Below are 56,448 nucleotides of genomic sequence, written 5' to 3'. Positions count from 1 at the left end.
CGGTGCCGGCGCGGGCTCTGCCAGAACGCCACGCTCCTGAGCGCTCTGCTGTGCCGATCCGGCAGCGGCGGATTCGGACTCCGGCGGTGCGGGCGGCGCCGCAAGCGCATCGGCGGCATCGCGGCTTTCCGTATTCGCGTCGGCCTTCTTGTCCTTCGTCGGCGCAGTGGCCGCGAGCGGCTCGTTGATGGCCTGATCTCCCGGTGCCTGCTTGGCCAAGGGTTTCAGCGTCGCCGGCTTGTCGGCCAGCGTCTCGGTGACCTTCTGGTCGCCGCCAAACGGCGACGGCTCCCTCAGCAGATGGAAAGCGGCGTATCCAGCGATCGGCAGGGCGACGAGGCCGGCAAGAGCCGGCGTGGCGATGAGTTTCTTTTGCATGATTTCGCTCCAGAGCTTTTGTGCTCGCTCTGTGAGACGAAGCCCTGCAGCCGATCCTTGGGCGACGGCGGAAATATTTTCCTTGTCATAGGCGCGCATGGCGGCCTCGAATGCGCGTGCCTTCGCGCTCTCGCCCGGCGCCGGTACTGCTGTGTCGCGCAGCTTTCTGAGTTCGTTGTCGTCTGCCATGGTCACACTTCCCCGGCCGAGCGCATCAGCGTCTTCAGCCGTTTCTTCGCTTCATGGATGTGCCAGGAAACCGTCGTCTCCGAGATCGCCATCGCCTCGGCGGCGGCCGCGTGGCTCAAGCCTTCGCCATAGACAAGCAGCACGGCGTCGCGCTGCTTGTCCGGAAGCTGCCTCACCGCCACCCACAGCGCCTCGGCCGGGTCTTCCGGTTCGGCCGAGGCCTCGCCGGAAATCAGCGCATGAACACCGTAGGCTTCGGTCTTCACCGTTTCGCGCGCGGTCTTGCGCATCATGTCACGCGCCGCGTTCATCGTCATGGTGTAGAGCCAGGTCGTGAAAGCACCGCCGCCGCGATAGTCGCGGATCGCCCGGCCCAGCCGGACACAGACTTCCTGGGCGATATCCTCGGCATCGGCCTTCCTGCCGCACCAGCGGTAGGCGGCGCGATAGACGAAGTCGTAATGACGCTCCAGCAATTTGCCGAAGGCCCCCCTGTCTCCGTCCTTCGCCCGCCCGATCAGTTCGGCGTCGGAGGCTTCGCTCTCATCCAGCATCATCGCCATCATTTGCCTGTTGGACGAAGGCTAATGGCTAATCCTTGGGGTGATGGAAAGATTTTTGTGAGGTCGTTCTTCCTTCTTCCCTTCACAGGGAGAAGGTGCCCGAAAGGCGGATGAGGGGCGGCGCCAACTCTCGAGGGTTATCTGCCTCGCCGGGCGCTCTCCTCGCCAGTAGAACTCTAACCCAGCGTCTCCAAAAACAGCGCCGTCAACCGCCTCCAATGCCGCTCGGCGCCAGCTTCGTCATAAACGCTATGGTCCGGCACGCACCAGCCATGCGCCATGCCGACATAGTTCTCGATCGTGTGGTCGACTTCAGCATTCCGCAGTGCCTCCTCCAGCCGCGTCGACTGTTCGGGCGGAAAACTCCGGTCGACACCCGCCATGCCGACATAGACACGCGCCTTGAAGGCGGCCGCCTTGCGGTGCGGGCTGTCGGCGGCATCGCTGGCCAGATTGCCGCCGTGGAAGCTGGCGGCCGCCTTGATGCGGTCCGGATAGGTCGCGGCGGCGTTCAACGCCCGCGCACCGCCCATGCAATAGCCGACGGTGCCGATCGGGCCGGTGACACCTTCCGCCGACAGCGCCTCAAGAAAGGCGCCACTGTCGCTGATGGTCATCTCCTGCGTCGTGCCGGTAACCAGCGCCATCAGCGCTGCCTTGGTCTTCTCGTCGGCGAAGGCGGTCTTGGCATCGAACGGACCATAGGGCGCGTTGCGGTAAAAAAGATCGGGAACCAGCACCGCATAGCCCTTACCCGCCAGCCGCTCGGCCATGCCATCGAGCGCCGGACGCGGACCGAAAGCGTCCTGGTAGAGAATGACCCCGGCCTTGGTCGGCGAAGCGGCGGACGAGCGGAACAGTCCTGCTCTTGCGACACCATCGCTGGTCCTTATCTCGATACCGCGCTTCGCCATGGCCGGGTCCCTTCTGATCGTCGCACATACATATCGGCGCCGGTTGGAAGGGCAAGGCCGGGCTGACGGGTGGCGTTCACAAAAACGTATTGACCGGCCACGAAGCACCCGCAAGAGGACCCAATCGAGGTCATTATGCGGCAAGCGGTTCTCTGTGCATTTCCGCCGGCATTTCTGCCGCCAACGGCGTGCCGCTAGCGCATGAAGCTCACCATATGAAAGGCCTGAACCTCCGGCGGATAGCGGTAGTACGTGCCTTGGGGACAGGCATTTCGGTCAAGGCAACCGCCGCTGCGGCAGGGCTCACCATTCGCTCCCCGCACATGCGCCAGACAGGACTGGTAGGCGAATCCCTCGATGGAATAGGCAGCGACCGGACAGGATTTCAGGCAGGGTTTGTCCACACAGTTGTCGCAGAGGTGGATCGCGGGATCGGCCGCTTGAACCGGAAGCTTGTCCTCGAACAGCAGCGCACCGCGATAGGCATGCCAAAGCCCGTATTGCGGATGCATGAGGATACCGAGCGGTGACGGCCTCAATCCCTCCGCCCGCGTCGCCCATTGCTGGAAAGGCAGATAAGGCTTGTCGGAGGGCGAAACGGCACGCGCGCCGAATGCCTCCGCCACCGCGCCGATCACCTGCCGTGACCATGTATCGAGCGGATTGGCGATTGCCTGTGGCTGTTTTTTGCGCCAGCGCAGGAAATGCGGCCAGGGTGCCGCACCCGCCTGCCCTACCAGCAACGCGGACCTCGCCTGCGCGCCCGAGGCGCCGCAAGGGGCATCCTCGTCATCGGGAAAAACAAAGCCGCCGCGCAGGATGAGGCCGTGGGCGCCAAGCGCGGCCGCGATCTCTTCGATCATGCCGCGCACAGACTCATCCCTTCTTGTCCGGATCGGAGAACGCGCTCCGCCAGACTTCCTTGTGGATGATGTTGGCGACTTTAGCCCCGCCTGACTCGGGCTCCTTTCAAGTGAAGGCGTCGGGCATCGACCCCTTCTTCCTGGCGATGAAGTCCTTCAGCGCTTCGTCGATGCTCGGGTCGAGATGCGGCGCCTCGTAGCTTTCCAGCCAACGGCGGGCGAGATCGTTGGCACGCTGCGGTGCGGTCTTCTCGCCCTCGGCCAGCCACTGCTCGTAGGAATTGTTGTCGGCGATGTTGGAGCGGTAGAACGCAGTCTGGAAATTGGCCTGGGTGTGGTCGCAACCGAGATAATGGCTGCCCGGCCCGACCTGGCGGATGGCGTCCATGGCCTGGCCGTTTTCGGACAGATCGACGCCTTCGCAGAATTTCTGCTGCATGCCGAGCTGGTCGATGTCCATCATGAATTTTTCGTAGCACGAGGCCAGCCCACCCTCGAGCCAGCCGGCAGAGTGGAGGACAAAGTTGGTGCCGGCAAGAATGGTCGAGTTCAGCGTGTTGGCGCTTTCATAGGCCGCCTGCGCATCCGGAACTTTCGAGGCGCACAGCGAGCCACCGGTACGGAACGGCAGGCCGAGCCGGCGGGCGAGCTGAGCCGCGCCGTAAGACACCAATGACGGTTCCGGCGTGCCGAAGGTCGGCGCGCCCGACTGCATCGAGATCGACGAGGCGAAGGTGCCGAACAGCACCGGCGCGCCCGGCCGGATCAACTGCGTGAACGAAGCACCCGCCAGCACTTCGGCCAGGACCTGCGTTAGCGTGCCGGCGACGGTCACCGGGCTCATCGCGCCGGCCAGGATGAACGGCGTGACGATGCAGGCCTGATTGTGGCGCGAATAGACTTTCAGCGCGCCGAGCATGGTCTCGTCGAACACCATCGGCGAGTTGGCGTTGATGAGGCTGGTCAGCACCGTGTTGTTCTCGACGAAGTCGTCGCCGAAGACGAGCTTGGCCATCGCCACCGTGTCCTCGGCGCGCTCCGGCGCCGTCACCGAGCCCATGAACGGCTTGTCGGAATATTTGATATGCGCGTAGACCATATCGAGGTGGCGCTTGTTGACCGGCACGTCGACCGGCTCGCACACCGTGCCGCCCGAATGGTGGATCGACGGCGCCATATAGGCGAGCTTCACGAAATTCTGGAAATCCTCGATCGTCGCGTAGCGCCGGACGCCATCGAGGTCGCGCACGAAGGGCGGGCCATAGACCGGTGCGAACACCGTGGCATTGCCGCCGATCTGCACCGAGCGCTCGGCATTGCGGGCATGCTGGGTGTAGATGGATGGCGCGGTCTTCAGCAGCGAGCGGCAAAGACCTTTCGGGAAATGGACGCGCTCGCCCTTGACGTCGGCGCCGGCCTCTTTCCACAGCTGCAGCGCTTCGGCATCGTCGCGGAAGATGATGCCGATCTCTTCGAGAACCGTATCGGTGTTCTTCTCGATCAGGGCCAGCCCTTCCTCGTTGAGCACCTCATAGACGTTGATCTTGCGCTTGATATAGGTGAGTTGCGTGCCGGGCCCGCCGCCGGAGCGCGCCGCACGCCTGGCCGCCGCTCCACCGCTGGCGCCGCGCCCACGCCGTGAGTTTGACGCTTCCTGGTCGATTGCCGCGTGTTCGCTCATGATCGCTCTTCCCTGAATATGGCCTTGCCCGACTATGGCTGGCCTCTAACCGTTGCGGCCGCATGGCGCGGCTTTCGCCGGATCGTAGCCATGCACCCTATTCGAAACGGCCAGTCCGCGCCAACGCCTGTCGCAAAATCGACAAGAAAACCAATAGATTTTCCAGTCGCTTTCCTTTTGCGGGAAGTCGCAAATCAGCTATGGATACACAGCCGTTGCGGGTTAGGTATGAACGCCAATATTTTGTGCCTTGCGACACAGTCGCGATGCCGTAGGGAGCTGGGTAAAAAATGTCCGACGACGAGATCATCCTTTCCGAACTTTCCGACGACGAGTTGGTGCAGCAGATGCACGACGACCTCTATGACGGGTTGAAGGAAGAGATCGAGGAAGGCACGCGCATCCTGCTCGAGCGCGGCTGGGTGCCTTACAAGGTGCTGACCGAAGCGCTTGTCGAGGGCATGCGCATCGTCGGCGAGGATTTTCGCGACGGCATCCTGTTCGTTCCCGAGGTGCTTTTATCCGCCAATGCGATGAAGGCCGGCATGTTCATCCTGCGCCCGCTGCTCGCCGCCACCGGCGCGCCCAAGCAGGGCAAGATGGTGATCGGCACCGTCAAGGGCGACATCCACGACATCGGCAAGAACCTTGTCGGCATGATGATGGAAGGCGCCGGCTTCGACGTCATCGACCTCGGCATCAACAACGCGGTCGAGAAGTATCTCGACGCGATTGAGCAGCATCAGCCGGACATCATCGGCATGTCGGCGCTGCTCACCACCACCATGCCTTATATGAAGGTCGTCATCGACACGATGAAGGAAAAGGGCATCCGCGACGACTATGTCGTGCTGGTTGGCGGCGCGCCGCTCAACGAGGAGTTCGGCAAGGCTGTCGGCGCAGACGCTTATTGCCGCGATGCGGCGGTGGCGGTCGAGACCGCCAAGGACTACATGAAGCGCAAGCACAATGTGCGCGCTTCGGCTTGAACCTGACGGTTCCGCAATGACCCATGAAAAAGCCGCGCCTTGCAGCGCGGCTTTTTTGTTCCCAGATGATTGGGAAGGCTGCGGCTCAGGGTTTGGTGACGGTGTCGTTGACAGCCCTGGCCGTCGATTTGACGTCCTTGCCGACGCCGCGGACGGTGTTCGCGCAAGCCGTAAGGGCCAAGGCACAGGCAAGAATGGCAATAGGCGCTACGCGCAGCAGTTTCATGGATGGCGTCTCCCTCAAAAAGATAAATTAGCCCCACAGCAACGGGGCCCGCTCGACTGGTTCCATCATGGCCAAGACACAGAAAACGAAACCGAATCAAGCGGACAAGGTGCTCATTATCGCCTGCGGGATGATTGCCCGTGAGGTGTTGGCCGTCAAGGAACAGCTCGGGCTGGATCACCTCGAGTTGACATGTTTGCCGGCGGAGTTTCACTTCTATCCCGACCGCATCGCGCCGGCCATGGACAAGGCGATCGAGAAGGCCAAGGCGGAGGGTTATGAGCACATCTTCGTCGGCTATGCCGATTGCGGCACCGGCGGCCTGCTTGACCGCGTCTTGGAGAAGCACGGCGTCGAGCGCATGGCTGGACCGCATTGCTTCGCCTTCTATCAAGGCATGGAGTCCTACGCGAAGATCGCCGACGACGACATGATGTCCTTCTACATGACGGACTTCCTGTGCCGTCAGTTCGACGCCTTCTTCATGAAGCCGCTCGGCCTCGACAGGCATCCCGAACTGATCAAGGATTATTTCGGCAACTACGAGAAGCTGATCTACCTCGCCCAGACCGACGATCCGGAACTCGACAGGGTCGCCGAAAAGGCCGCCGCCCTGCTTGGGCTCGCCTATGAGCGGCGCGCCACCGGCTTCGGGGATCTGACGGCAGGACTAGCGAGTGCCGCGGCACACAGCTGACAACTAGGCCGCCCCTTCCCCGGCCCGCAGTGCAGCCACCAGATCGCAAAGCTCGCCCCTGCAGACGAATCCCAACCCGTCTCTCGCCGGCGACACATCGTAGACCGAGTTCAAGCGCTGACGATGCTTGGAGCGCCTGATCACCAAGGATTAACCCGGACGCCCTAGCATCCCACGCGCCAAGGCCGGAACCGGCCGCGTCTTGTCCAGCGGTGCGTCGCGACCATGGAACCCCAGAAGTCGAACATCGTCGTCGTCACCGAAGGCGGGCCGCATATCTGGGCGGTCATCAACGCCATTGTTGACGGTTTGGGTCCCGTCAACGTCATCCTCGAAACGCCTGAATCCAAAAAACAATTGCTGGTCAGGCGCGCCCGGCGCCAGGGTTGGGTCCCGGTCGTCGGCCAGTTGGGCACGATGGTGCTGACGCGATTGGGAAAGCGCTTTTTCGCCGGTCATGCCGACAAGATGATCGCCGAGCAGAACATGCAGACCGAACCGAAACCGGGGCAGTCGATCATACGCGTCCCCTCCGCCAACGCACCCGAATGCCTGGATGTCATCGCAAAGCTCCAGCCGGGCGTCGTGTTTCTCGCCGGCTGCCGGATGCTGTCACGCGCCACGCTGTCGAAAATTGCTTGTCCCGTTATCAACTACCACGCCGGCATCACCCCCAAATATCGTGGCATGAATGGCGGCTACTGGGCGCTGGCATCGGGCGACGCGCGGAATTTCGGCACCACCGTGCTCTTGGTCGATGCCGGCGTCGACACCGGCGGCGCGCTGCGGCAGGCGCGTGGCAAACCCGAACGCGGTGACAATATTTCGAGCTATGCCCTTCGGCAGGCCGCGTTCTCGCGCGACATCTGCGTGGCGGCGGTCCGCGATGTCCTGGCTGGCAGGCTCGTCACCATCGATCCGGGCCTGCCGTCACGGCAATGGTACCACCCGACGATCTGGTTTTATCTCTGGACGGGGCTCAGAACCGGAGTCTGGTAGGGTTTTCCTTGACGGAACCGTCTGCGGCAAGATGGCTTTTCCGGCACGTCGAACCTGTTGCCGGCACACGCCGGAAACGAATAAACGCGCCTTTCATTTTACGACATCCAAATGCGTCGCTTTTGAATGCGCGCGCGTCGTCCCATAACAAGCGGGCCAACGAGGCTTGCGGCAATGCTCCAAAGTTCGAGGAGCGAGAATTCATGGCCGATCTTATCGTCGTCTACTGGCGCGACATCCCTGCCCAGGTCATCGTCAAGAAGGGCCGGCAGAACGCCAAGCGCGAACTGCCGCTGCGCTTCACCGAGGCGATCGACATGTGCGCCATGCGCACTGGCGCCGGCGGAACCGACGACTATCTCGCTGAATGGCGCAAGGCCGATCCGGTCCCGGTCGGCGACGACCTCGAAGCCGAGGTCGAAAAGGCTTTTCACGAGCTCGATGCGAAATATGACCGCGAGCGGCTGGTCGCTCTGGTCAAGGCGGGTGGCAAAGAAAATGTCTGACACGACTCCTGTCAAAGATGGCCAAAGGGTTGTCCAGCCGGTTACCCAGGCCACGCTGGTCAAGAAGGCAGCGCCGAAATCCGATTACAAGCCGGCCGACGTGTCGCCGCAGCGGCGCGTGCAGCGCTCCTTTGCGGTGAGATTGTGGTCTATTCGGCACTCGCGATTGCTCGAATGGTTCTATGGCCGCTTCGCCGACACATTCCTGTTGCTGCATCCCTTGTGGAAAGGCATCGGCTATGGCCGCGTCGAAGCCCCGGTGAAGTTCGTCGAGAAGCGCGTCAAGGGCTTCATGTTCGACTGCCGCATGTGTGGCCAGTGCATTCTTTCGTCGACCGGCATGTCGTGCCCGATGAACTGCCCCAAGCAGCTGCGCAACGGCCCATGCGGCGGCGTGCGCGCCAACGGCAATTGCGAGGTCGAGCCCGATATGCCCTGCGTCTGGGTCAAGGCCTGGGAAGGTTCGCAGAACATGGTCAACAGCGACAGGATCCTGACCGTGCAGAAGCCGGTTGACCAGTCGTTGCGCGAAACCTCGGCCTGGCTACGTGTCACCGCGCAGGCGGCGGCAGCCCGTGAAACCGCCGCCGCGCCAAAAACCGGAGCCGCCGCATGAGCGCCCGTCAGCGCGACGAGAACCCGGACGGCATTCACCTGCCGCTCGATCCCCTGCCCGGCCACTCTTCACGCGGCCGGCTGGAGCGCGTGCTGCGGCGCGGCGAATTCGCGGTGACGACCGAGCTCAACCCGCCGGACAGCGCCGATCCCGAGGATGTCTACAACAGGGCCAGGATCTTCGATGGCTGGGTCGACGCCATCAACGCCGTCGATGCCTCGGGCGCCAACTGCCACATGTCCTCGGTCGGCATCTGTGCGCTTCTGACCCGCATGGGCTATGCCCCGATCATGCAGATCGCCTGCCGCGACAAGAACCGCATCGCCATCCAGGGCGACGTCCTGGGCGGCGCAGCCATGGGTGTCGCCAACATGCTGTGCCTGACCGGCGACGGCGTGCAGGCTGGCGACCAGCCCGGGGCCAAGCCGGTGTTCGATCTCGATTCCATGTCGCTGCTCGAAACCGTCCGCATCATGCGCGACAACGGCAAGTTCCTGTCCGGCCGCAAGCTTACGACGCCGCCGCAGGTCTTCCTCGGCGCGGCCGTCAACCCGTTCGCGCCGCCCTTCGACTTCCGGCCGATCCATCTCGGCAAGAAGATCGCCGCCGGCGCGCAGTTCGTGCAGACGCAGTATTGTTTCGACGTGCCGATGTTCAGGACCTTCATGCAGAAGGCGCGCGATCTCGGCCACACCGAGAAGGTGTTCATCCTGTGCGGCGTCGGCCCGCTCGCCTCGGCCAAGACGGCCAAATGGATCCGCTCCAATGTGCCGGGCATCCACATCCCGGATGCCGTCATCAAGCGGCTCGAGGGCGCCCAGGACCAGAAGAAGGAAGGCAAGCAGCTCTGCATCGACATTATCAACGAGGTGAAGGAAATCGCCGGCGTCTCGGGTGTCCATGTGATGGCCTACCGCCAGGAGGAATATGTCGCCGAGATCGTCGATGAATCGGGCGTGCTCAAGGGCCGCCAGCCATGGAAGCGTGAGATTCGTCGCGACGATCAGATGGTTGCCGACCGGCTCGACCGCATCTTGCATGAGGACATTACCGAAACCCAGGTGGACATGGTGAAGACCGCGCATTGACCCGCGCGGAGAGCGACCATTCGCTTGATCAAAATCAGATAACGATATAAAGAACTCTTTATATCACGACGGAGAGATTTCATGACCCGGACCATCGTTGCCTCGGCGACACGAGAAATCATCATCGGCTTCGACCAGCCCTTCTGCGTGATTGGCGAGCGCATCAACCCGACCGGCCGCAAAAAGCTCGCCGCCGAGATGGTGGCCGGCAATTTCGAGACCGTCATCAAGGACGCGCTGGAACAGGCAGCCTGCGGCGCCACCATGCTCGACGTCAATGCCGGCGTCACCGCCGTCGACCCTAACGCGACCGAGCCGGCACTGTTGGTGAAGACACTGGAGATCGTCCAGGGACTGGTCGACCTGCCGCTGTCGATCGACTCGTCGGTGACCGCCGCGATCGAGGCCGCGCTGAAGGTCGCCAAGGGCCGCCCGCTGGTCAACTCCGTCACCGGCGAGGAAGAGAAGCTCGAAGCCATCCTGCCGCTGGTCAAGAAGTACAATGTTCCGGTCGTCGCCATCTCCAATGACGAGACCGGCATTTCGATGGATCCGGACGTGCGCTTCGCCGTCGCCAAGAAGATCGTCCAGCGCTGCGCCGATTTCGGCATTCCGGCGCACGATGTCGTCGTCGACCCGCTGGTTATGCCGATCGGCGCGCTGGGCGATGCCGGCCGCCAGGTGTTTGCCCTGCTGCGCCGTCTGCGTGAAGAGCTCAAGGTCAACACCACTTGCGGCCTGTCCAACATCTCCTTCGGCCTGCCGCACCGTCACGGCATCAACGCCGCCTTCATCCCGATGGTGATCGGCGCCGGCATGACCTCGGCTATCATGAACCCGGTGCGTCCGCAGGAAATGGAAGCCGTGCGCGGCGCCAATGTGCTCAACGGCACCGACGAGAACTGCACCAACTGGATCAGGACCTACAAGGACTACAAGCCGTCCGAAGGCGGCCAGGCCGTTGCCGCTCCGACCGCTGTCAACGCGCCGGGCGAAGGCGGCGGCAATGGCGGTCGCCGCCGCGGTGGCCGTGAAGCCCGCATGGCAAGGGGATAAGCGCGCAATCGTGAATTCACCTGCAAACATTACCGATCCGCTCGTGCTGTTCATGCCGTCGGGCAAGCGCGGGCGGTTTCCTGTCGGCACGCCGGTGCTCGATGCCGCGCGCCAGCTTGGCGTCTATGTCGAGAGCGTGTGCGGCGGACGCGCTACCTGTGGGCGCTGCCAGGTCGAGGTGCAGGAAGGCAATTTCGCCAAGCACAAGATCGTCTCCTCCAACGACCACATTTCGGCCAAGGGCCCCAAGGAAGAGCGCTATGAGCGCGTGCGCGGCCTGCCTGAACGGCGCCGCCTCTCCTGCTCGGCACAAATCCTCGGCGACCTCGTCATCGACGTGCCGCAGGATACCGTCATCAACGCGCAGACCATCCGCAAGGATGCCGACACCAGGGTGATCGCCCGCGATACGGCGATCCGCATGTGCTATGTCGAGATCGAAGAGCCCGACATGCACAAGCCGCTCGGCGATCTCGACCGGCTCAAGATCGCGCTGATGAAGGACTGGGGCTTCAAGAATCTCGAATTCGACTTCTACCTGCTGCCGCAGGTGCAGGGCATATTGCGCAAGGGCAACTGGACCGCGACCGCCGCCATCCACAAGGATGCCGACAGCGACATCGCGCGTGTCATCGCGCTATGGCCCGGCCTCAAGAACGAGGCCTATGGGCTGGCCTGCGACATCGGCTCCACCACCATCGCCATGCATCTGGTGTCGCTGCTGTCAGGCCGCGTCGCCGCTTCGTCCGGCACGTCGAACCCGCAGATCCGCTTCGGCGAGGATCTGATGAGCCGCGTCTCCTATGTGATGATGAACCCGGACGGCCGCGAAGGCATGACGGTTGCGGTGCGCGAGGCGATCTCCAGTCTCGTCGATAAGGTCTGCGCGGAAGGCAACGTCCAGCGCAACGACATCCTGGATTCCGTCTTCGTCGGCAATCCGATCATGCATCACCTGTTCCTCGGTATCGATCCGACCGAACTCGGCGGCGCCCCGTTCGCGCTCGCCATCTCGGGCGCCGTGCGCATCAAGGCATCGGATATCGGCTTGAAGCTTAACCAGGGCGCGCGGCTCTACATGCTGCCTTGTATCGCCGGCCATGTCGGTGCCGATGCGGCTGCCGTCACGCTGTCGGAAGGCCCGCATCGCCAGGACGAGATGATGCTGATCGTCGACGTCGGCACCAATGCCGAGATCGTGCTTGGCAACCGTGCGCGGGTCGTGGCCGCCTCCTCTCCGACGGGCCCGGCCTTCGAGGGCGCCGAAATCTCCGGGGGCCAGCGTGCGGCGCCCGGCGCCATCGAGCGCGTGCGCATCGATCCCGACACGCTGGAGCCGAAATACCGCGTCATCGGCTCGGAACTGTGGTCGGACGAACCGGGCTTCCTCGACAGCGTGCAGGCGACCGGCGTCACCGGCATCTGCGGCTCCGGCATCATCGAGATCGTTGCGGAGATGTATCTCGCGGGCATCATTTCCGAGGATGGCGTCGTCGACGGATCGCTTAGCCTGCGCTCGCCGCGGGTCATCGCCAACGGCCGCACCTTCTCCTATGTGCTGAAGGAAGGCGAGCCGAAGATCACCATCACCCAGACCGATGTGCGCGCCATCCAGCTCGCCAAGGCGGCGCTTTATGCCGGCACCAAGCTGTTGATGGAAAAGCAGCACACCGAGCATGTCGACCGCATCCATTTCGCCGGCGCTTTCGGCTCCTTTATCGATCCGAAATACGCCATGGTGCTGGGCTTGATCCCCGACTGCGACCTGGACAAGGTCTCGGCCGTAGGCAACGCCGCGGGCGCCGGTGCACGCATGGCGCTGCTCAATCGCGGCTATCGTCGCGAGATCGAGGAGACGGTGAGCCAGATCGAAAAGATCGAGACCGCGCTGGAACCAAAATTCCAGGAGCATTTCGTCTATGCCATGGCGTTGCCGAACAAGGTCGATCCGTTCCCGAAACTGTCGGCGGCGGTGAAACTGCCGCCACGCAAGACGGTGAGCGAGGACGGTGTGGCAGGCGACGCCACCCCGCGCCGGCGCTCACGCGAAGGCCACGCCGCGCGTCGCGGCCGGGAGTAGTCACGCAAAGAAGAATGACGCGTGTCATCTGACGCCGCATTTTTCTGACAATCCTCGCGCCGCCGGCATCTCAGATCGAACTGATTGCCGCGTCCATGCCTGCCTTGGTTACCTGGGCAAAATTCATTTGCATGCAAATGTTTCCGGATCGAGCCGATCCGGAAACCGAAGCGCTGTTTTCGCGAAATCCATCCGATACATATTCAACGCATTTAGCGGACGTCGAAACGGCGGCCGGAGATCTCCACGACTGCGGCCGCCTCAGTTCTCAAGGGAGATAGAAATGTCGATGTTCGAAAATCTCGGCCGTTTTGGTGTGACCATCAGGCAGGCCCATGCCAGGAACAAGGCGATCCGCGCGCTGAACGCGCTGCCGGCCCATGTCCAAAAGGACATTGGTTGGCCAGCCTCGCCGCCCAATGATCCGCAGGCGGCACTCGCCTCGTTGCTCCTCGGCACCGCGCGCTGATGAATTTCGCAGACAAATGCAAATTGCTCGCCAGGCGCCGGGGCCCCGCGGGTCCCCGGCGGCTGCCGGCAACCGGCTGCGCGACGCACTTTTGCCGTGCCGCTGACGACAGCAGCGCGGATCACACCGCCGTGTGGACAAAGCGTAAATCTTGACATTTTTGGCCAACGCACGATCTTCGCAAGAGAGGGGGAATTCTCTTAGTCGGCTGTAGCCGAAGCTCGTGTATGCGCATGCCAAGTTTGAAAAGCCACTTCGTTTCCTTCGTGCTCAGGCATAGCCGCAAGAAGGCATTTTCCAGCCCGCAGAACCTGCGGCGCTGGATTGCTGCCGCGCGCAAGACGGAGGATCATCACCCGCCGGCCTCGTTGTACCAGCGTTTCAACATAGAGGCGCACATGGTCGACGGCTTTCCGGTCTACGAGATCGCCCCCAGGGCCGGCGAGCGCAAGCGGATACTCTACCTGCACGGCGGCGCTTATGTCTTTGAAATCACGCCCTATCATTGGCATCTGATTGCCGACATGGCCGACCGGCTGGGCTATGCCGTCACTGTGCCCATCTACCCTATCGCTCCCGAGCATGACTTCCACGCCATGTTCGGCATGGTTGGCGAGGTCTATCGCCGCATGCTCGACGAAACGGAGCCGGACGACATCATCTTCATGGGCGATTCAGCCGGCGGCAACATGGCCGTGGTGCTGACCATGATGGCTGCGGAGAAGGGATTAGCACTGCCGTCGCGCCATGTGCTGATCTCACCTGGTCTCGACATGTCGCTCGCCAATCCCGAAGTCTTCGAGGCCGAGGGCAAAGATCCCTGGCTCGGCATCGCAGGCGGCCTGGAGGCGATCCGGATGTACAGTGCCGGCATCGACCGCACCGACTGGCATATTAGTCCGCTCTACGGCAATCTCTCCGTGCTGCCGAAGACACTGCTTCTGACCGGGTCGCGCGACATGCTCAGTCCCGACAATTTGATCTTCGCCAAGAAAGCGCGAGCCGCTGGTGTCGAGATCGATGTCATCTACGAGGAAGGCATGTTCCACGTCTGGCCATTGATCGACATGCCGGAATCGCGGCGGGCACGCCAACGCATGGCCGCGTTTCTAAGCAGCGAAAAAGCCGCGGATCAGGGCAAAAGCGAGGCGGTCAGCTGGTCGGTCAAGGCTTCGTCAAGCGATCCATTCAAGACCGGATTGGCGAGCATGTAGATCGCCTGCAATATTTGTTCGTAATGTTCTGGCTGATAGTCGATGTCTTCCCTGCATTCGATCAGATCAGCCCATGCTTCCACATCGGCAGCGGTAAGGGCTCCCGCTCGGGCCCGTTGTAGGACGCTCACGATCTGATCGGCAGCCAGCATCACCACCGGCGTGTCGGACCAGCCCAGCACACCGACCATTTCAGCCAGGCGATCAATCGGTTTTGCGAACGTGACGAGATCGCCGAGCACCGAAGCTCGGTTCATCGCGACACCTGTCAGAATTTTCCGGTTTCCCGGAACACTTCGAACGTCGCGCGGATGTGGTCGGCGACGGCCCTTACCGGTGCGCTGGCGTCCGGTGCCACCACCATGGCCAGATTATACGTGCCGATGTCGGGCATGCCGTCCTTTGGGCAGAGCTCGACCATGTCGTTGCCAAGGAACGACTTCGGCAGCGGCGCCACGGCGAGATCGGACATGATCGCGGCACGCTGGCCGGCCGTATGGGCGCTCATATAGGCTATGCGGTAGTTGCGGCCCTCGCGTCCCAGCGCATCGAGCGCACCGGCGCGCCAGGCGCAGCCTTCTTCCCACAGCGACACCGGCAGCGGTTCGCGCAGATGCGCGCAGCCACCCTTGGCGCCGGCCCACACGATCGGCTCGGTCAAAAGCACCTCGGCCCCGAGCGCGCTGGTCTTGTAGGAGTTGGTCAGAAGCGTGATGTCGAGCGCGCGGTCATCCATGCGCCGGCGCAGATTGCTGCTCTGGTCGATGGTGACGTCGACGGCGATCGAGGGATGCGATTGCGCGAAACGCTTCAGCACATGCGGCAGCACGCGCTCGCCATAATCATCCGGCGAGCCGAGCCGGACAACGCCGACAATGTCGGGAATGATGAATTTCGACACCACCTCGCGATTGATCGACAGCAGCCGCCGGGCATAGCCGAGCAGCATTTCGCCATCCGTGGTCAGCGTCACCGAGCGAGCATCGCGCGCGAACACCGAGCGGCCAAGAATATCCTCCAGCTTCTTGATCTGCATCGACACCGCCGACGGCGTGCGAAAGACGGCATTGGCGGCAGTGGTGAAGCTGCCGGTCTCGGCAATCGCCACGAAAGTGCGCAAAACGTCAAGATCGAGCAGCGGCAGCGGATGATTGAGTGGGGCGTTCATGGCGATCAGCCTTCAATTTTTCTGATACAAAGCATCATTCCATTTCGTTTGATTGAACATCAGATCAGGAGCATAGTCAACTGCATCGATTGAGGATGCTGCCACAAGCAGCCATGAAACCACTCCGACACAGTCCTGCAATCGATATGAAATGAAGCTGAAACAGACCTGACGTAATCAGCCGCTGCCTGGCATCGCCGCCTGGCGCATAAGGAGAAATGAAATGTCTATCCTGTCCTCCCTCGGCCGCATCGCGACCGAATTCAGCGCGGCCCGCGCCCGCTATCAGACCGAACGCGCCATCCGCTCCCTGCCAATCGAATTGCAGAAGGATATTGGCTGGCCTGAAGCTGCCGACACCAAGACCGGCATGCGCAACGGCATCGGATCCTGGGCTGGAGCAAAGTAGATCGTGTGTACCCTGTGCTGAAGGCCTGCCGCGCGGCCCGCCCGGCAGGCCTTCTCGTTTTATTGGACGTTTCTTGTCGTTTTATTTGTATTCAAATGAATTCAGGAGCCATGCCGCCGCTGCATGGCGCATATGAACAAGCCGCATAGCATCTCATTTTCTGAACTAAGCCTCTGTAAACAATCGTGAATTCTGGACACCCCGCCCCGCCCTGTCGCGTTTGGTGTCGCTTTTCATATCAAGCGCTTCGCTTTTGCGATTTAGTTTCCGCTCACACAAGCCTATATCACCGCCAGCAAACGAGCTGCCCCACTCCATCAAGCGAAGGCGACCCGTCTGAGCAACCGATTGGAGATGATCATGAAGCTTTTTTCCCGCCTCTTTGCACGCCGCGAAATGAACCTGACCACCGCTCTTGAGCGCCAGCGCCTCGCCAACACCATGCCCGGCCAGACCGGCGCCATGGCTGCGGCGCGCCTCGGCTTCGTCGCCTAAATTTTTTTGAGACAGCGCTCACTGCCGCTGGCTTCACGACTGTAACGCCGCCTGGCTCAAACCAAGGCGGCGTTTCTGTTGCGCCGCGTTGCGCCCGGGCTTGTCCCTGGATCGCATCATGGGTTCCCGCCTGTGAATAGCCCATTTGCGACCCATGTCGCAAATTTAATCTTGTCCAAGCGGTGTAGCCAATTGACAAGCATGGGATTTCCTGATGTCGCTATGCTATTCGCGACATCCTGTTCGCGTCATGGCTGCGTGAGGTTCCCGTGAACGCCGTTAAGCATCCGATCAAGCGATCGTTTGTATTCTTCCTTATTCCCGATTTCACCATGATCGCTTTTGCGACCGCGCTCGATCCGTTGCGCTCCGCCAACCGCATGCTCGGCTACGAGGCCTATCGCTGGCGCCTCGCCAGCATCGACGGCAAGCCGGTGCGCGCCTCGAACGGTGTGGAATGCGCGGTCAACACCTCGCTGGAGGAGGAACGCAAGAAGATGGCGGGGCCGGATCGTCCCAACATGGCCATCGTCTGCAGCGGCATCAATGTCGAGCGCTACCAGAACAAATCAGCCTTCGCCTGGCTGCGCGAAGAGTATAATCGCGGCGTTGCCGTCGGCGGCCTGTGCACCGGCGCGCATATCCTGGCCTCCGCCGGCCTGCTGTCCAACAAGCGCTGCGCCATCCATTGGGAGAACCTGCCGGGATTTTCCGAGGCGTTTCCCAAGGCCAATGTCTTTGCCGACCTCTTCGAGATCGACCAGAACATCTATACCTGCGCCGGCGGCACCGCCGCGCTCGACATGATGCTGAAGCTGATCGGCGACGATTTCGACGAGAGCCTCGTCAACCGCGTCTGCGAGCAGGTGCTGACCGACCGCGTGCGCAGCCCGACCGACCGCCAGCGCCTGCCGCTGCGCGCGCGTCTTGGCGTACAGAACTCGAAAGTGCTGACCATCATCGAACTGATGGAGGCGAACCTCTCCGAGCCGCTGTCGCTGATCGAGATCGCCGATCATGTCGACCTGTCGCGTCGCCAGATCGAGCGCCTTTTCCGCACCGAGATGGGACGCTCGCCTGCCCGCTACTATCTGGAAATCCGGCTCGACCGCGCCAGGCATCTCTTGATCCAGTCCTCGTTGCCGGTGGTCGAGGTGGCGGTCGCCTGCGGCTTCGTCTCGGCCTCGCACTTCTCGAAGTGCTACCGGGAACTCTACGCCCGCTCGCCGCAGCAGGAGCGCGTCGACCGCAAGCAGTTGCTGGCGGCCTGATCCGAAATTATCGGATCAAGCCTCGGCTGGTTTCACCTGCGCTGTCCGCATCGCTTCGACGCGGATGTCCTCGGTCAGCCGCGCCTTCAACGCGGAAAACTCCGGGCTGGTCTTCAGCGTGTAATGGCGCGGATGCGGTAGGTCGATGGCGACGTCCGACTTGATGCGGCCCGGCCGCGCCGTCATCACGATGACGCGCGAGGCCATGAAGATCGCCTCCTCGATGTCGTGGGTGACGAACAGCACCGTCTTCTTGCGCCGTTCCCAGATACCGAGCAGCAGCTCCTGCATAAGTCCGCGCGTCTGGTTGTCGAGGGCGCCGAACGGCTCGTCCAACAACAGGATCTCGGGATCGTTGGCCAGCGCGCGGGCGATCGCCGTGCGCTGCTGCATGCCGCCCGAAAGCTGCTTTGGCCAATGGTTTTCGAACCCCTTGAGCCCGACGAGATCGACATAGGAAGCGACGACCCCGTCCCGCTCCTTTTCAGCCATGCCGCGTTCGCGCAGGCCGAAGGCGATGTTTTCAGCGACCGTCAGCCATGGGAACAGCGTGTAGGACTGGAAGACCATGCCGCGGTCCGGTCCCGGGCGCGTCACGGCCTTGCCGTCGAGCAGCACGCGGCCTTCGCTCGGCGCCTCCAGGCCGGCGACGATTCTCAGCAGCGTCGACTTTCCGCAGCCTGACGGCCCCAGAATGGTAATGAAGTCATTGGCGGCGACCGCCAGGTCGATCGGCATCAGCGCCTTGACCGGCTGTCCGCCGCGCACGCCGGCGAAGATACGAGAGACGCCCTCGATGAGAAGCTTGCTCACGCCAGGCTCCACGGAAACAGCCAGCGGTTGAACGCCTTGAAGGCGAAATCGGACAACAGCCCGATCAGACCGATGACGATGATGCCGAAGATGATCTGTCCGGTCGCCAGCCGCGACTGGCTGTTGATGATCATGTAGCCGATGCCCGAGGAAGAGCCGATCAGTTCGGCGACGATGACATAGGTCCACGCCCAGCCGAGCACCAGGCGCAGCGTCTCGGCGATCTCGGGCGCATTGGCCGGCATGATCACCCGTTTGACGATGCTGTTGTTGGTCGAGCCCAGCGTATAGGCGGCCTCGACCAGGTCGCGCCGTGTCGACCCGACCTTGACGGCGATGATCAGGATGATCTGGAACACCGAGCCGACGAAGATGACGAGCAGTTTCTCCAGTTCGCCAATGCCGGCCCACAGGATGAGCAGCGGAATGAAGGCCGACGCCGGCAGGTAGCGGGCAAAGGAGACGAACGGCTCGAGAAACGCTTCCACCGGCTTCCAGGCGCCCATGGCGATGCCGAGCGGCACGGCGACGACCGACGCCAGGACAAAGCCGCCGAAGACCCGCCAGATGGTGATCAATATGTCGAGCCAGAAATGGTCCTCGACCAGCAGGCGCCATCCGTCCCTGAGCATCGACAGCGGGTCGGCGAGGAAGATGCGGTTGACGTGGCCGCCAAGTGTGATCCAGGCCCAGAAGACCACGAACAGCACGAAGAAGGAAATGCCGAGCACGGTTCGAATGCTCGGCGAGACCGGATGCAAGGGGCGCATCTTCATCCTTTGTCGGAAGCAAAGCGGCGGCGCCCGGCGCCACCGCATGATGCCCAGGGTTGATCCGTCAGTTCGCCACCGCGCTGGTATCTGCAAGCGTGGTGACGTCGGGCGCTTCCTTGATCAGCCCCATCTGCAGCAAAAGCGCGCCTGCGGTCTTGGAAAAGTCCTGGAATTCCTTGGTGAAGAACTGCTTGTTCTCGGCCTTGTCGGCCCATTTCAGGTACTTCGCCGAATCCTCGAATTCCTTGGCCGACTGCTTCACGTCGGCGCCCATGATCTCGTAGGATTTCTGCGGGTCCTTCTTGATCAGGTCGAGCGCATCGAAATAGCTATCGGCCAGCGCCTTGGCGGCATCGGGATTGGCCTTGAGGAATTCGGGCGTGCAGCCGACCGTATCGAGAACCATCGGATAGTCGAGCGTGGTCGCCAGGATATGGCCCTGGTCGGCCTTGTCGCGCACCGCCGAGATGAAAGGCTCATAGGTCACCGCCGCGTCGTTCTGTCCGGCAAGGAAGGCTTGCGCCGCCGCGTCCGGCTCCAGATTGACGACCGTCACATCCTTGGTCGACATGCCGTTCTTGTTCAGCACCCAGGCGAGCAGGAAATAGGGTGACGTGCCCGGCGCCGAGGAAGCGACGGTCTTGCCCTTAAGATCGGCGACGGTCTTGATGTCGTTGCGCACGACGATGCCGTCGGCGCCATAGGATTTGTCGAGCTGGAAGATCTGCTTGGTGGTCACCCCGCTGGCGTTCCACACCAGCCAGGTCTCGACCGTGGTGGCGGCACATTGCAGGTCGCCGCTGGCGATGGCGAGCGGACGGCTGGCCTGCGGCACCTTCTTCAAGGTCACGTCGAGACCGTGCTTTTCGAAGAGGCCTGCCTGTTTGGCAAGCGTCAGCGGCGCGAAGCCGGTCCAGCCGCTGATCCCTATAGTCAGCGACGTGGCAGCCATGGCCGGCGCGGACAAGCCGGCGGCAAATGTCAGAGTTGCGGCAAGAACGGCGATCCTGGTCATGTCAGTTCCCCTTTTGTTTTATCTCAGGGGAATTGTCTCACAGACGCCAATCGGCTTGTCAATCAACAGGATGGTGAGGCGCACGGAGACCCAGGCAGTGTCCTGCACCGGATCGGCGGCCGGCCACCAGCCGGCCGCCCGAAACCCGGCATCAGTAGCCATCACAGTAGCACTCTGCGGACGAGATTCGGTCGTTCCAATCGCCTCCGAGCTCGCGGACCCGGCGCCTGATCTCGATCGATTCGCCGCTCATATTCGTATCCTCGTAGGCAACCAGCGTGCAGCCCCGGCGAACGAACACCGACGATACACGGTCGTTCCAGAACTGGCCGCCGCGAAAATTCACGGAATCGTCGGGGCCCATCTCGATCGACCGCCCGCGAAAATTCGAGTGCTCGAACATAACGCAGGCGGGCTGGTCGTCATATTGGGCGCTGGCGCCGTCGGCAAAAAGAACCGACGCGACGGCAGTCAGGATGACAAGGCGTTTCATCTCATGTTTCCTCGGTTGACCGCGACGCCCCCGGCCTGAATCGCATGACCTGGGCACTCTGCCACCGCTTCGGCCGGCGAGGCAGGCCTAGAGCAAGATGCCGAAAAGTGTGACGCGGTTTTCTGACGACATCATGCTCTATCTCCTTGATTTAGAAGTGGATTCAGATTTCAGGTCGATTCGTTCGGGCTCTAGCGGCTGTCGAGCCCCCAGTTGCGGTTGCGCCACATTTTCTCGCCGATCTGACAGTCGACGGCGGGCCTGTCCTGCGCCAGCACCACTGGCGGATCGGCTGCTTCCGCCGCCCATTGCGGTGACGCCGAACCGGCAAGCTCGAGCACCAGCTTGCGGCGGATGGCTTCGGGAAATTGCGTCCAGTCGTTGACCGGGATCATGAAGGCTCCGGGGCCGCCGATGACGCAGTCGCTGTAGTAGCGGTCGAGATCGCTGACGTCATAGGCGCCGGAAAATCCGCCTCGGGTCATCAGCGGCAGGCCATTGATGACGATACCTTGCCTGACCAGACCGTCACGGATGAGATTGACCGGCGCGCCCTGGTTGTTGGGTCCGTCACCGGAAACGTCGATGACGCGCTTGGTCCCCTGGTAGCCGCTTTCGGCGAAAAGGTCGCTGCCGAATTCCAACGCGCCGGAGATCGAGGTGCGCCGCGCGCTGTCGGGCGGCTGGGCCGACAATTGGGCGACCACGCGCTCCGCGTCAGCGCGGTTGGCGATCACTGTCCAAGGCACGATGACGCGCTGCCAGCTGGTGCCGGCCCACTCGACATAGGTGACCGCGATCTTGCCGTAGGCGCCATCGGCGATGGCCTGCAGCACATTGTCATGCGTCAGCGCCGCCGCGTAGCCATGGCGCTGGATCTCGAGTTCGTCGGCCGACATCGACAGCGAGACGTCGACCGCCAGCACCAGTTCGACGTCGACCGGCTCGTCCGCGCGGGATCCGGGCGCCAGCCAGAGCATCAGCGCCAGCGTGGCGCAGCTCGAAAGGAAATGTCTTGCGCTCGGGAAAGCAGACATTCCTTGAGCGTAAGCGAAAACGGCCTGGTTAAAAAGACAAAAGCCCTGCTCTATGCCAGGCTTTTGCGATCAGTCCGTTGCTCCGCCCGCGATCAGCTTCGCGGCTTGAGGTTCTCCGGATCGTAGAGCGGCTTGTAGCCAACACTGGCCACTTCGACCGGATAGGTCTCGCCGAAATACTCCACCTCGAGCTTGCGGCCCTCCTGGGCATAGGCCCAGGGCAGGTAGGCGAGCGCGATGTTCTTGCCAATGGTCGGGCCATAGGCGACCGACGTCGTGAAGGAGCGGCGGCCGAGTTCGTCGACGAGCGTCTCGCCGGTTGCCGGATCCATCACAGGCATGATGCCGACGGGGTAGCGGGCAACACCCTTGCCGTCCTTGTTGTCGGTCATGACAAGCGTGCACAGCATGGCCGGCTGGTGCTCGCGGGCGCGATATTCCACATGCTTGGCCTTGCCGCAGAAATCGTTCTCCTTGACCTTCGGACGCGCGAGATCGGCTTCCAGCAAATTGTATTCCGTCAGCAGGTCGGCGTTCTGCAGGCGCAGGCTCTTTTCCATGCGGCGCGTGTTGGCGTAAGTCTCGACGCCGAATGGCATCACGCCGGTCGAGCGCAGCGCGTCCCAGACGGCCAGCCCATCCTCGTAGCGCATATGCAATTCCCAGCCCTGCTCGCCGACATAGGAGATGCGGAAAGCCGTGACGTCCTTGCCGCCGATCCGGATCGGCTTGATCGCGGCGAACGGGAAATTCTCCAGCGACAGCCCTTCGGGATTTTCGACCACCTTCTGTAAGGTCGTGCGGGCGTTCGGCCCCCAGATGCCAATGGTGACGTATTTTTCCGTCACATCGGTGATGGTGACGTCAAAACCTTTGTCCTGCGCCGTACGGCGCATGTACTGGAAGTCGCGCGGGCCAGCGTCGGCGCCGTCGATGACGCGGCAGCGGTCGGCCATGCGGATGACGGTGAAGTCGGCGCGCACCATGCCTTCCTCATCGAGGAAGTGGGTGTAGATGCCCTTGCCGATGTTGTTGTCGCCGCCGATCTTGGCCGCGCAGAGCCACTCCAGCAACGCGACGTGGTCAGGTCCTTCGACGTCATACATGGAGAAGTGCGACAGGTTGACGATGCCGCAATCCTCGCTCATCGCCAGATGCTCGGCGTTGGAGACACGCCAGAAATGGCGGTTGTCCCATTCGTTCTCGCGCACCGGCACCCGGTTGCCGTATTTTTCGAGCAGATGCTCGTTGGCGGCATAGCCATGCGCGCGCTCCCAGCCGCCCAGTTCCATGAAGTAGCCGCCGAGTTCCTTCTCGCGCTCCCAGAAGGGCGACCGGCGGATGTTGCGGCCCTTGGAGAACGGTTCGCGCGGATGCACCGCCGGATTGTAGACCTTCATCGCCGTTTCGGTGCAGCGATCCCAGATGAACTGCTCCTTGGTCTGGTGCGGGTAGAAGCGCGCATAGTCGATGGCGTGGTGGTCGATCGCGGTACGGCCGTCCGTCATCCAGTCGGCGATCAGCTTGCCCATGCCGGGACCGTCCTTGACCCAGATCGCGACGGCATACCAGAGACCCCTCACCTTCTGGCTCTCGCCCATGGACGGGCCGCCATCGGCCGTCACCTGCAGCAGGCCGTTAAAGGAATGGCTCTCATTGTAGCCGAGTTCGCCCAGGATCGGCGTCAGTTCCATCGCGCGTTCGAGCGGCGCCAGGATCTGTTCCATGTCGAGGTCGCGCTGCGAAGGCGACAAACGCGCCTGGTCCTTCTCAAGCAGGTCGCGCGGGTGGCAGAGACGCGGATTGGTCTCTTCGTAATAACCCCATTCGATCTGCCCGCCCTCGGCGGTCTTGGGATCGCCCGTGTCGCGCATATAGGCCGAGTTGCCCTGGTCGCGCAGCAACGGCCAGCCGATCTCCTTGCCGGTGCCGGCGAACTCATTGTAGGGTCCGAAGAAGGTCAGCGGATGGTCGATCGGCATAACCGGTAGGTCCTCGCCGACCATCTCCGCGATCAGCCGCCCCCAAATGCCGGCGCAGACGATGACATAGTCAGCCTCGATCGTGCCGCGATCGGTGACGACGGCGCTGATGCGGCCGTCCTTGACCACCAGCGACTTGGCCGGCGTGTTGGCGAAGGATTTCAGCTTGCCCGACGCTTCCGCCTGGTCGACAAGCTTGCCGGCGACAGTCTGCGAGCGCGGAATGACGAGACCGGCGTCCGGATCCCATAGGCCTCCCTGCACCATCTCCTGTTCGATGAGCGGGAATTTCTCCTTGATCTCGGCGGGCTCGATCAGGCGCGCGCGTGTTCCAAACGCTTTCGCCGAGGCGATCTTGCGCCTGATCTCGTCCATGCGGCTGTCGTCGCCGACGCGGGCAACCTCGAGACCGCCGATGCGGGCGTAGTGACCCATCTTCTCGTAGAAATCTATGGAATAGAGCGTCGTCCAGCAGGACAGGAAGTCGTGGCTGGTCGTGTAGCAGAAGTCGGAGGCGTGCGCCGTCGAGCCGATATCGGTCGGGATGCCCGACTTGTCGATGCCGACAATATCGTCCCAGCCTCGCTCGATCAAATGATAGGCGATCGATGCGCCAACAATACCGCCGAGGCCAATGATGACGACCTTCGCCTTTTTCGGAAACTCTGCCATTGCCCGCGACTCCAGTGTGATAAAGCGCGCGGACTATAGGGCCGAGCGATGGGGCTGATGAAGCCTGTTTGCGACATTCGGAAAAAGCCAAGCGACCAAGTCCACAGGACGTCGTTCACCCAGTGCTTGGAAGCCGACTCAAGAAAGCACCAAATCCTCGGATGCCGCGGCGGTATTTCCGCCATCATTGTTAACGACCGCCAGCGGAAACAACAAAAGGCCGAGCAATGCCCGGCCTTTCCAACCATGCCGCAGAGATTACTTTATGCGGCCAACGCCGCCTGAGATTTCGACGGTTTCCGAACCGGTCAGGGCTTCAAGATCGCCATTGGGCAAAGTGACGAAGCAGCCATTCTGGCAGAACTCGACGGTTTCCCCTCCTGCCAGCGCAAGTTCGGTCTTGCTACCGCCCTCCGTCACGATCAGCGTACGGGTCTCAGCGTCCTTGTTGACCGCGCTGGCGGCATGGGCCGAGCCGCTCACGGCGAGCAAGGCGACGGCAGCGACGAGAGACTTCCACATGGTGCAATATCGGTGTTCCCACCGCCCCTGTTGCATTTCGCAAGGCATTTTCGCCCTTTGCATGGAAGCTTATATGAGATGGAAGCTGAACCGCAACTGAATGCCGCATTCATGCCGCAATTGGCTTTGGCTTCCCCAGTGCAGGCTGCAGGCTGCAGGCGCACGCCGGCCCTGTTGATTTCAACACCGATCTGCACACGGCACTCCCCCGCGCCGATCGCGAACAACTGACCGGCTCCGAGATCTAGTCGGGATCGGGCTTGCGCGCCTTGCGTCCTGATTTGGCGGCTCGTTTCGCTTCGGCCGCGGCCTCCGCCTTCGCCTGTTCCTGCTCCACGAAATCGGCTTCGATCTTGTCGTCGTCAGTCGGCCAGGCCTTCGCATCCTTGGTCTCGACGACGGCACGCGGCGTCGAAGGGATTTCGATATGCTGGTCGTTGAATTTCTCGAGCACGGCGAAGCGGACGTCGTTCTGCACAATGTTGCCATTCATCACATCGGCCAGGAAAACCCTGATTTCGAATTCGAGCGCGGCCGCGCCGAAATTGGAAAACAGCACGAAAGGTTCGGGGTTCTTCAGCACCAGCGGATGGCTGCGCGCGATCTCGAGCAGGACGGCGTGGACCTGCTTGACGTCGCTGCCATAGGCGACACCGATCTTGATGTCGATGCGGCCGAGCTTGTTGCGGTGCGTCCAGTTGCCGACGGCGTTGTTGATCAGGTTTGAATTGGGCAGGATCACCGACTGCCGTTGAAATGTTTCGATCTCGGTGGCGCGCACGCTGATCTTCTTGACCGTGCCGCTGACGTCGCCGGCGACGATCCAGTCGCCGACCTTGAACGGCCGCTCGGCCAGCAGGATCAGGCCGGAGACGAAGTTGGACACCACATTCTGCAAGCCGAAGCCGATGCCAAGGGAAAGAGCGCCGGCGACCAGCGCCAGGCTGGAGAGGTCGATACCGGCGGCCGAGATACCGACCAGCGCCGCCAGCGCCACGCCGGCATAGCCGACCGCCAGCCGGATCGAGTTGCGCACCCCGGTATCGACCTTGCCGCGCGCCATCACCGAACCGTCGAGCCAGCCCTGGAACCAGCGCGTCAGGAAATAGCCGATGATGAAGACGACAATACCGGAGAGGATGCCGGTGACCGAAATCGTCACCGAACCGATGGTGACCCCGGTCGCCAGCTTGTAGGCCCAGGCCTGGATATCGCCCGGCTGGAAGCCCCACATCAGCAGGATCAGCGGCAGGAACACCAGCACGATCATCAGATTGATGGCGACGCTGACCACCAGGCCGAGTTGGTCGAGTGCGGTATCCTCATAGCTGGAATTGGCCGACAGCCAGCGCCCGACTGATGTGTTGGCGAAAGCGCCCTCCTCGCCGATCGCCTGCGCCGACAGGAAGCCGATATAGGCGGTGATGAGCGCGGTGCCGGTGACCACGACCTGCAGCGAGACGAACAGCGCGAGGCCGATATAGCCGAGCAAGGCGGCGACGATGGTGAAAAGGCCGAGTGCCAGCGACAGGTAGCGCAGCCATGCCGGCCACGGCCGCCAGCTTCCGTCGCGCGCCTTGAACGGCCGCAGCATCGCCATCAGGATCAGGATGACGCCGACGATAATGGTTGCGAGGAAACTGCGGGCGATGGTCAGCGACAGTGGCGAGCCCATCTTGTCGTTCACGATCGACAGGAAGGTGTTGAAGCTGATGACCACGGCCATGGCCGTGGCCAGGCGCACCAGCCAGCGTGCCGGCCCGGTTTCGACCGGAATGAGGCGCCAGTTCGGCAGGCGCGGCGACAGGGCCGCATTGGTCAGCCGGTTGACGCAGAACACCACGCCGATGACGGTCGCCAGCGCGTTGAGGAAGAGACCGATATCGCCGCGCAAAACGTTGTAATAATTGAAGAAGAAGATCGTCGACCCAAGAAAGGCGCCGACCGCCAGCGTGGGCAGCAGGGTCGACCAGAAAGCAACCGAGAGGCGGCTGAGATAGGACGGATCCTCGTTGGTCGGGTCAGCTTCGAACACCCGCCCGAACAGACGCCTGCCGCCGACCAGCAGCACCAGGGCCAGGCCGAGCGCGACGAAGGTCGCCGCAAGAATGGCCTGGAATTTGAACTTGAAGGCGAAGCTCAGCCAGGAAGACACCGCCTTGTAGAAATTGCCGAACTCGTCGCGGGCGTCCGAAAAGACCTGCGGGCTCAGCGCGTCCGACAGCACATAGCGCTTCGTCAAAAGATTGCGGAACAGCGCGCTGCGCATATTGCCGATCTTGTCGATCAGCCCGCTGATGCGGATCGACAGGGCCTGGGCTTGCGAAATGACAGCGTTGATCTCGGCCTTTTCCGACGTCAGCGCCTGGCGTTCAGTGCTCACGATATCGGGCTCGGGCGGCTGGCCCGCGCCGGGCAGCGGGCCGAGCTGCTGAACTCTGGCGTTGATCTCGGCAAGGCGGGTGCGGAAGGCAAGCGCGGTGTTCAGCGATTCGCGGGACAGTTCCTCAAGCTGCAGGCGGATGTCGACGAGACTTGAATCCTCCTCGCCGTCCTGCTGGATCTTCTTCTCGAAGCCATCGGTCTTCGCCGTCAGGTCCTTGATCATCTTCTGCTGATCGGCGATCAGGCCCGGGGGCGCCGGGCTGGCCGCGGGCGCCACCGGAGCCTGGCTGCCACCCGGCGCCGCCGGAACCTGGTTGCCACCTGGCGCCGCGGGACCCTGACCTGCCACCTGTGCGATGGCGCCGAGCGGCGCTGATGCGACAAGCGCGCAGACCAGAATCAGGCGGAACAATCGGAAAAGCATGATTTCTTGGCGACTCACGGGCGGCAAAGGCATTTGAAGTGCCCGTCCTTGATAAAGACGGCCATATCATGGAGCAAGCTGTCGCATCCGCCGCCTGTTTCCGCCCGATCGTCGATTCTTGAGTCGGCCAGTCGAAAGGCAATGGCGCAATATTGGCTTTGCGCATGCGGCCTGCTCTATAGTCTGCCGCATCGCCCGAAACGGACAACATGACACATGGCAGAGTACTCGGCCCTTTCGCTGCTCGCGAACGCGCTCAAGGGAAACAAGGACTGGAAGCCGGCCTGGCGCAAGCCGGACCCGAAGGCGTCCTATGACGTCATCATCATCGGTGGCGGCGGACACGGCCTGGCGACCGCCTACTATCTTGCCAAGGAGCACGGCATCTCCAATGTCGCGGTGCTCGAAAAGGGTTGGCTCGGCTCCGGCAATGTCGGCCGCAACACCACCGCCGTGCGCTCGAACTATCTGCTGCCGGCCAACACCCGCTTCTACGAACATTCGATGAAACTATGGGAGAACCTCTCGCACGAGCTTAACTACAACGTCATGTTCTCCCAGCGCGGCTGCCTGAATCTGGCGCATACGCCGGCCCAGTTCGATGACTATGCAAGGCGTGGCAACGCCATGCGCCATCTCGGCGTCGATGCGGAATTGATGACGCCGGCGGAGATCAAACGCCTCATCCCGGCGCTCGATATCTCCAACGAGGCGCGCTTTCCGGTGGTCGGCGGCCTGATGCAACGGCGCGCCGGCACCGCCCGTCACGATGCCGTCGCCTGGGGCTATGCGCGCGGCGCCGACCGGCGCGGCGTCGACATCATCGAGAATTGCGAAGTGACCGGCTTCCTGCGCGACGGCGGCCGCATCACCGGCGTCACCACCTCGCGCGGCGATATCAGGGCCAAGAAGGTGGCGGTCGCGGTGGCCGGCAGCACCGGACGCGTCATGCAGCTGGCCGGCGTCGAGACGATGCCGATCGAGAGCCATGTGCTGCAGGCCTTCGTCACCGAATCGCTGAAGCCCTTCATCGACACCGTCGTGACCTTCGGCATGGGCCATTTCTACATGTCGCAATCCGACAAGGGCGGCCTTGTCTATGGCGGCGACATCGACGGCTACAATAGCTACGCCCAGCGCGGCAACCTGCCCATCGTCGACGAGGTGATGAGCGAGATGCTGGCGCTGTTTCCGGGTCTTGCCCGCGTGCGCATGCTGCGCTCCTGGGGTGGCGTCTGCGACATGTCGATGGACGGTTCGCCGATCATCACCACAGGTCCCCTGCCCGGCATGTATCTCAATTGCGGCTGGTGCTATGGCGGCTTCAAGGCAACGCCGGCCTCAGGCTGGTGCTTTGCCTGGACCATCGCCAAGGATGAGCCGCACGACTTCAATGCCGCCTTCACGCTCGACCGCTTCCATCGCGGCCTGGTGATCGACGACAAGGGTCAGGGCGCCAACCCCAGGCTTCACTAGCAAGGCTTCATTAAGCAAGGCTTCATCAGGAATATACCGTGCTGATCACCTGTCCCTATTGCGGCCCGCGCGACGTCATCGAGTTCACCTATCAGGGTGACGGCAACCGCGAGCGTCCCGACCCCGCCTCGCAGAATTTCGAGGCGTGGAATGCCTATGTCTACGACCGGCTGAACCCGGCCGGCGACCACAACGAGATCTGGCAGCATTCCGGCGGTTGCCGTGCGCATCTGCGGGTCGTGCGCAACACGCTGACGCATGAGATTTCCAGCGTCGCCTTCGTGCGCGGTGACCATGCATCGGCCGCGCGCCGCAAGGCGGAGGGCCAGTCATGAGCCCGCGCCGCACCGACACCGGCGGCCGCATCGATCGACTGAAGACGATCCGCTTCACCTTCGACGGCGTGGCCTACACCGGCCATGCCGGCGACACGCTGGCCTCCGCGCTGCTGGCCAAGGGCGTCACCCTTTTCGGACGCTCGTTCAAATACCACCGCCCGCGCGGCCTGCTCACCGCTGGGGTCGAGGAGCCGAACGCGCTGGTGACGGTGCTGAAGGGCGAGGTTCGCGAGCCAAACATTCCGGCGACCATGGTCGAGATCCATGATGGGCTGCTCGCCGTCAGCCAGAACCGCTTCCCGTCGCTCGCCTGGGACATCCATGCCGCCAATCAGCTTGGCGGCAAGATCCTGTCGGCCGGCTTCTACTACAAGACCTTCATGGGGCCGGTTTTCGGTCCGCTGAAGGGCACGCGTTTCTGGATGTTCTGCGAGCACTTCATCCGCCGCGCCGCCGGCCTCGGCAGCGCCGGATCGGCGAAGGATCCGGCCCGCTACGAGCGCATGAACGCCTTCTGCGACGTGCTGGTGGTCGGCTCCGGCCCCGCCGGCCTGATGGCCGCCAAAGCGGCCGCCGATCAAGGCGCCCGCGTCATCCTGGCCGATCTCGAGCCGCGTTTCGGCGGTTCGGCCAACTGGTCCGATGAGACCATCGACGGCACGCCGGCAACCGATTGGGTGCGGCGCACCGTCGCCCAGCTTGAGGGCCGCGACAATGTCCGGCTTCTGCCGCGAACCACGGTCTGGGGTTATTACGACAACAACACGCTTGCCGCGCTCGAGCGGGTCAGCGACCACAAGGAACAGCCGTCTAAGGGCGAGCCACGCCATCGCTACTGGGCGATCCGCGCCAGATCGGTGGTGCTGGCCACCGGCGCCTTCGAGCGCCCCTTGGTTTTCCCGGGCAATGACAGGCCGGGCGTGATGCTGGCGCATGCGGCGGAACGCTACGCCAACGAGTTTGGCGTGCTGCCGGGCGAGCGGATCGCGCTGTTCACCAACAATGACAGCGCCTACCGGGCGGCCGTCGCGTTGAAGAAAGCGGGGGCCGCGGTCGTCGCCATCGCCGACGTCAGATCAGAACTTTCAGCCGAGATGCGCAGCCTCGCCACGGAAGCGGAAGCCGAAATCTTTGCCGGCCATGCCGTCGTCGCGACCGAGGGCGGCAAGACGCTGTCGGGCATCAAGGTTCAGCGCTTCGACATGGTCACGGGCGCGCTCACCGGCGATGCGCGCAGCATCCATGCCGACTGCCTGCTGATGTCGGGCGGCTGGTCGCCGACCATCCATCTGGCCAGCCAGGCCGGTGCGAAAGCGGAATGGGATGCCGCGCGGCAAGCCTTCCTGCCGCCGAAGCCAACGCGGCAGTGGCCAACACAGCAGTGGATTGGAGCCGGCGCCTTCACCGGCAGTTTTTCCACCGTCGAGGCGATCGCCGAAGGCCGTGCCGCCGGCCTTGCGGCAGCCGGTGGAACCGGCACCCCGGCGGCATTGCCCACTGTCGAAGCCGTACCCGGCGAACCCGACCCGGCGCCGGTGTTCGAGATCAGGGCCAAGGGCAAGAGCTTTGTCGACTTCCAGCACGACGTGACGGCGGAGGATGTCCGGCTGGCGCATCGCGAAGGCTTTGTCTCGGTCGAGCATCTGAAGCGCTACACGACGCTTGGCATGGCGACCGACCAGGGCAAGAGCTCCAATGTTCCCGGCCTCGCCATCATGGCCGAAGCCCTGGGCAAGCCGATCCCGGAAGTGGGCACGACGCGCTTCCGGCCGCCCTTCGCGCCGGTTTCGATCGGTTCGCTGGCGGCGGAACGTTTCGGCGACCTGAAGCCCGAACGGCTGACGCCGATGCACGACTGGCATGTCGACCATGGCGCGACGCTGTATTCCGCCGGCCTCTGGTACCGGCCGATGATCTACGGCCACGCCGGCGAAACGGTCGAGCAGGCCTATGTGCGCGAGGCCAGGGCGACGCGCGAAAGCGCCGGCATTGTGGACGTCTCGACGCTGGGCAAGATCGCGGTCCAGGGCCCCGATGCCGCGGCATTCCTCGACCGCGTCTATACCAACATGTTTTCAACGCTCGCCGTAGGCAAGGCGCGCTACGGGCTGATGCTGCGCGAGGACGGCTTTGCCTTCGACGACGGCACCACCTGGCGGCTCGGCGAACAGGATTTCCTCATGACCACCACCACGGCCAATGCCGGCAAGGTGATGCAGCATCTGGAGTATTTCCTCGATGTGATCTGGCCGGAACTGAAGGTCCACGTCACCTCGGTGACCGACGAATGGGCGGGGGCCGCGATCGGCGGGCCAAAGGCCAGGCAGATCCTCGCCGCCTGCGTCACCGGCACATCGGTCGACAACGCCGCCTTGCCTTTCATGGGCATTGTCCACGGTGAAATAGCAGGCGTACCGGTGATGATTTGCCGGCTATCCTTCTCGGGTGAAATGGCCTTCGAGGTCTATTGCGGCGCCGGCCACGGCACCTATGTCTGGGAGGCGCTGATCGAGGCCGGCAAGCCGTTCGGGCTGGTCACCTATGGGCTCGAGGCACTGGGCACCATGCGCATCGAGAAGGGCCATGTCACCGGCGCCGAGATCGACGGCCGCACCACGGCGCGCGACCTGCATCTCGACTGGATGCTGTCGAAGAAGAAGCCGTTCATCGGCTCGGCGATGATGGACCGCGAAGGCCTGATCGCGTCCGACCGTCTGGAACTGGTTGGCCTGATCGCGCTGGACAACCGGCCGCTCAATGGCGGTTCGCACATTGTCGAGGAGATCGACGAAGCCAATCCGCACGGCTCGATCGGCCACATCACCGCCTGCTGCTACTCGCCGGCGCTCGGCAAGCATATCGCGCTGGCGCTGGTCAAGGGCGGCAAGGCCAGGCACGGCACGCGTGCCCACGTCTCCGATCCCCTGCGCAATCGCTTCGGGCCGGTGGAGATCGTCTCCAACCATTTCTACGATCCGGAAGGGACCCGCATGCATGGTTGAGCGCCAATCCCCCCTCGAGCCGGAGTTTCACGTCGGCTCGCATGGCAATTTCGAACATGGCGTCGAGATCCTCCTGACCGAAACGAGCCCGGGCTCGATCGTGCAGCTCGCCGCATGGCCGGGCGAGGAGAAGAGACTGATGGCGGCCATCGGCGCCGTCACCGGGCTCGTGTTGCCTGATGGCGCCGGCGGCGGCCTGAGTAACGGCGTGAAATCGGTGTTCGGCTTCGCGCCGGGAAAGTTCACGGTTGTCGATGAGGCCGAAGGGCTGGCCGCCGCCTTTTCAAAGGTGGTAACGCCGGACATCGGCACGGTGACGGACCTGTCGCATGGCCGCACCGCCATTCGCATTGCCGGGCCGAAGGCCGAATGGGTGCTGGCGAAATTCTTTGCCATCGACTTCGCGCTGCCGGCCTTCCCCATAGGCGCTGGCCGCTCGACTGCGCATCACGATGTCTTTGCCCAGATCCAGCGCACCGGCGCCGATCAGTTCGACATCCATGTCTTCCGCTCCTTCGCGCGTTCGTTCTGGAAGGCGCTTCGCCATGCCAGCGAGGAAGTCGGCTACGAAGTGCAATAGATGATGTGACCGGATGGCCGCTCCGCCGCGGCTTCTGGCCTCAAGGCCAGCCGGTTCTGCCGCTAGAGAATCCCGCCGCAGGCGCCCATGGTGGAAAACGTGGGCCGCCCAACCGGTCCAAGGGGTATGAAAATCCCGTCTCAGAGTCGGCGCATTCGTTTGGTTCGAACATCCCCATGACTGCTGAACTATCCGCCGGCGCCACGGATCGCGCCGATGTGTCGGCCAGAGCCTTGCTCCTGCTGCCGCTGACGGTCGCCTGCGGTGTGTTCATGACCAGCCTCGATCAGAATGTCGTGGTGACGGCACTGCCCGGTATCGGCGAAAGCCTCGCTCGTCCACCCAGCCAGCTCGGCCTGCTAATCACCGTCTATGTCGCCAGCCTGATCATCTCGATGCCGCTCGGCGGCTGGGCCGCCGACCGCTTCGGCCTGCGCAATGTCTACTGCTTCGCCTTGCTGGTGTTCGCCGCCTCATCGGCCCTGTGCGGGCTCTCGAACGACATCTGGATGCTGGTCGGCGCCCGCGCACTGCAAGGCTTCGGTGGCGCGCTGATGGGCACGCTCGGCCAGGTCGTCATCCTGTCGACCTTTCCGCGCAGTCGGACGCTGAAGATCAACATGTATATCTCGCTGGCCGGCCAGTCCGGACCGCTGGTCGGTCCGCTCGTCGGCGGCGCGCTGACCACTTACATTTCCTGGCGCTGGATCTTCTTCATCAACGTGCCCTTCGCGCTGACGGCGGCCGTGCTTGCCGCCTCGCTGTTTCCCACAGTGACCAAGCCCGTGCGCACGCCTTTCGATTTTCCGGGCTTTCTACTGGTCGGCAGCGGCATGGTCCTGCTGGTCTTCGGCATGGACTCGCTGGCGGCGAAGGACGTCGCTGGGAGCTTGATCGCGGTTGAGCTTGTGCTGGCCGTCGCCATCCTGACGGTCGCCTCCTTCCACTGCCTGCGCGTACGCAATCCCCTCCTCGATCTCAAGCTGTTGCGCATCCGCACCTTCCGCATCTCCTTCCTCACCGGCGGCGGCCTCGACACGATCGGACTCAGCTCCGTCGTCTTCCTGCTGCCGCTGATGTTCCAGCTCGGCTTCGGCATGAGCGCGGTGCAGGCGGGATCGCTGACCTTCGTCGCGGCGGTCGGCTCGGTGATCATGCGGTTCTTCATGCCGCGCCTTCTCAATCGCTTCGGCTTCCGCCGCGTGCTGGTCTTCAACACGCCCGTGGTCGCCGCGATGGTCGCGGGCTTTGCCTTGCTGCAGGCGACGACGCCGGTCTGGATCACGCTCAGCTATATCTTCATCTTCGGCATATTCCGTTCGGTGCAATGGGCTTCGACCGGCAACCTCGCCTATTCCGACATCGCGCCCGAACAGCTCGCCCGCTTCAGCGCGCTCTATTACATTCTGTGGCAGCTCGCGGTCGCCATCAGCGTCGGCCTGGCGGCGGCCATGCTGTCATTCCTCGCCGGCGGCGGCGCGGCCGTCGCCAGCGATTTCCGGATCCTCTTTATGATCGAGGGCGTCATCACGCTCTGCGCGCTGCTCGCCTATCTCAAGCTGACACCGCAGGACGGCGCCCATGTCAGCGGCCACGGCATGCGGATGAACACGGAATAGAAACGACCACGAGCTTGGCCGCCCAGCGGCTCTATTCGCTGAACGTCACCCACTCTTCCAGCGGCACGCGATCGGTGCGGAAGGCGTTTTCCGGCTTGGACGTGTCTTCATAGCCGAGCGCCATGCCGCAGACGACGATCTCCTCGTCGGGAATGTTGAGCACCGGCCGGATCTGCCGGTGATAGGGCGCGAAGGCGGCCTGCGGGCAAGTGTGCAGGCCCCTGCCCCGCGCCGCGACCATGATGTTCTGCAGGAACATGCCGTAGTCGATCCACGAACCCTGGTTGAGGCGGCGGTCGATGGTGAAGATCATGCCGACCGGCGCATCGAAAAAGACGAAGTTGCGGTCATGCTGGGCGCGCATCCTGTCGACTTCGCGTCGGCCGATGCCAAGCACGCCATAGAGACCAAAGCCATTGGCACGGCGGCGGGTCAGGTACGGCTCGAAAAACTGCGTGGGATAGTAGCGATACTCGTCCCAGTCGGCCTTTTCGGCACGGATGCCGGAATTCAGGATGGCGTCCGATATCCGCTGCTTGGTCTCGCCCTTGGTGACGTAGACCCGCCATGGCTGCATGTTGGTGCCCGACGGAGCGCGCGCCGCAACCGCCAGGATGGCGCGGATCGTCTCGTCGTCGACCATGTCGGGCAGAAATGCGCGCACCGAACGGCGTGATATGATCGCGTCATCGACAATCTCGGCATCCCCCGCGATTGGAGCCTTCTTTTCCAGCATGGGCCGTCCCTTAGCCTTTGTGTCGATCGGACGTCCCCGCTCGCCGCTCGAAGAAGCGGAGCCTTTGCATGAACCGTCAAAATCCTGCAAGCAAATCTTGAGCATGGGTGAAAATCTACTTGATTTTTTCATGAGCTTGCTTTCTCATGAAATTCGGATAGAAATTTTCATGACGTGAGCGTTTTGCCCTCCACTACCGCACGAACATTGCAGGGACCTGACGAACGCGTGCTGGCAAGCGACATCAGGGCGCTGCGCAGGGCGCGTGGGCTGACGCTCTCGGACATCGCGCTGAAACTCGGACGTTCGGTCGGTTGGGTCAGCCAGGTCGAGCGCGGCCTCTCGACGCCGTCGCTTGGCGACCTCAGGGCCTTCGCCGAGCTGTTCGGCGTGCCGATCAGCCTGTTCTTCAGCCACGACGTGCCCCAGGAAAACGAGCGCGGCGTCATTGTGCGCGCTGGCAAGCGCCGCACCCTCGGCACCAGCGAATCCGGCCTGGTGGAAGAGCTTCTGTCGCCGGATCTCGGGGGCAGCTTCGAGATGGTGCGCTCGGTCTTCGCGCCGGGCGCGGAGCTGAGGACCGAGGCCCGCCGGCCGACCGAGGAGGCCGGATATCTCGCCTCCGGGCAGTTCGATATCGAGATCGCGGGCGTCTGGCACCGGCTCGGCGAGGGCGATTCCTTCCGCTTCGAAGGCAAGCCCTATCGCTGGCGCAATCCGGGGACCGAGCCGGCGGTTGTCATCTGGGTGGTTTCGCCACCCGTCTACTGAATGCATGTCGCCCAAAACCGTGCGCGGGTTGGGACAACGACATGCATCAAAACAAAAGCAGAAGCGCAGCGCGCTTGAAGTTTGGGAGAAGAACATGGCGGGTTTGCCGAGCACGGCGCGCGTGGTGATCATCGGAGGTGGCGTTGTCGGCACCTCCTCGCTCTATCATCTGGCCAAGGCGGGCTGGACCGATTGCGTGCTTCTGGAAAAGAACGAGCTGACGTCAGGCTCGACCTGGCATGCCGCCGGCAACGTGCCGACCTTCTCCTCGTCCTGGTCGCTGATGAACATGCAGCGCTATTCGACCGAGCTTTACCGGGGCCTTGCCGAGGCGGTCGACTATCCCATGAACTATCACGTCACCGGCTCGCTGCGCCTCGCTCACTCGAAGGAGCGCATGCAGGAATTCCAGCGCGCCAAGGGCATGGGCCGCTATCAGGGCATGGACATCGACGTTGTCGGCGTCGACGAGATCAAGCGCCGCTACCCCTTTATCGAAACCCATGACCTCGAAGGCGCGCTCTACGACCCGAGCGACGGCGATATCGACCCGGCGCAGTTGACCCAGGCGCTGGCCAAGGGCGCGCGTGACATGGGCGCCAGGATCATCCGCTTCTGCCCGGTGACCGGCGTGCGCCGCGAAAAGGACGAATGGGTGGTCACCACACCGCAAGGCGAGATCCGCTGCGAGATCGTCGTCAATGCCGCCGGCTATCGCGCCGCCGAAGTCGGCAAAATGTTCGGCCGCGAAGTGCCGATGATGGTGATGAGCCATCAGTATATCCTGTTCGAGGAAATCCCCGAACTGGCGGCATGGTCGAAGGAACAAGGCAAAAAACTGCCGCTGCTGCGCGACGTCGACACCTCATACTACTTGCGCCAGGAAAAGAGTGGCATGAATCTTGGCCCCTATGAGCGCAATTGCCGCGCGCACTGGGCTACCCACAACGATCCGATGCCGGAGGATTTTTCCTTCCAGCTCTTCCCCGACGATCTCGACCGGCTGGAGCACTACCTAGCCGACGCGGTCGCCCGTGTGCCGATCCTGGGCACCGCCGGCCTGTCCAAGGTCATCAATGGTCCGATCCCCTACGCGCCGGACGGCAATCCGCTGATCGGTCCGATGCCCGGCGTTCCCAACGCCTTCGAGGCCTGCGTCTTCACCTTCGGCATCGCCCAGGGCGGCGGCGCCGGCAAGGTGCTGGCCGAATGGGTCACGCAAGGCCAGACGGAATGGGACATGTGGTCGTGCGATCCGCGCCGCTTCACCTCATTTGCTTCGGCGCCGGACTACTGCGTCGCCAAGGGCATGGAAATCTACGGCAACGAATACGCCATCCAGTTCCCGCGTCATGCCTGGCCGGAAGGGCGCGACCGCAAGCTGTCGGTGATCCATGATCGCATCAAGGCGCTGGGCGGCCGCTTCGATGCCTATAATGGCTGGGAACGCGCCACATGGTACGCACAGGACGGGGACGATATCTCCGAGGAGGCGACACTGACCTTCCGCCGCGACGGGCCTTGGCAGCACCGCGTGCGCGAAGAGTGCCTCGCCGTGCGCGACGCCGCCGGCATCCTCGACCTGCCCGGCTTCTCGCGCTTCAATCTTGAGGGCCCGGGCGCCGCCGAATGGCTGAGCCTGCAGGTCACCGGCCTGGTGCCGAAACCCGGCCGCATCGGGCTCGTCTACTTCGCCGACGACAAAGGCCGCATCGTCACCGAAATGTCCGTCGTGCGCCACGGCGAGGATAAGATGACGCTGATCACCGCGGCGGTGGCGCAGTGGCACGATTTCGAATGGCTGAAATCGCGCATGCCCAGTGATGCCGCCTTCACGCTGACCGACCGCACCGAGGACTATTCGACCCAGATTCTCGCCGGCCCCAATTCGCGAAAAATCCTCGCCGATGTCTGCGACGCCGACCTAACCTTGCCATGGCTGACGCATCAGGAGACAAAGATCGCCGGCCGCTGGGCAAAGCTCGTGCGCGTCTCCTTTGCCGGAGAGCTCGGTTGGGAAATCCACACCAAGATCGACGACACGGCTGCCGTCTTCGACGCGATCTGGGCCGCAGGCCAGAAGCATGGCTTGAAGCCTTTCGGCATGTACGCGCTGGATTCGCTCAGGCTCGAAAAAGGCTACCGCACCTGGAAAGGCGATCTGTCGACCGACTATTCGATCCTGCAGGGTGGGCTGGAGCGTTTCGTCAAATGGGAAAAGCCCGACTTCCGTGGCAAGACGGCGCTGCAGAACGAGAAACAGCAAGGCGTCAAGAAACGCTTCGTCACGCTGGTGGTGGAAAACCCGGGCGATTGCGACGCACCCTACATGTCGACGCTCTGGCATGACGGCCAGATCGTTGGTGAAACGACGTCAGGCGGCTGGGGCCATCGCATCGACAAGTCCATAGCGCTCGGCATGCTGCGCGCCGACCTGACCGAGCCGGGCACCTCTGTCGAGCTCGAAATCTTCGGCGACCGGTTCAAGGCCGTCGTGCAGAAGGACGAGCCCTTATGGGATCCGAAGAACGAGAGGCTGCGCGCATGAAACGTGTCATCCTCACCGATGGCGGGATGGGCCAGGAACTGGTGCGGCGCAGCAAGTCGGAGCCGACGCCGCTGTGGTCGGCCAGGGTGCTGATCGACGAACCCGATCTGGTGCGCGGCCTGCATGCCGAGTTCATCCGCGCCGGTGCCCGCGTCATCACCATAAACACCTATTCGGCGACGCCCGAACGCCTGGCGCGCGAGGGCGCGGAGGAGCTGTTCAAACCATTGCAGAAGCGCGGCATCGACCTGGCCAGGCAAGCGCGCGACGAGGCCGGCGACGTGGCGATCGCCGGCTGCCTGTCGCCGCTTTTCGGCAGCTACGCGCCGGCACTGACCATTTCCTATCAGGACACGCTCGATATTTACCGCCGTATCGTTGCCGAGCAGGCGGATGGCGTCGACCTGTTCCTTTGCGAAACCATGACATCCGCCGAGGAAGCGCGCGCGGCCGTCACCGCCGCGTCGGAAAGCGGCAAGCCGGTATGGGTATCGTGGACGCTTTGCGACCACGGTGAGCCCCGGCTGCGCAGCGGCGAGACGATCGCTGCCGCGGCTAGCGCCCTCAGCGGTTTGCCGGTGGCCGCACGGTTGCTGAACTGCTGTCGCCCGGAGGCAATCGCGGCGGCGCTGCCTGAGCTGATCGAACTTGGCGGCCCGGCTGGCGCCTACGCCAATGGTTTCACGTCGATCGATGCGTTGAAGCACGGCGGCACGGTCGAGGTGCTGCACGCACGTCACGATCTCGATCCGGAGGCCTATGCCGATCAGGCGATGGGCTGGGTCGAAGCCGGCGCCCAGATCGTCGGCGGCTGCTGCGAGGTCGGGCCGGACCACATCGCCGCGCTGCACGACCGGCTGGAAGAAACAGGGTACGAGATTTCGGGAGTAGCAAATGCCTAGACCATCATCGCGCATTTCCGGCATCGTGCCTTCGGGCAAGGATGGCTGGGAGGTTCACTTCGCCGCCTGGGCCCGCAAGGAAGCCGGCGAAGACATCATCATGCTGTCGGTCGGCGACCATGATTTCGACACGCCTTCGCAGACGATCGAAGCCTGCGTGGCGGCGGTTCGCGGCAGCAACCATCACTACACGCCGCTGCCAGGCCTGCCGCGCCTGCGCAAGGCAATGGCCACGGCCTCCACCGCCTGCACCGGCATTGAGACGACGCCGGATCAGGTCATCGCCACACCGGGTGGCCAGGCAGCACTTTACGCGGCCGTGCAGGCCGTCCTCGATCAGGGCGACCACGCCATCGTGGTGGCGCCCTACTACGCCACCTATCCCAACACGTTCAGCGCCGCCGGTGCCAGTTTCACCGTCGTTGAAACACCGGCCGAGGACGGTTTCCAGCCGCGTGCCGACATGATCCGCGCGGCAGTGCGGCCCAATACCCGCGCCATCCTCATCAACACCCCGAACAATCCGACAGGTGCGGTCTACTCGCGCGAGCGGCTGGAACAATTGGCCGAAATCTGCCGGGAGCATGACCTCTGGCTGCTGTCGGACGAGGTCTACTGGACGCTGGGCGGCGGCGAGCATGTCTCGCCGCGCTCTCTGCCGGGCATGGCCGAGCGCACGCTGGTTATCAATTCCATGTCCAAGAGCCATGGCATGACCGGCTGGCGCATGGGCTGGCTGACCGGTCCTGAAGCGATGATCGCGCTGCTCGTCAATCTCAATCTGGTGACCACCTACGGACTGCCGGCCTTCATCTCGATTGCCTGCGCCGAGGCCCTGGAAAACCGGTACGGGGTGAAGGACATCGCGGAACGATACGCGGCGCGCCGCACCATCTTCCTCAACGCCTTGCGTGGCATGAACGATGTGACGGTGCGCGGTTCCGAAGGCGGCATGTATGTCATGCTCGACATCTCCGATGTCGAACCCGACGATGAGAAATTCGCCTTCGCCTTGCTCGACAAGGAGAATGTCGGCGTGATGCCAGGCTCCAGCTTCGGCGAGGCCGCCGCCGGCCATATCCGCATCAGCCTCTGCCAGCCCGAGCCCGTTCTGCAGGAAGCAGCGGCCAGGCTGCGCCGTTTTGCTTCCAACTATCGCCGCGAGGCCGCATGAACACCCCCGCTCCCAAGGTTATCCCCACCAAGGCACGCGCGGTCATCATCGGCGGTGGCGTCTCCGGCTGTTCGGTCGCCTATCATCTGGCCAAGCTCGGCTGGACCGATATCGTGTTGCTCGAGCGCAAGCAGTTGACATCGGGCACGACATGGCACGCCGCCGGCCTGATCGGCCAGCTGCGCGGTTCGCAGAACATGACACGGCTGGCGAAATATTCCGCCGACCTCTACGTCAGGCTGGAAGCCGAGACCGAGGTCGGCACCGGCATGCGCCAGGTCGGCTCGATCACCGTGGCGCTGACCGAGGAGCGCAAGCACGAAATCTACCGGCAGGCCTCGCTCGCCCGCGCCTTCGATGTCGACGTGCGCGAGATTTCGCCCAGCGAAGTCAAGGAAATGTATCCGCATCTCAATGTCTCCGACGTCGTCGGCGCCGTGCATCTGCCGCTCGACGGCCAGTGCGACCCCGCCAACATCGCCATGGCTTTGGCCAAGGGCGCGCGCCAGCGCGGCGCCACCATCGTGGAGAACGTGAAGGTCACCACGGTCCACACGAAGGCGGGCCGCGTTGCCGGCGTGTCCTGGGCACGTGGCGAAGACCAGGGCACGATCGAGGCCGACATCGTCATCAACTGCGCCGGCATGTGGGCGCGCGATCTCGGCGCGCGGAACGGCGTGAACATCCCGCTGCATGCCTGCGAGCACTTTTATCTTGTCACCGAGCCGATCCCCGGCTTGAGCCGCTTGCCGGTCCTGCGCGTGCCGGACGAATGCGCTTACTATAAGGAAGATGCCGGCAAGATGATGCTCGGCGCCTTCGAGCCGGTGGCCAAGCCGTGGGGCATGGACGGCATCCGTGAGGATTTCTGCTTCGACCAGCTGCCCGAGGACATGGATCATTTCGAGCCAATCCTCGAAATGGGCGTCAACCGCATGCCGATGCTGGCCACCGCCGGCATCCATACCTTCTTCAACGGTCCCGAAAGTTTCACGCCCGACGACCGCTACTATCTCGGCGAAGCGCCCGAACTGCGGGGCTACTGGATGGCGACCGGCTACAATTCGATCGGCATCGTCTCGTCCGGCGGCGCCGGCATGGCTCTGGCGCAGTGGATCAACGATGGCGAAGCGCCCTTCGACCTGTGGGAAGTGGATATCCGCCGCACCCAGCCGTTCCAGAAGAACCGCCGCTATCTCAAGGAGCGTGTCTCCGAAACGCTTGGCCTGCTCTACGCCGATCATTTCCCCTATCGGCAGATGGCGACGTCGCGTGGTGTGCGCCGCTCGCCTTTGCATGAGCATCTGAAGGCGCGCGGCGCCGTGTTCGGCGAGGTCGCCGGCTGGGAGCGCGCCAACTGGTTCGCCCGAGAGGGCCAGGAGCGCGAATACCGTTATTCCTGGAAGCGGCAGAACTGGTTCGACAACCAGCGCGAGGAGCATCTGGCGGTCCGTAACAAGGTCGGCCTGTTCGACATGACCTCGTTCGGCAAGATCCGCGTCGAGGGCCGCGACGCCTGCTCCTTCCTGCAAAAACTGTGCGCCAACGACATGGACGTCGCGCCGGGCAAGATCGTCTACACGCAGATGCTCAACCAGCGTGGCGGGATCGAAAGCGACCTCACTGTGTCGCGCCTGTCGGACACGGCCTACTTCCTCGTCGTGCCAGGCGCGACCTTACAGCGTGACCTCGCCTGGCTGCGCCGGCATGTCGGTGAGGCCTTCGTGGTCATCACCGATGTAACCGCCGCTGAAGGCGTGCTCTGCGTGATGGGCCCGGATTCGCGAAAGCTGATCCAGAAGGTCAGCCCCAACGATTTCTCCAACGAAGCCAATCCGTTCGGCACGTTCCAGGAGATCGAGATCGGCATGGGCCTGGCCCGCGCCCACCGCGTCACCTATGTCGGCGAGCTCGGCTGGGAACTCTATGTCTCGACCGACCAGGCGGCTCATGTCTTCGAGGCGATCGAGCAGGCTGGTGCCGAAGTCGGGCTGAAACTCTGCGGCCTTCACACGCTGGATTCCTGCCGCATCGAAAAGGCCTTCCGCCATTTCGGTCACGACATCACCGACGAGGACAATGTGCTGGAAGCCGGCCTCGGCTTCGCGGTGAAGACGGGTAAGGGCGACTTCATCGGCCGCGATGCTGTGCTGAAGAAGAAGGAAGCCGGATTGGCCCGCCGGCTGGTGCAGTTCCGCCTGAAAGACCCGCAGCCGCTGCTCTTCCACAACGAAGCGATCCTGCGCGACGGCAAGATTGTCGGTCCCGTCACCTCGGGCAATTACGGCCACCATCTCGGCGGTGCGATCGGGTTGGGTTATGTGCCTTGCCAGGGCGAAAGCGAGGCGGATGTGCTGGCCTCATCCTACGAGATCGAGATCGCCGGCGAGCGTTTCGCGGCGGAAGCGTCGCTGAAGCCGATGTATGATCCGAAGGCGGAAAGGGTGAAGATGTAGCGGGCCACTTTTCCCTTCTCCCCTTGTGGGAGAAGGTGGATCGGCGCATGGCGCCGAGACGGTTGAGGGGTGTTGGAAGGAATGAGACGCTGGTGTTCACTGGAGCACCCCTCATCCGACCGAGCTTCGCTCGGCCACCTTCTCCCACAAGGGGAGAAGGGAAGTCCTGCGCTCAAAACCTTTCCAGCTTCGCCCGCACCTTCGCCAGGAACGCCGCCCGTGTCCGTGGCGTCGAGGCATCCATCAGATAGTGTGCCAGGAAGAATGTCCGGCAGCGCCTCGCACAGAGGGCCCGCATGCCGCGCAGCAGGGTCTTGCGCCCCGGTTGGCCGACGACGACGCTCCACCAAGTCGGCGCGCCGCAGGTGGTGATGACGCCGACCTTGGTGACATGCGTCATCAGCGACTTGATCCCTCCCTTGCCTGCCAGCTTGAAGGCGATGTCGGTTGCCCACACCCGGTCGAGCCAGCCCTTCAGCATAGCCGGCAGCCCGTACCACCAGGTCGGATAGACGAACAGGATCGCCTCGGCCCAGTTGAGCAGTTCGAAATGCGGCTTCAGCGCCGGATCTTGCGGCGCCCGCTCATTGTAGGTGCGCCGCTCCTCGCAGCCCATCACCGGATCGAACTTCTCCGCGTAGAGGTCGAGCAGCCGCACCTCCCAGCCTCTTCGCCTCAGAACGTCCATGGCGGTGTCGCGGATTGCGGCACAAAAACTTTCCGGCACCGGATGGCAGTAGACGACGAGGACCCGCATCAGAACGCATCCATGCGCGCCGCGACCTTTGTCATGAAGGCCTTCCGCGTCTGGTCGGTCGACATGTTCATCGCGTAGTGCGCGAGATAAGTCACCGGCGCGCCGGGCTTTACCGTGGCGCGCAGCATGCGCTTGATCAGCTTGCGTGGCGGATCGCCCATCAAGATGGCGCGAAACCGGCTGCCGCCATAGGTAGTGACAGCGGCCACCTTCTTGATGTTGTGCAGCGAGGGCCGCACCTTGCCATCGACCAACTTGAACGACACGCCTGGCAGGAACACGCGATCGAAAAAGCCCTTCAGTATCGCCGGGAAGCCATAATTCCAGACCGGGTATGAAAGCACCAGCGCATCGGCCCGCACCAGGCGCTCGACATAGGGTGCAACAGCCTCCCCGGGAGCGCGCTGGTTGTGATAGTCCAGCCTCTCCCTGCGGGTCAGCCGCGGATCGAAATCCTCGGCGTAAAGGTCACAGTCATCGACCGAATGGCCCGCTGCCCTCAGCCGCTCGACGATCATACGGTGCAGGCCGGCATTGAAGCTGGTCTCGACCGGATGGGCATAGAGGACGAGGATGTTCACTGGAGAACATCCCGCAGGTCAGCGCGAGGCACCCCCCTCTGCCCTGCCGGGCATCTCCCCCTCAAGGGGGGAGATTGGCATTTTCGACGTCTCGACTCCGTTCTGGCATTGGTGATTGGCGAAAGCCGAGGCGACTGTTGATCTCCCCCCTTGAGGGAGGTGAGGCGTGGTCCGCGTAGCGGACGGGAAACCAATTGCTTGGCTTTCCGAACAACGAACGCCCGGAGCGACAGCGAAGGGCTGCGGCCGGCAGGCCAGAGGGGGGTGGACGCGCGCGAACCTCTCCTCATCCCACGCTCTGCAGCCCCTTGAACAGGAAGGTCCGGCCCGAACGATAGTCGTAGTCCGGATTTTCCCAGGCGATCATCTTGCCCGGGTTGAGCAGGCCTTGCGGATCGGTCTCGCGCTTGAAGGCCAGCTGCACCGCATCCGTCTGCTTCATCCCGCCCTCCTCCAGCGTATAGCGATGCGGGTTGAAGATCGGGCAGCCATTCTCCTCATGCAGCCGGACGACCTCGTCGAGCCGCGCCTCGGTGGTGAACTTGACCAGCGGCAAGCCGAAACAGGTGATGTTGCCGTCCAGCCGCACGAATTCGAGATGCGAAAAGACTTCGCCTGGAAACATCGCGTCCATCTTCTCGACCAGCGCCAGCTGGTTGGGAAAGGGATAGAGCGACTGCAGATAGGTGATGTCGGGATCGACCCGCAGCGCCCTCAGCGTCGTATGGTTCCAGGCCAGCTCATAGGCCGGCGGCAGACCCTTTTTCTCCTCCGCCGTCGTCGTGGCAGCGCTATAGATCACCGCGCCGCCGGCCCGCCGGGTGAAGGCAAGAAAGGCATCGAGCCCATGCCGCGCCACCATCACGACGCAGATGCTTTGCCCTTCCCTGAAAAACTTCTGGTGCCGTTTGAAATAGAGCTGCGGCACGGGTGCCGATATCGGCGTGATCAGCTTGGTCAGGATGCCATCCTGGCGGGCGAGCGCGTTGCCGTAGCGCGCCGCGCCCATGAAGGTGTCGAAGCCGACGATGACATCGACCCACTCATAGGCCGCGGTCAGCGGCATCTCGACTTCGGTGATGATACCGTTCGTGCCATAGGCGTGGGTCACCTTGTGCAGGTCCTCGCCGGTGAGTTCGAGCACTTTGGGCTCGGCCTCCATGGTCACCACGCGCAGGCGCAGCACATTGCCGAAATCGCGCAACCCGCCGAAATTGATCGAGCCGACGCCGCCCGAACCGCCGGCGATGAAGCCGCCGATCGAGGCGGTGTTGTAGGTGGACGGCGACAGCCGCAATTCCTGCCCGGAATGCGCCCGCGTTGCCTTGTCGATATCGGCCAGGATGGCGCCTGGTCCGGTCACCACGTGGCCCGGGCCGATCGACCTGATCTCGTTCATTTCGGCGAGGTTGAGCACCACGCCTCCCGAAAGCGGCATCGCCTGCCCATAATTGCCGGTGCCGCTGCCGCGCGGCGTCACCGGCACGCCGTGCCGGTGACAGGCGGCAAGCACGCGGATCAGTTCGGTCTCGTTCTTCGGCGTCACGATCAGGTCGCCGGTGACATGGTCGAGCTGCTGTTTCAGGACTGGGCTGTACCAGTAGAAGTCGCGGCTCTTCTGCTGGACGATGGCCGGATTATCGTCGAGTTTTATCCCGTCGAGATCACGTTTGAGCGCCGAAACGTCCATTATTCCACCATCAGTTCGTCGAGTTCGGCATAGTCGGGCAATTGCCGGTCGATCGCGCGCCCGGCGCGCACGACGATGCGATCCGATTCGGGCCGCGACAGCAATTCCGTCCAGCTCCGGCCTTTGAACAGGATGAAATCGGCATCGCCGCCGGCGGCAAGCGTGCCGAAGCCGTCGAGCCGCATCACGTTCGCCGGCGTCGCGGTGACCGCTTGCGGCCAATCGGCGACCGGATGGTCGAAATGCAGGATGCGCGTCGCCATGCGGTAGACCTCCAGCATATCGAGATCGCCATAGGCATAGAAGGGATCGCGCGTGTTGTCGGAAGCCACCGCGACCGGAATGCCCCTCGCCCTCATCTCGTGCAGCAGCGTCACGCCACGCCAGCGTGGGGTCGTGTGGTCGGTCCGCCGGTCCTGCAGATAGAGATTGCACATCGGCAGCGACACCACCGCCAACCCGGCCTTCGCCACCTTGTCCAGCGTGTCCATCACTTCGAGGTCGGGCTGACGCGCCAGCGAGCAGCAATGGCCGACGAGGATCTTGCCCTCGAAACCGTTCCAGAGTGCGGCCTCGGCGATCTTCTTCAGTGAGATGGCCGCGATGTCGTCGGTCTCGTCGGCATGGAAATCGAGATCGAGCCCATGCTTGATCGCCTGCGCGAAGACATGGTCGAGCAGCTCTTCCAGATCCGGCACCATATAGGTGACGACGCCGAGCACGCCCTTGGCGGCGGCAACCCGTTTCGCCAGCCTGTCGAACCATTTCCTATCGCGCACGCCCTCGATGCCGAGCAGGCAGGCGCCCTGCAATTCGATGCGGCCGCGCCACGTCTCGCGCATCGCTTCGAACACCGGCCAGGAGATCTCCTCCTGCGGCGCGACGCTGTCGACATGGGTGCGCAGCGCCCTGGTGCCATGCGCGTAGGCCGACCGCAACGAGAAATCCATGCGCCGCGCCACATCCTGCGCGCTCCAGCGGGCAGCGCGGTCGGCCTCGGTGGCATTCAACGCGCCCATGAAAGTGCCGTCGGGATTGGGTCTTCGCGGCCAGATATGGCCCTTGTCGATATGCGTGTGGCAGTCGACGAAACAGGGCAGCACGATACGGCCGGCAAGATCGACGGCACCCGCCGGCGTCGTTGCGCGGCCACGCGCGGCGATGCTGGAAATCCTGCCGTGGGCGACGCTGATGTCAGCAAGCGCAAAACCGTCGCTGTCGAAGTTTGCAGCTAGGTCGGGCGTGAGCGACTGATGAAGCCGAACATTAGCGAGGTGATAAGAACCAGATGTCGGGATCAAGCCCTATCTCCCTCTGTCCAATATAACACCGTCCCCTCAAGGCGGCGTTTGGACTGGAGATCTTGTGAACAGGCGTGTGGAGACATCGCGAACAATCTTGCGCTGCCGTTGAGCTCGGAGGAAACGGCATGGATCCTAGGGTCTACGCGTCCGCTTCGCTCCCGCTTCGCCCTAGAATGACGAAGAGAAAGGATGCCGCCGCCAATCGCAAACGTCGAAGATACCGGGGTTCCTACGAATCTCCAGCATTGGCGATTTGCATTTGCCTTCCCGTCCTTCGTCATCCACGGGCGAAGCGGGAGCGAAGCGGACGCGTAGACCCGAGGATCCATGCCGTGACGACCACCGAAGAATGCGGCGGTGTAAAACCGTCTGCGATGTCTGCGCACGTCTGTTCGCGGTGTCTCCGGCCTGAACATCCCCTACCGCTCCTGCTTGAGCGCGCTTTCATGCCAGCGCCGCAAAATGAGATGCGAGATCAGCGACAGCACCAGGAAGATCAGGATTCCCGTCAACGAAATCAGAAATAGCGCCGCGAACAGTCGCGGCGCGTTGAGCCGGTAGCCGGCCTCGATGATGCGCGAGGCAAGCCCCGACGACTGGCCGGTGGCGCCAGCGACGAACTCGGCCACCACGGCGCCGATCAGCGACAGGCCGCCGGCGATCTTCAGCCCACCGAGGAAATACGGCATCGCCGCCGGCAGCCTGAGATAGCGCAGCTGCTGCCAACGCGTCGCGCCGTCGAGCTTGAACAGGTCGCGCAGATTACGGTCGACCGAGTTGAGGCCGAGCGTGGTGTTGGACAGGATCGGGAAGAAGGCGACGATCCAGGCGCACAGCAGAAGCTTGGTCGTCTGGTTGTCGACATAGATGTTGATCAGCGGGAAGATCGCCACGATCGGCGTCACCTGCAGCACGATGGCGAACGGGAAGAACGACATCTCCACCCATTTCGATTGCGCGAACAGGACCGCCAGCCCGACGCCGCCAACAACGGCCAAAAGCAGGCTGAGGAAGGTGATGCGCAAGGTGACCAGGAGTGCCGAGAACAGCAGGCCGGCATCGTTGTAGAGCGTCCACAGCACCACGCCGGGACGCGGCAGGATATATTGCGGGATCGCGTTCCACACGCAGACGCGATCCCACAGCCAGATGGCCAGGATCATGATCGCCAGCGGCAGCACCCAGCGGCCGATCCGCTCGAGCCGCTCCTGGCGCACCCGGCGCGCTTCCTCCGGGTCGAGCTTGAGCACCCGCTCCTCAATGGCCGTCATGGTGCGAGCCTGCTGTTGAATTGATGGCATTGACCAGCACGTCCGAGGCTTGCCGGCAAAGGGATGCGTAGTCCGGCGAGGTGCGAAATACCTCATCGCGCGGATAGGATGCCTCGATCGCAAGTTCTTCGAAGACCCTGCCCGGTCGCGCCGCCATGACGACCACCCGATTGGAGAGAAACACGCTCTCGAAGACGCTGTGGGTGACGAAGACGACGGTGAAGCGCTCGTCCTGCCACAGTTCCAGCAGGTCATTGTTGAGCTTGAAGCGGGTGATCTCGTCGAGCGCGGCGAAAGGCTCGTCCATCAACAGCACGCGCGGCCTGGTCACCATGGCGCGCGCGATCGACACGCGCATCTTCATGCCGCCGGAGAGCTCGCGCGGCACCGCATCCTCGAAGCCAGTCAGGTGAACCCGTGCCAGCATCTCCGTTATCGCCGGAGCGGCCTTGGCGCGGGACATGCCTTTCAACCTGAGCGGCAGCCAGACATTGTCGAAGACGCTGGCCCAGGGGAGCAGGGTCGGCTCCTGGAAGACGAAGCCGATGTTGGCGCGATCGAGCGAACCGCCGCCACGCCAATCGAGCGTGCCCGAGGTCGGCGTCGACAGGCCGGCGATCAGCCGCAGCGCCGTCGATTTGCCGCAGCCTGACGGGCCGAGCAGGCTGAGGAAATCGCCTTCCCGGATCGTCAGATCGACATCGCTCAGCGCCGTCACGCCATTGGAAAAGACCTTGCCGACGCCACGCAGCGCCAACAATGCCGGAGCGACGTCCGACGCATTCGCTGGCGCTTGCGCCACCTTTTCCCTTATCATGCCGGGACCCGGCCTATTTCTTCAGCTCGAGCCCCACGCCCTTGTTGACGAAGGCCAACGTATAGGCCTTCTTGATGTCGATGCCGCCGGGTGCGACCTTGGCCTTGACCATCTTGTCGTAGAAACTCTTGATCCGCGCATCCGTCATGGCCCCGATGCCAAGCTTTTCGGTGTCGCCCGAATCGGCAAGACCGAACTTCTTCATCTGCTCGATCGAGAAAGCGATCTGCGCGTCCGTCATGTCGGGATTGTCTTTCTTGATCATGTCGTTGGCGGCCTTGTTGTCGCCGTAGAGATATTTGTACCAGCCCTTGGCCGAGCCATCGACGAAGCACTGGACCACCTCCGGCTTCTTGTCGATCGTATCCTGCATCACCTCGATCGTCGTCGAATAGGTGTCCCAGCCATAGTCGGCCAGCAGGAACTGATTCGGCACGAAGCCGCCTTCCTTCTGGACCGCGAACGGCTCTGAAGTGACGTAACCCTGCTGGATCGACTTCTTGTTGGCGATGAAGGGAGCGGTGTTATAGGTGTAAGGCACGCGCTTGGCGGCATCGAAGCCGAGCTCGATGACCATCCATTGGAAGAACGTCTGCACGCCCTCGTCGCCCAGAATATACTGGTCGGCGTTCTTCAGATCCTCCCATTTGTCGAGCCCTTCGCCGGGGTGTGACATGATGACCTGTGGATCCTTCTGGAAGTCGGCGGCCACGACTCGCATCGGAATGCCCTGCTGCACGGCATCGAAGGCCGACAGCAGATTGCCGCCCATGTAAAAATCGATCTTGCCGGCCAGCAGCATCGGCCGCCCGCTGACCTGCGGGCCGCCCTGCATGATGGTGACATCGAGGCCGCAGGCGGCATAGGTGCCATCGGCCACGGCCTGGTAATATCCGCCATGTTCCGGCTCGGCCAGCCAGTTGGTGCCGAAGGTGGCTTTTTCATTCGCCGCGGCCCCCAGCGTGCCGGCGGCCAGCAAGGCTACCACGCCCACCGAGATCTTCTGTTTTCCGTACATCGACACCACCCTTTGTTTGCTCCGGCGCTCCACGCGCCAGGCTCGACACCAAAGATTCAAGAAGCAAGACACATGCCACTGGCGTCTCACGCCGGGACCCGCCCGCCTGCACCACAGCCATCTGCGAAAGCCGGAAAGGTCGTGCTGCACCGGAGGCATCGTGCCCATTTTTTGAACGCCTGTCCACAATCGCACCGGCGACATGCACCGCCATCTTGAAGCTGTGCACCGCCATCTTGAAGCTGTAATGAAACCCGTCCCAGGCTGACGGCAAACCGGAGATTGCCATGTTCAAGTTTCTCACCCCCAAGTCGATCAAGCCGCCCTTTGCCCGCTATAGCCACGGTGTCGAGGTGCCGGCCGGCAAGCGGCTGGTCCTGTGCTCGGGCCAGGTCGCCATCACGGCGGACGACCAAATCCCCGAGGACGCTGGCGCCCAGGCCGAGCTCTGCTTCCGCAACATCGCGGCGGTGCTCGGCGAGGCGGGGCTGGGACTGCAGGACATCGTGAGAATCAATGCCTATGTCACCGACCGCGCATATTTGCGGCCCTATATGGATGTCCGCGACCGGCTGTTTTCGAGCCCGGCGCCGGCCTCGACGCTGATGATCGTTTCCGGCTTTGCCAGGTCCGAATTCAAGGTCGAGGTCGAGGCAATCGCGGCAGGATGAGAAGCGCCGCGCTACGAATCGACTGGCCGATGGTCTAAAGTCAAACTATCAAAGGCTGGCGCCGCCCCTCATCCGCCTGCCGGCACCTTCTCCCCGTATAGTGACGGGGAGAAGGAAGAAGCTGTGACGTTCGCGTTTTCCTCTCCCCGTTCTTCACGGGGAGAGGGTAAGGGTGAGGGGCAGCGCCGACGCGCTTCAGTTTCTTCGAGGTCAAAATGGACAATAAAAAAAAACGCGTCTGGTGGGGCGATTACCGGACCACCGAATATGCCTCGGTCGATCCCGAGACGACGATCGCCGTGTTGCCGGTTGCGGCGATCGAACAGCACGGGCCGCATCTGCCTGTCTCGACCGACACCTCGATCATGAACGGCATGCTCGACACGGTCATTTCGCGTCTGCCCGACGATCTCGACATCCGCATCCTGCCGGTTCAGGCGGTGGGCAAGTCGAACGAGCATCTGCACGCGCCGGGCACGCTTACCCTGCCGGCAACGACATTGGTCGAGGCCTGGACCGAGCTTGGCCTGTCGGTCGCGCGCGCCGGTGTGCGCAAGCTCGTCGTCGTCAATTCGCATGGCGGCAATGAGGAGATCATGGGCATCATCACGCGTGAATTGCGCGTCCGCGAAAAGATGCTGGCGGTGAAGACGAGCTGGCAGCGCTTCGGCCGCCCGGCCGGCATGTACACCGAACTCGAGGATCGGCACGGCATCCATGGCGGCGACGTGGAGACGTCGCTGATGCTGCATTTCCGGCCGGATCTGGTCGACATGGGCAAGGCCGACAATTTCGTTTCCAACGTCGCCAAAGCCGAGAAGGAATTCTCGCTGCTGCGCCACACCGGCACCCACGCCTTTGCCTGGCTCGCCAGCGACCTGAACCCGAACGGCGTGGTCGGCGACGCCAGCATCGCGACAGCCGAAAAAGGGCGCTTGACTGCGGAACATCAGGCCGGCGGGTTCATCAGCCTGCTCAACGATGTGCGCGAGGCAAAGCTCGCGGAGTGGCTTAGATAGTCTCCTGAGCGTCGATCTTCAGCGCAAAAGGCGTGCCCTCGAAGGCGTCGGCGCCACGGCCGATCGACAGGATCGCCTCAATCATGCGGCCATTGCGATCAAGCAGGGCATCCGCCACGGCAATCAGGCGCGGATTGGGTGTCGCCGAGGGGGATAGCGTCCGCAATGTCTGAGCCAATTCGGCCTCGTCGCGTTTCGGCGCCAGGGCGGCGGCGATGATATAGGCCGAAGCGGTCGAACGACTGATGCCTGCATAGCAATGCACCACCATCGGCCTTGCCCTATCCCACCGGCGCGCGAAATCGAGCAGGTTGCGCACGTGATCCTCGCCCGGCATGGTCATGCCGTCCTGCGCTATAGCAATGTCGTGCATGACCAGATGCAGATGGTTTTCCCTGGCGATCGAGGCCGGGCGCACCACCTCGGTTCCGGCGGCGAGCAGCGACAGCAGGCGGTCGGCACCGGTCCTCGCCACCGTTTCCTCGACCTTTGCCAGCGAACAGACATGGATCATCATCGCGCGATCTCCCTGGCGCCATCGTCGCGCCGCGAAGCCCAGCCGGCAAGAGCGAATTCGAGCCGCCGCCATTCTTCGTCACTCCCCGGCAGGCCTGCGCGCAGGACATGCGGCCGGTCGGAGAAATGCCGCAGCAGGATACCGTGCTCGCCAAGCGCGGAAAACAGGCCGGCGGCATCCGCCAGACCGAGATAGCGGAACAGCGTGGTACCACCGGCAACGGACACGCCGAAGCGGCCGAACAGCGCGTCGAGCCGCGCCGATGCCTCCGCGAGCGATATCCGCATCGCGTCCTGCCAGCCGATATCGGCGAGCGCGCGGATACCATATTCCAGCGCCGGACCGGCGACGGCCCATGGGCCGAATTGCGTTTCCAGCAGGTCCACCGTTGGCGTATCGGAAAGCGCGAATCCAAGCCGCACGCCGGCCAGGCCAAAGAACTTACCGAACGAGCGCAGCACGACGATGCCGCCCTGGCCGACATCGCCTGCGAGGCTGTGTTCGCGCGGGCCGACATCCATGAAGGCCTCGTCGACGACCAGCAGGCCGCCTCTGGCGCGCAATCCTGCGGCGAGCACCAGCAGCCGGTCGCGCTCGATGACGCGCCCATCCGGGTTGTTGGGATTGACGATGATGGCAAGGTCGGCGTCGGCGAGCGCCGCAAAATCGCTGACCCCGGACACCTCGTGCCCGGCGATTGCCGCCGCCCGGGCGTGTTCGGCATAGGTCGGCCCCAGCACCAATGCCTTGCCGGGTCTGATCAGCGATGCCACGCGCGGCAACAGGATCTGCGTGCCGGGCGCCGCGACGACATTTGCGGGCGACGGCGCACCATAGGTGCTGGCCGCGATCTCTGTAAGCTCACGCCCGCGCCCTGTTTCCGGCAATCGCGACAGCGAGGTGGCGGGCAAGTCGAAAAGCGGGTAGGAGTGCGGATTGATACCGGTCGAGAGGTCGACGAAAGGCAGCAAGGCGTTGGGGAAAAGCGCCCTCGCCCGGCCAAGACTTCCACCATGGTCCACCGCTCCTTCAAGAAGCTTCATGTCAGTCCTGATCGCTTTCCTGTCACTGGCCGTCGAATTCGTCCTGGGTTATCCGGACTGGCTGTTTCGCGCCATCGGTCATCCGGTGACGTGGTTCGGCAGCCTGATATCCTTTCTCGATCGCAGGCTCAACCGCGCCACTGATACCGACGCGCTGCGTCGCCAACGCGGCGTCCGGGCGCTTCTGGTCATCGTGCTGGTACCGGCGGTGATCGGCCTTTGCGTGCAGATCCTTCTGCTCTGGTTCGTTCCCCTGGGACTGATCATTGCCGCCCTTCTGGCGACGTCTTTCCTGTCGCAGAAGAGCCTGTATGAACATGTCGAGGCCGTGGCGGACTCGCTCGACTCGGGTGGCCTCGCCATGGGCCGTGTCGCCGTCTCGCGAATCGTCGGTCGTGACCCGGAGACGCTCGACAGGGCCGGCGTCTGCCGCGCGGCGATCGAAAGCCTGGCCGAGAATTTTTCCGACGGCATCGTCGCCCCCGCCTTCTGGACAGGCGTCGGCGGGCTAGCAGGAGGTGCTGCCTACAAGGCGGCCAACACCGCCGATTCAATGATCGGCCACCGCACCCCGCGCCACGAGGCGTTCGGCTGGGCGGCGGCGCGCTTCGACGATTGGATCAACCTGCCGGCGTCGCGGCTGACGGCTCTGCTGATCGTGCTGGCTGCTTTCCTGGTCAAGGAAGCCGATCCCCGCAACGCCTGGACTGCGGTGTGGCGCGACGCCAAAAAGCACCGTTCGCCCAACGCCGGCTGGCCGGAAGCGGCCATGGCCGGAGCGCTTGGACTCGCGCTCGCCGGACCGCGCAGCTATGGCGGCGTGGTGGTCGACGACGTTTTCATGGGCGAAGGCGGCCGCCGCGACGTCGACAGCGGCGACATCAGGCGGGCGTTGCAACTCTATCGGGTCGCCGACTACCTGCTGATTGCGCTGTTCGGGATGGTCTCGGTGATTGTCATCGTGGCGTGACGTTACCCTCCCCCTTGTTGGGAGGGTCGGCGCGTAGTGCCGGGGGAGCGGTGGGCCCCCACCCCGCTCCGCTTCGCGGATCGACCCTCCCCACAAGGGGGAGGGTAAAGAACTCTCAGAACTCGATGCCTTGCTGCGCCTTCACGCCGGCCGAGAAATGGTGCTTGGTGACGCCCATCTCGGTGACCAGATCCGCCGCCTCCACGAGCGCCGGCTTGGCGTTACGGCCGGTGACGACGATGTGCAGGCCTTCGCGCCGCGCCTTCAGCGCCGCAACGACCTTGTCGAGATCGAGATAATCATAGCGCAGCGCGATGTTGAGCTCATCGAGCACGACCAAGCTGATCGAAGGATCGGCGATCAACTCCAGTGCCTTGGCCCAGGCGGCCTCGGCGGCGGCGATGTCGCGCTTCAGGTCCTGCGTCTCCCAGGTGAAGCCCTCGCCCATCGCGTGCCAGACGACACGGTCGCCGAAAGCAGCGAAGGCATCCTTCTCACCGGTGTGCCATTTGCCCTTGATGAACTGGACGACACCGACCCGCTTGCCATAGCCGAGCATGCGCAGCGCCAGGCCGAAGGCGGCTGTCGTCTTGCCCTTGCCCGGCCCCGTATTGACGATCAGCAGCCCCTTCTCGACGGTTTTGCTCGCCACCTCGGCATCCTGCACCGCCTTGCGCTTGGCCATCTTGGCGCGATGGCGTTCCGCATCCTTGTCTTCGGTCATGTCATTTCACCTTCAGCGGCAGCCCCGCCACCATCAACAGAACCGTGTCGGCAACCGCCGCGACCTGCTGGTTGAGCCGTCCAGCGTCATCGCGAAAACGGCGCGCCAGCGCATTGTCCGGCACAATGCCTTGCCCGACTTCATTGGACACCACGAACCACGGGCCGCGCGGCCGTGACAACACGTCCGCCAGCCGCCGGCACTCGGCGGCGACATCGTGATCGGCCAGCATGTGATTGGTCAGCCATAGCGTCAGGCAGTCGACGAGCACCGGCTGGTTGTCGGGCAAAGCCTCGAGCGCACCGGCAAGCTCGAGTGGCGCGTCGATGGTCGTCCAGCCGTCTACGCGCCGCGAGCGGTGCAGCGCGATGCGCTCACACATCTCGTCGTCATAGGCTTCGGCTGTGGCGATATAGATCCATGGCGAGGGTAAAGTCGTCGCCAGGATTTCGGCGTGGGGGGGGGGGGGGGGGGGGG

The 56,448-nt window shown here is 63.3% G+C and carries 54 protein-coding genes (1 of these 54 only partly in view); 26 read left to right on the top strand and 28 right to left on the bottom strand.

The genetic code is table 11. The annotated features are described in order from the left end of the window. The 5 genes from FJ958_RS06705 to FJ958_RS06685 all read right to left on the bottom strand — a co-directional run. Nucleotides 1-567, bottom strand: the start of a protein-coding gene (locus FJ958_RS06705) for a VWA domain-containing protein (protein ID WP_140740897.1). Its footprint begins 1,551 nt before the window's first position; the window shows 567 of its 2,118 coding nt (coding positions 1-567); the start codon lies at nt 565-567; the stop codon falls past the left edge of the window. 2 nt (nt 568-569) lie between these two features. After that, nucleotides 570-1,130, bottom strand: coding sequence for an RNA polymerase sigma factor (locus FJ958_RS06700; RefSeq protein ID WP_140740895.1), 561 nt, complete (start codon nt 1,128-1,130; stop codon nt 570-572). 176 nt (nt 1,131-1,306) lie between these two features. Next, nucleotides 1,307-2,044 carry a dienelactone hydrolase family protein gene (locus tag FJ958_RS06695; RefSeq protein ID WP_140740893.1) on the bottom strand — a complete coding sequence of 246 codons (738 nt, stop codon included), beginning with the start codon at nt 2,042-2,044 and terminating at the stop codon, nt 1,307-1,309. A 194-nt stretch (nt 2,045-2,238) separates the two neighbouring features. Beyond that, nucleotides 2,239-2,916, bottom strand: a complete 678-nt coding sequence (locus FJ958_RS06690; protein ID WP_181176308.1) for a 4Fe-4S dicluster domain-containing protein — start codon at nt 2,914-2,916, stop codon at nt 2,239-2,241. Between the two features lie 97 nt (nt 2,917-3,013). Next, nucleotides 3,014-4,588: a trimethylamine methyltransferase family protein gene (locus FJ958_RS06685; RefSeq protein ID WP_140740889.1), complete on the bottom strand. Its 1,575-nt coding sequence runs from the start codon at nt 4,586-4,588 to the stop codon at nt 3,014-3,016. A gap of 290 nt (nt 4,589-4,878) precedes the next feature. On the opposite strand from FJ958_RS06685, the gene FJ958_RS06680 reads away from it, so the two are divergent. Then, nucleotides 4,879-5,577 (top strand): B12-binding domain-containing protein, encoded by a 699-nt coding sequence (locus FJ958_RS06680; protein WP_140701704.1) that lies wholly within the window; start codon nt 4,879-4,881, stop codon nt 5,575-5,577. An 85-nt stretch (nt 5,578-5,662) separates the two neighbouring features. Here FJ958_RS06680 and FJ958_RS06675 read toward each other — a convergent pair whose 3' ends face one another. Continuing rightward, nucleotides 5,663-5,803, bottom strand: a complete 141-nt coding sequence (locus FJ958_RS06675; RefSeq protein ID WP_140740887.1) for an entericidin A/B family lipoprotein — start codon at nt 5,801-5,803, stop codon at nt 5,663-5,665. A gap of 67 nt (nt 5,804-5,870) precedes the next feature. Here FJ958_RS06675 and FJ958_RS06670 point away from each other — a divergent pair, with 67 nt between their 5' ends. From FJ958_RS06670 to FJ958_RS06630, 9 genes are all read left to right on the top strand, one after another. Beyond that, nucleotides 5,871-6,500 (top strand): DUF1638 domain-containing protein, encoded by a 630-nt coding sequence (locus FJ958_RS06670; protein ID WP_140740886.1) that lies wholly within the window; start codon nt 5,871-5,873, stop codon nt 6,498-6,500. Nucleotides 6,501-6,725: 225 nt separating this feature from the next. Beyond that, complete coding sequence (locus tag FJ958_RS06665) at nt 6,726-7,499, top strand: formyl transferase (protein WP_140740884.1); 774 nt, start codon at nt 6,726-6,728, stop codon at nt 7,497-7,499. A gap of 203 nt (nt 7,500-7,702) precedes the next feature. Beyond that, nucleotides 7,703-8,005 (top strand): virulence factor, encoded by a 303-nt coding sequence (locus FJ958_RS06660; RefSeq protein WP_137933169.1) that lies wholly within the window; start codon nt 7,703-7,705, stop codon nt 8,003-8,005. Further along, entirely contained in the window at nt 7,998-8,621 is a 624-nt protein-coding gene (locus FJ958_RS06655) for a methylenetetrahydrofolate reductase C-terminal domain-containing protein (RefSeq protein ID WP_140740882.1), read from the top strand. Before FJ958_RS06660 ends, FJ958_RS06655 begins: the two co-directional genes overlap by 8 nt. After that, nucleotides 8,618-9,709 (top strand): methylenetetrahydrofolate reductase, encoded by a 1,092-nt coding sequence (locus tag FJ958_RS06650; protein WP_140740880.1) that lies wholly within the window; start codon nt 8,618-8,620, stop codon nt 9,707-9,709. The genes FJ958_RS06655 and FJ958_RS06650 overlap by 4 nt, the downstream gene beginning before the upstream one ends. Nucleotides 9,710-9,790: 81 nt before the next feature. Continuing rightward, nucleotides 9,791-10,765 carry a methyltetrahydrofolate cobalamin methyltransferase gene (locus tag FJ958_RS06645; protein WP_140612311.1) on the top strand — a complete coding sequence of 325 codons (975 nt, stop codon included), beginning with the start codon at nt 9,791-9,793 and terminating at the stop codon, nt 10,763-10,765. Beyond that, nucleotides 10,716-12,845, top strand: a complete 2,130-nt coding sequence (locus FJ958_RS06640) for an ASKHA domain-containing protein (protein WP_140740878.1) — start codon at nt 10,716-10,718, stop codon at nt 12,843-12,845. The genes FJ958_RS06645 and FJ958_RS06640 overlap by 50 nt, the downstream gene beginning before the upstream one ends. A gap of 283 nt (nt 12,846-13,128) precedes the next feature. Continuing rightward, on the top strand, nt 13,129-13,314 hold the full coding sequence (locus FJ958_RS06635; RefSeq protein ID WP_140740876.1) for a hypothetical protein: 186 nt from the start codon (nt 13,129-13,131) through the stop codon (nt 13,312-13,314). Nucleotides 13,315-13,547: 233 nt separating this feature from the next. Next, a complete protein-coding gene (locus FJ958_RS06630) occupies nt 13,548-14,528 on the top strand; it encodes an alpha/beta hydrolase (RefSeq protein ID WP_140740874.1) in 981 nt (326 codons plus the stop codon). On the opposite strand, the gene FJ958_RS06625 is transcribed toward FJ958_RS06630, so the two are convergent. Then, on the bottom strand, nt 14,447-14,785 hold the full coding sequence (locus FJ958_RS06625; RefSeq protein WP_140740872.1) for a hypothetical protein: 339 nt from the start codon (nt 14,783-14,785) through the stop codon (nt 14,447-14,449). The genes FJ958_RS06630 and FJ958_RS06625 overlap by 82 nt on opposite strands. Nucleotides 14,786-14,796: 11 nt before the next feature. After that, on the bottom strand, nt 14,797-15,696 hold the full coding sequence (locus FJ958_RS06620) for a LysR substrate-binding domain-containing protein (RefSeq protein WP_140740870.1): 900 nt from the start codon (nt 15,694-15,696) through the stop codon (nt 14,797-14,799). A gap of 223 nt (nt 15,697-15,919) precedes the next feature. Here FJ958_RS06620 and FJ958_RS06615 point away from each other — a divergent pair, with 223 nt between their 5' ends. The 3 genes from FJ958_RS06615 to FJ958_RS06605 all read left to right on the top strand — a co-directional run bounded on the left by FJ958_RS06615 (nt 15,920) and on the right by FJ958_RS06605 (nt 17,871). Next, nucleotides 15,920-16,105: a hypothetical protein gene (locus FJ958_RS06615; protein WP_140740869.1), complete on the top strand. Its 186-nt coding sequence runs from the start codon at nt 15,920-15,922 to the stop codon at nt 16,103-16,105. Nucleotides 16,106-16,465: 360 nt separating this feature from the next. After that, a complete protein-coding gene (locus tag FJ958_RS32405) occupies nt 16,466-16,600 on the top strand; it encodes a hypothetical protein (RefSeq protein WP_081295128.1) in 135 nt (44 codons plus the stop codon). Between the two features lie 269 nt (nt 16,601-16,869). Further along, the gene (locus FJ958_RS06605; RefSeq protein ID WP_140740867.1) at nt 16,870-17,871 is read left to right on the top strand and encodes a GlxA family transcriptional regulator; all 1,002 of its coding nucleotides are present in this window, start codon (nt 16,870-16,872) and stop codon (nt 17,869-17,871) included. A 15-nt stretch (nt 17,872-17,886) separates the two neighbouring features. Here the strand turns inward: FJ958_RS06605 and FJ958_RS06600 are convergent, their stop codons facing one another. From FJ958_RS06600 to FJ958_RS06565, 8 genes are all read right to left on the bottom strand, one after another. Continuing rightward, nucleotides 17,887-18,684 carry an ABC transporter ATP-binding protein gene (locus tag FJ958_RS06600; RefSeq protein WP_140740865.1) on the bottom strand — a complete coding sequence of 266 codons (798 nt, stop codon included), beginning with the start codon at nt 18,682-18,684 and terminating at the stop codon, nt 17,887-17,889. Next, a complete protein-coding gene (locus FJ958_RS06595) occupies nt 18,681-19,454 on the bottom strand; it encodes an ABC transporter permease (protein WP_140741268.1) in 774 nt (257 codons plus the stop codon). Before FJ958_RS06595 ends, FJ958_RS06600 begins: the two co-directional genes overlap by 4 nt. A 67-nt stretch (nt 19,455-19,521) precedes the next feature. Continuing rightward, nucleotides 19,522-20,472, bottom strand: coding sequence for an ABC transporter substrate-binding protein (locus FJ958_RS06590; RefSeq protein ID WP_140740863.1), 951 nt, complete (start codon nt 20,470-20,472; stop codon nt 19,522-19,524). Between the two features lie 151 nt (nt 20,473-20,623). Beyond that, nucleotides 20,624-20,965: a peptidase inhibitor family I36 protein gene (locus FJ958_RS06585; RefSeq protein ID WP_140740861.1), complete on the bottom strand. Its 342-nt coding sequence runs from the start codon at nt 20,963-20,965 to the stop codon at nt 20,624-20,626. Between the two features lie 191 nt (nt 20,966-21,156). Then, nucleotides 21,157-22,002 (bottom strand): DUF1194 domain-containing protein, encoded by an 846-nt coding sequence (locus tag FJ958_RS06580; protein WP_140740859.1) that lies wholly within the window; start codon nt 22,000-22,002, stop codon nt 21,157-21,159. A 92-nt stretch (nt 22,003-22,094) separates the two neighbouring features. Continuing rightward, complete coding sequence (locus tag FJ958_RS06575; protein ID WP_140740857.1) at nt 22,095-24,656, bottom strand: FAD-dependent oxidoreductase; 2,562 nt, start codon at nt 24,654-24,656, stop codon at nt 22,095-22,097. Between the two features lie 258 nt (nt 24,657-24,914). Continuing rightward, nucleotides 24,915-25,178 (bottom strand): hypothetical protein, encoded by a 264-nt coding sequence (locus FJ958_RS06570; protein ID WP_181176307.1) that lies wholly within the window; start codon nt 25,176-25,178, stop codon nt 24,915-24,917. Nucleotides 25,179-25,422: 244 nt separating this feature from the next. Further along, nucleotides 25,423-27,987 carry a mechanosensitive ion channel family protein gene (locus FJ958_RS06565; protein WP_140740856.1) on the bottom strand — a complete coding sequence of 855 codons (2,565 nt, stop codon included), beginning with the start codon at nt 27,985-27,987 and terminating at the stop codon, nt 25,423-25,425. A gap of 216 nt (nt 27,988-28,203) precedes the next feature. Here FJ958_RS06565 and FJ958_RS06560 point away from each other — a divergent pair, with 216 nt between their 5' ends. From FJ958_RS06560 to FJ958_RS06540, 5 genes are all read left to right on the top strand, one after another. After that, complete coding sequence (locus tag FJ958_RS06560; protein ID WP_140740854.1) at nt 28,204-29,463, top strand: sarcosine oxidase subunit beta; 1,260 nt, start codon at nt 28,204-28,206, stop codon at nt 29,461-29,463. A 38-nt stretch (nt 29,464-29,501) separates the two neighbouring features. Beyond that, a complete protein-coding gene (locus tag FJ958_RS06555; protein ID WP_140740852.1) occupies nt 29,502-29,798 on the top strand; it encodes a sarcosine oxidase subunit delta in 297 nt (98 codons plus the stop codon). Then, on the top strand, nt 29,795-32,803 hold the full coding sequence (locus tag FJ958_RS06550; protein WP_140740850.1) for a sarcosine oxidase subunit alpha: 3,009 nt from the start codon (nt 29,795-29,797) through the stop codon (nt 32,801-32,803). Before FJ958_RS06555 ends, FJ958_RS06550 begins: the two co-directional genes overlap by 4 nt. Then, nucleotides 32,796-33,383 carry a sarcosine oxidase subunit gamma gene (locus tag FJ958_RS06545; RefSeq protein ID WP_140740849.1) on the top strand — a complete coding sequence of 196 codons (588 nt, stop codon included), beginning with the start codon at nt 32,796-32,798 and terminating at the stop codon, nt 33,381-33,383. The genes FJ958_RS06550 and FJ958_RS06545 overlap by 8 nt, the downstream gene beginning before the upstream one ends. A 176-nt stretch (nt 33,384-33,559) precedes the next feature. Further along, entirely contained in the window at nt 33,560-35,002 is a 1,443-nt protein-coding gene (locus tag FJ958_RS06540; protein ID WP_140740848.1) for an MFS transporter, read from the top strand. A gap of 31 nt (nt 35,003-35,033) precedes the next feature. Here the strand turns inward: FJ958_RS06540 and FJ958_RS06535 are convergent, their stop codons facing one another. Then, complete coding sequence (locus FJ958_RS06535) at nt 35,034-35,738, bottom strand: nitroreductase (RefSeq protein ID WP_181176306.1); 705 nt, start codon at nt 35,736-35,738, stop codon at nt 35,034-35,036. A gap of 174 nt (nt 35,739-35,912) precedes the next feature. Between FJ958_RS06535 and FJ958_RS06530 the strand changes: the two genes are divergently transcribed. From FJ958_RS06530 to FJ958_RS06510, 5 genes are all read left to right on the top strand, one after another. After that, on the top strand, nt 35,913-36,509 hold the full coding sequence (locus FJ958_RS06530; protein WP_246679521.1) for an XRE family transcriptional regulator: 597 nt from the start codon (nt 35,913-35,915) through the stop codon (nt 36,507-36,509). A gap of 94 nt (nt 36,510-36,603) precedes the next feature. Next, entirely contained in the window at nt 36,604-39,057 is a 2,454-nt protein-coding gene (locus FJ958_RS06525) for an FAD-dependent oxidoreductase (RefSeq protein ID WP_140740845.1), read from the top strand. Beyond that, on the top strand, nt 39,054-39,959 hold the full coding sequence (locus FJ958_RS06520) for a homocysteine S-methyltransferase family protein (RefSeq protein ID WP_140740844.1): 906 nt from the start codon (nt 39,054-39,056) through the stop codon (nt 39,957-39,959). Before FJ958_RS06525 ends, FJ958_RS06520 begins: the two co-directional genes overlap by 4 nt. Continuing rightward, nucleotides 39,952-41,133: a pyridoxal phosphate-dependent aminotransferase gene (locus tag FJ958_RS06515; protein WP_140740842.1), complete on the top strand. Its 1,182-nt coding sequence runs from the start codon at nt 39,952-39,954 to the stop codon at nt 41,131-41,133. Before FJ958_RS06520 ends, FJ958_RS06515 begins: the two co-directional genes overlap by 8 nt. Next, complete coding sequence (locus FJ958_RS06510; RefSeq protein WP_140740840.1) at nt 41,130-43,589, top strand: FAD-dependent oxidoreductase; 2,460 nt, start codon at nt 41,130-41,132, stop codon at nt 43,587-43,589. Before FJ958_RS06515 ends, FJ958_RS06510 begins: the two co-directional genes overlap by 4 nt. Before the next feature lie 172 nt (nt 43,590-43,761). Here FJ958_RS06510 and FJ958_RS06505 read toward each other — a convergent pair whose 3' ends face one another. From FJ958_RS06505 to FJ958_RS06470, 7 genes are all read right to left on the bottom strand, one after another. Further along, nucleotides 43,762-44,346 (bottom strand): NAD(P)H-dependent oxidoreductase, encoded by a 585-nt coding sequence (locus tag FJ958_RS06505; RefSeq protein WP_140740839.1) that lies wholly within the window; start codon nt 44,344-44,346, stop codon nt 43,762-43,764. Then, nucleotides 44,346-44,927 (bottom strand): NAD(P)H-dependent oxidoreductase, encoded by a 582-nt coding sequence (locus FJ958_RS06500; RefSeq protein ID WP_140740837.1) that lies wholly within the window; start codon nt 44,925-44,927, stop codon nt 44,346-44,348. The genes FJ958_RS06505 and FJ958_RS06500 overlap by 1 nt, the downstream gene beginning before the upstream one ends. A gap of 286 nt (nt 44,928-45,213) precedes the next feature. Further along, a complete protein-coding gene (locus FJ958_RS06490; RefSeq protein ID WP_140740836.1) occupies nt 45,214-46,617 on the bottom strand; it encodes an FAD-binding oxidoreductase in 1,404 nt (467 codons plus the stop codon). Continuing rightward, nucleotides 46,617-47,918 carry a cytosine deaminase gene (locus tag FJ958_RS06485; RefSeq protein WP_140740835.1) on the bottom strand — a complete coding sequence of 434 codons (1,302 nt, stop codon included), beginning with the start codon at nt 47,916-47,918 and terminating at the stop codon, nt 46,617-46,619. The genes FJ958_RS06490 and FJ958_RS06485 overlap by 1 nt, the downstream gene beginning before the upstream one ends. Nucleotides 47,919-48,340: 422 nt before the next feature. Then, the gene (locus FJ958_RS06480) at nt 48,341-49,192 is read right to left on the bottom strand and encodes an ABC transporter permease (RefSeq protein ID WP_140740834.1); all 852 of its coding nucleotides are present in this window, start codon (nt 49,190-49,192) and stop codon (nt 48,341-48,343) included. Continuing rightward, the gene (locus FJ958_RS06475; protein ID WP_140740833.1) at nt 49,179-50,009 is read right to left on the bottom strand and encodes an ABC transporter ATP-binding protein; all 831 of its coding nucleotides are present in this window, start codon (nt 50,007-50,009) and stop codon (nt 49,179-49,181) included. Before FJ958_RS06475 ends, FJ958_RS06480 begins: the two co-directional genes overlap by 14 nt. Nucleotides 50,010-50,022: 13 nt before the next feature. Continuing rightward, nucleotides 50,023-51,027, bottom strand: coding sequence for an ABC transporter substrate-binding protein (locus FJ958_RS06470; RefSeq protein WP_140740832.1), 1,005 nt, complete (start codon nt 51,025-51,027; stop codon nt 50,023-50,025). A gap of 287 nt (nt 51,028-51,314) precedes the next feature. Between FJ958_RS06470 and FJ958_RS06465 the strand changes: the two genes are divergently transcribed. Both FJ958_RS06465 and FJ958_RS06460 read left to right on the top strand, forming a co-directional pair. Next, nucleotides 51,315-51,698, top strand: coding sequence for a RidA family protein (locus tag FJ958_RS06465; protein ID WP_140740831.1), 384 nt, complete (start codon nt 51,315-51,317; stop codon nt 51,696-51,698). Nucleotides 51,699-51,913: 215 nt separating this feature from the next. Further along, the gene (locus tag FJ958_RS06460; RefSeq protein WP_140740830.1) at nt 51,914-52,717 is read left to right on the top strand and encodes a creatininase family protein; all 804 of its coding nucleotides are present in this window, start codon (nt 51,914-51,916) and stop codon (nt 52,715-52,717) included. Here FJ958_RS06460 and FJ958_RS06455 read toward each other — a convergent pair. Both FJ958_RS06455 and cobD read right to left on the bottom strand, forming a co-directional pair. Next, the gene (locus tag FJ958_RS06455) at nt 52,710-53,231 is read right to left on the bottom strand and encodes a tyrosine phosphatase family protein (protein WP_140741262.1); all 522 of its coding nucleotides are present in this window, start codon (nt 53,229-53,231) and stop codon (nt 52,710-52,712) included. The genes FJ958_RS06460 and FJ958_RS06455 overlap by 8 nt on opposite strands. Beyond that, nucleotides 53,231-54,277, bottom strand: coding sequence for a threonine-phosphate decarboxylase CobD (gene cobD / locus FJ958_RS06450; RefSeq protein ID WP_140740829.1), 1,047 nt, complete (start codon nt 54,275-54,277; stop codon nt 53,231-53,233). Before cobD ends, FJ958_RS06455 begins: the two co-directional genes overlap by 1 nt. Here cobD and cbiB point away from each other — a divergent pair. Then, nucleotides 54,276-55,247: an adenosylcobinamide-phosphate synthase CbiB gene (cbiB, locus tag FJ958_RS06445; protein WP_140740828.1), complete on the top strand. Its 972-nt coding sequence runs from the start codon at nt 54,276-54,278 to the stop codon at nt 55,245-55,247. The genes cobD and cbiB overlap by 2 nt on opposite strands. 115 nt (nt 55,248-55,362) lie before the next feature. Here the strand turns inward: cbiB and cobO are convergent, their stop codons facing one another. Then, a complete protein-coding gene (cobO, locus tag FJ958_RS06440) occupies nt 55,363-55,971 on the bottom strand; it encodes a cob(I)yrinic acid a,c-diamide adenosyltransferase (RefSeq protein ID WP_140740827.1) in 609 nt (202 codons plus the stop codon). Nucleotide 55,972: 1 nt separating this feature from the next. Continuing rightward, nucleotides 55,973-56,419, bottom strand: a complete 447-nt coding sequence (cobU, locus tag FJ958_RS06435) for a bifunctional adenosylcobinamide kinase/adenosylcobinamide-phosphate guanylyltransferase (protein ID WP_246679530.1) — start codon at nt 56,417-56,419, stop codon at nt 55,973-55,975. Between the last annotated feature and the right edge of the window lie 29 nt (nt 56,420-56,448).

The organism is Mesorhizobium sp. B2-3-5 (assembly GCF_006442395.1).
In the GTDB taxonomy this organism is placed as follows: domain Bacteria; phylum Pseudomonadota; class Alphaproteobacteria; order Rhizobiales; family Rhizobiaceae; genus Mesorhizobium.
This window is presented reverse-complemented; position numbering and strand designations above follow the sequence as displayed.

Excerpts from the sequence above, each read along its gene's own strand:
- FJ958_RS06700 (WP_140740895.1), bottom strand. The coding sequence starts at position 1,130 with ATGGCGATGATGCTGGATGAGAGCGAAGCCTCCGACGCCGAACTGATC.
- FJ958_RS06695 (WP_140740893.1), bottom strand. The coding sequence starts at position 2,044 with ATGGCGAAGCGCGGTATCGAGATAAGGACCAGCGATGGTGTCGCAAGA.
- FJ958_RS06685 (WP_140740889.1), bottom strand. The coding sequence starts at position 4,588 with ATGAGCGAACACGCGGCAATCGACCAGGAAGCGTCAAACTCACGGCGT.
- FJ958_RS06680 (WP_140701704.1), top strand. The coding sequence starts at position 4,879 with ATGTCCGACGACGAGATCATCCTTTCCGAACTTTCCGACGACGAGTTG.
- FJ958_RS06675 (WP_140740887.1), bottom strand. The coding sequence starts at position 5,803 with ATGAAACTGCTGCGCGTAGCGCCTATTGCCATTCTTGCCTGTGCCTTG.
- FJ958_RS06670 (WP_140740886.1), top strand. The coding sequence starts at position 5,871 with ATGGCCAAGACACAGAAAACGAAACCGAATCAAGCGGACAAGGTGCTC.
- FJ958_RS06665 (WP_140740884.1), top strand. The coding sequence starts at position 6,726 with ATGGAACCCCAGAAGTCGAACATCGTCGTCGTCACCGAAGGCGGGCCG.
- FJ958_RS06660 (WP_137933169.1), top strand. The coding sequence starts at position 7,703 with ATGGCCGATCTTATCGTCGTCTACTGGCGCGACATCCCTGCCCAGGTC.
- FJ958_RS06655 (WP_140740882.1), top strand. The coding sequence starts at position 7,998 with ATGTCTGACACGACTCCTGTCAAAGATGGCCAAAGGGTTGTCCAGCCG.
- FJ958_RS06650 (WP_140740880.1), top strand. The coding sequence starts at position 8,618 with ATGAGCGCCCGTCAGCGCGACGAGAACCCGGACGGCATTCACCTGCCG.
- FJ958_RS06645 (WP_140612311.1), top strand. The coding sequence starts at position 9,791 with ATGACCCGGACCATCGTTGCCTCGGCGACACGAGAAATCATCATCGGC.
- FJ958_RS06640 (WP_140740878.1), top strand. The coding sequence starts at position 10,716 with ATGGCGGTCGCCGCCGCGGTGGCCGTGAAGCCCGCATGGCAAGGGGAT.
- FJ958_RS06635 (WP_140740876.1), top strand. The coding sequence starts at position 13,129 with ATGTCGATGTTCGAAAATCTCGGCCGTTTTGGTGTGACCATCAGGCAG.
- FJ958_RS06630 (WP_140740874.1), top strand. The coding sequence starts at position 13,548 with ATGCCAAGTTTGAAAAGCCACTTCGTTTCCTTCGTGCTCAGGCATAGC.
- FJ958_RS06625 (WP_140740872.1), bottom strand. The coding sequence starts at position 14,785 with ATGAACCGAGCTTCGGTGCTCGGCGATCTCGTCACGTTCGCAAAACCG.
- FJ958_RS06620 (WP_140740870.1), bottom strand. The coding sequence starts at position 15,696 with ATGAACGCCCCACTCAATCATCCGCTGCCGCTGCTCGATCTTGACGTT.
- FJ958_RS06615 (WP_140740869.1), top strand. The coding sequence starts at position 15,920 with ATGTCTATCCTGTCCTCCCTCGGCCGCATCGCGACCGAATTCAGCGCG.
- FJ958_RS32405 (WP_081295128.1), top strand. The coding sequence starts at position 16,466 with ATGAAGCTTTTTTCCCGCCTCTTTGCACGCCGCGAAATGAACCTGACC.
- FJ958_RS06595 (WP_140741268.1), bottom strand. The coding sequence starts at position 19,454 with ATGCGCCCCTTGCATCCGGTCTCGCCGAGCATTCGAACCGTGCTCGGC.
- FJ958_RS06590 (WP_140740863.1), bottom strand. The coding sequence starts at position 20,472 with ATGACCAGGATCGCCGTTCTTGCCGCAACTCTGACATTTGCCGCCGGC.
- FJ958_RS06585 (WP_140740861.1), bottom strand. The coding sequence starts at position 20,965 with ATGAAACGCCTTGTCATCCTGACTGCCGTCGCGTCGGTTCTTTTTGCC.
- FJ958_RS06580 (WP_140740859.1), bottom strand. The coding sequence starts at position 22,002 with ATGTCTGCTTTCCCGAGCGCAAGACATTTCCTTTCGAGCTGCGCCACG.
- FJ958_RS06575 (WP_140740857.1), bottom strand. The coding sequence starts at position 24,656 with ATGGCAGAGTTTCCGAAAAAGGCGAAGGTCGTCATCATTGGCCTCGGC.
- FJ958_RS06570 (WP_181176307.1), bottom strand. The coding sequence starts at position 25,178 with ATGTGGAAGTCTCTCGTCGCTGCCGTCGCCTTGCTCGCCGTGAGCGGC.
- FJ958_RS06565 (WP_140740856.1), bottom strand. The coding sequence starts at position 27,987 with ATGCTTTTCCGATTGTTCCGCCTGATTCTGGTCTGCGCGCTTGTCGCA.
- FJ958_RS06560 (WP_140740854.1), top strand. The coding sequence starts at position 28,204 with ATGGCAGAGTACTCGGCCCTTTCGCTGCTCGCGAACGCGCTCAAGGGA.
- FJ958_RS06550 (WP_140740850.1), top strand. The coding sequence starts at position 29,795 with ATGAGCCCGCGCCGCACCGACACCGGCGGCCGCATCGATCGACTGAAG.
- FJ958_RS06545 (WP_140740849.1), top strand. The coding sequence starts at position 32,796 with ATGGTTGAGCGCCAATCCCCCCTCGAGCCGGAGTTTCACGTCGGCTCG.
- FJ958_RS06540 (WP_140740848.1), top strand. The coding sequence starts at position 33,560 with ATGACTGCTGAACTATCCGCCGGCGCCACGGATCGCGCCGATGTGTCG.
- FJ958_RS06535 (WP_181176306.1), bottom strand. The coding sequence starts at position 35,738 with ATGCTGGAAAAGAAGGCTCCAATCGCGGGGGATGCCGAGATTGTCGAT.
- FJ958_RS06525 (WP_140740845.1), top strand. The coding sequence starts at position 36,604 with ATGGCGGGTTTGCCGAGCACGGCGCGCGTGGTGATCATCGGAGGTGGC.
- FJ958_RS06520 (WP_140740844.1), top strand. The coding sequence starts at position 39,054 with ATGAAACGTGTCATCCTCACCGATGGCGGGATGGGCCAGGAACTGGTG.
- FJ958_RS06515 (WP_140740842.1), top strand. The coding sequence starts at position 39,952 with ATGCCTAGACCATCATCGCGCATTTCCGGCATCGTGCCTTCGGGCAAG.
- FJ958_RS06510 (WP_140740840.1), top strand. The coding sequence starts at position 41,130 with ATGAACACCCCCGCTCCCAAGGTTATCCCCACCAAGGCACGCGCGGTC.
- FJ958_RS06505 (WP_140740839.1), bottom strand. The coding sequence starts at position 44,346 with ATGCGGGTCCTCGTCGTCTACTGCCATCCGGTGCCGGAAAGTTTTTGT.
- FJ958_RS06490 (WP_140740836.1), bottom strand. The coding sequence starts at position 46,617 with ATGGACGTTTCGGCGCTCAAACGTGATCTCGACGGGATAAAACTCGAC.
- FJ958_RS06480 (WP_140740834.1), bottom strand. The coding sequence starts at position 49,192 with ATGACGGCCATTGAGGAGCGGGTGCTCAAGCTCGACCCGGAGGAAGCG.
- FJ958_RS06475 (WP_140740833.1), bottom strand. The coding sequence starts at position 50,009 with ATGATAAGGGAAAAGGTGGCGCAAGCGCCAGCGAATGCGTCGGACGTC.
- FJ958_RS06470 (WP_140740832.1), bottom strand. The coding sequence starts at position 51,027 with ATGTACGGAAAACAGAAGATCTCGGTGGGCGTGGTAGCCTTGCTGGCC.
- FJ958_RS06465 (WP_140740831.1), top strand. The coding sequence starts at position 51,315 with ATGTTCAAGTTTCTCACCCCCAAGTCGATCAAGCCGCCCTTTGCCCGC.
- FJ958_RS06460 (WP_140740830.1), top strand. The coding sequence starts at position 51,914 with ATGGACAATAAAAAAAAACGCGTCTGGTGGGGCGATTACCGGACCACC.
- FJ958_RS06455 (WP_140741262.1), bottom strand. The coding sequence starts at position 53,231 with ATGATCCATGTCTGTTCGCTGGCAAAGGTCGAGGAAACGGTGGCGAGG.
- cbiB (WP_140740828.1), top strand. The coding sequence starts at position 54,276 with ATGTCAGTCCTGATCGCTTTCCTGTCACTGGCCGTCGAATTCGTCCTG.
- cobD (WP_140740829.1), bottom strand. The coding sequence starts at position 54,277 with ATGAAGCTTCTTGAAGGAGCGGTGGACCATGGTGGAAGTCTTGGCCGG.
- cobO (WP_140740827.1), bottom strand. The coding sequence starts at position 55,971 with ATGACCGAAGACAAGGATGCGGAACGCCATCGCGCCAAGATGGCCAAG.